Source organism: Pontibacter pamirensis, assembly GCF_010015475.1.
Taxonomy (GTDB): domain Bacteria; phylum Bacteroidota; class Bacteroidia; order Cytophagales; family Hymenobacteraceae; genus Pontibacter; species Pontibacter pamirensis.
Genome location: NZ_SSNI01000024.1, coordinates 1 through 57,671, shown reverse-complemented (window position 1 = coordinate 57,671; position 57,671 = coordinate 1). Strand labels below are relative to the sequence as shown.

Annotated in this window: 44 protein-coding genes and 1 pseudogene (1 of these 45 running past the window's edge); 23 read left to right on the top strand and 22 right to left on the bottom strand. The window is 47.9% G+C overall.

Going from position 1 to position 57,671, the window contains the following annotated elements; translation table 11 throughout:
• A protein-coding gene (locus tag E1919_RS18500) for an XdhC family protein (RefSeq protein WP_162054901.1) crosses the window boundary here: on the bottom strand, window positions 1–295 show its start. It extends 863 nt beyond the left edge of the window; the window shows 295 of its 1,158 coding nt (coding positions 1–295); the start codon lies at window positions 293–295; its stop codon lies beyond the left edge, outside the window.
• A 274-nt stretch (window positions 296–569) separates the two neighbouring features.
• On the opposite strand from E1919_RS18500, the gene E1919_RS18495 reads away from it, so the two are divergent.
• Window positions 570–1,037: a MaoC family dehydratase gene (locus E1919_RS18495; RefSeq protein WP_162054900.1), complete on the top strand. Its 468-nt coding sequence runs from the start codon at window positions 570–572 to the stop codon at window positions 1,035–1,037.
• Window positions 1,038–1,057: 20 nt separating this feature from the next.
• Here E1919_RS18495 and E1919_RS18490 read toward each other — a convergent pair whose 3' ends face one another.
• From E1919_RS18490 to E1919_RS18480, 3 genes are all read right to left on the bottom strand, one after another.
• On the bottom strand, window positions 1,058–1,816 hold the full coding sequence (locus tag E1919_RS18490) for a Mut7-C RNAse domain-containing protein (RefSeq protein WP_162054899.1): 759 nt from the start codon (window positions 1,814–1,816) through the stop codon (window positions 1,058–1,060).
• A gap of 202 nt (window positions 1,817–2,018) precedes the next feature.
• Window positions 2,019–2,330, bottom strand: a complete 312-nt coding sequence (locus tag E1919_RS18485; RefSeq protein ID WP_162054898.1) for a Dabb family protein — start codon at window positions 2,328–2,330, stop codon at window positions 2,019–2,021.
• A 733-nt stretch (window positions 2,331–3,063) separates the two neighbouring features.
• Window positions 3,064–3,216 carry a hypothetical protein gene (locus E1919_RS18480; protein WP_162054897.1) on the bottom strand — a complete coding sequence of 51 codons (153 nt, stop codon included), beginning with the start codon at window positions 3,214–3,216 and terminating at the stop codon, window positions 3,064–3,066.
• A 491-nt stretch (window positions 3,217–3,707) separates the two neighbouring features.
• Here E1919_RS18480 and E1919_RS18475 point away from each other — a divergent pair, with 491 nt between their 5' ends.
• From E1919_RS18475 to E1919_RS18450, 6 genes are all read left to right on the top strand, one after another.
• Window positions 3,708–4,307, top strand: coding sequence for a helix-turn-helix domain-containing protein (locus tag E1919_RS18475; RefSeq protein WP_394351788.1), 600 nt, complete (start codon window positions 3,708–3,710; stop codon window positions 4,305–4,307).
• A 627-nt stretch (window positions 4,308–4,934) separates the two neighbouring features.
• Entirely contained in the window at window positions 4,935–5,765 is an 831-nt protein-coding gene (locus E1919_RS18470; RefSeq protein WP_162054895.1) for an Ig-like domain-containing protein, read from the top strand.
• Between the two features lie 324 nt (window positions 5,766–6,089).
• Complete coding sequence (locus E1919_RS18465; RefSeq protein ID WP_162054894.1) at window positions 6,090–7,448, top strand: phosphatase PAP2 family protein; 1,359 nt, start codon at window positions 6,090–6,092, stop codon at window positions 7,446–7,448.
• Window positions 7,449–7,700: 252 nt separating this feature from the next.
• Window positions 7,701–8,588 (top strand): Ig-like domain-containing protein, encoded by an 888-nt coding sequence (locus E1919_RS18460; RefSeq protein ID WP_162054893.1) that lies wholly within the window; start codon window positions 7,701–7,703, stop codon window positions 8,586–8,588.
• Window positions 8,589–8,717: 129 nt separating this feature from the next.
• Window positions 8,718–8,897, top strand: coding sequence for a hypothetical protein (locus E1919_RS18455; protein WP_162054892.1), 180 nt, complete (start codon window positions 8,718–8,720; stop codon window positions 8,895–8,897).
• 228 nt (window positions 8,898–9,125) lie between these two features.
• Window positions 9,126–10,964, top strand: coding sequence for a T9SS type A sorting domain-containing protein (locus E1919_RS18450; protein ID WP_162054891.1), 1,839 nt, complete (start codon window positions 9,126–9,128; stop codon window positions 10,962–10,964).
• 186 nt (window positions 10,965–11,150) lie between these two features.
• Here E1919_RS18450 and E1919_RS18445 read toward each other — a convergent pair.
• The 5 genes and pseudogenes from E1919_RS18445 to E1919_RS18420 form a co-directional block, all read right to left on the bottom strand.
• Window positions 11,151–11,563, bottom strand: a pseudogene (locus E1919_RS18445) (transposase).
• Between the two features lie 226 nt (window positions 11,564–11,789).
• Window positions 11,790–12,065, bottom strand: a complete 276-nt coding sequence (locus E1919_RS18435; RefSeq protein WP_162054889.1) for an IS110 family transposase — start codon at window positions 12,063–12,065, stop codon at window positions 11,790–11,792.
• 56 nt (window positions 12,066–12,121) lie between these two features.
• Window positions 12,122–12,580 (bottom strand): IS3 family transposase, encoded by a 459-nt coding sequence (locus tag E1919_RS18430; protein WP_237144614.1) that lies wholly within the window; start codon window positions 12,578–12,580, stop codon window positions 12,122–12,124.
• A complete protein-coding gene (locus E1919_RS18425) occupies window positions 12,552–12,809 on the bottom strand; it encodes a hypothetical protein (RefSeq protein ID WP_162054888.1) in 258 nt (85 codons plus the stop codon). Before E1919_RS18425 ends, E1919_RS18430 begins: the two co-directional genes overlap by 29 nt.
• Window positions 12,806–13,006: a hypothetical protein gene (locus E1919_RS18420; RefSeq protein ID WP_162054887.1), complete on the bottom strand. Its 201-nt coding sequence runs from the start codon at window positions 13,004–13,006 to the stop codon at window positions 12,806–12,808. The genes E1919_RS18425 and E1919_RS18420 overlap by 4 nt, the downstream gene beginning before the upstream one ends.
• A gap of 181 nt (window positions 13,007–13,187) precedes the next feature.
• On the opposite strand from E1919_RS18420, the gene E1919_RS18415 reads away from it, so the two are divergent.
• The 5 genes from E1919_RS18415 to xseB all read left to right on the top strand — a co-directional run bounded on the left by E1919_RS18415 (window position 13,188) and on the right by xseB (window position 18,117).
• Window positions 13,188–14,492 (top strand): NCS2 family permease, encoded by a 1,305-nt coding sequence (locus E1919_RS18415; RefSeq protein WP_162054886.1) that lies wholly within the window; start codon window positions 13,188–13,190, stop codon window positions 14,490–14,492.
• 270 nt (window positions 14,493–14,762) lie between these two features.
• A complete protein-coding gene (locus E1919_RS18410) occupies window positions 14,763–15,440 on the top strand; it encodes a hypothetical protein (protein WP_162054885.1) in 678 nt (225 codons plus the stop codon).
• 122 nt (window positions 15,441–15,562) lie between these two features.
• On the top strand, window positions 15,563–16,123 hold the full coding sequence (locus E1919_RS18405) for a GNAT family N-acetyltransferase (RefSeq protein ID WP_162054884.1): 561 nt from the start codon (window positions 15,563–15,565) through the stop codon (window positions 16,121–16,123).
• 166 nt (window positions 16,124–16,289) lie between these two features.
• Window positions 16,290–17,849 carry an exodeoxyribonuclease VII large subunit gene (gene xseA, locus E1919_RS18400; RefSeq protein ID WP_162054883.1) on the top strand — a complete coding sequence of 520 codons (1,560 nt, stop codon included), beginning with the start codon at window positions 16,290–16,292 and terminating at the stop codon, window positions 17,847–17,849.
• Complete coding sequence (gene xseB, locus E1919_RS18395; RefSeq protein WP_162054882.1) at window positions 17,839–18,117, top strand: exodeoxyribonuclease VII small subunit; 279 nt, start codon at window positions 17,839–17,841, stop codon at window positions 18,115–18,117. Before xseA ends, xseB begins: the two co-directional genes overlap by 11 nt.
• Before the next feature lie 530 nt (window positions 18,118–18,647).
• On the opposite strand, the gene E1919_RS18390 is transcribed toward xseB, so the two are convergent.
• Window positions 18,648–20,864: a bifunctional alpha,alpha-trehalose-phosphate synthase (UDP-forming)/trehalose-phosphatase gene (locus tag E1919_RS18390; protein ID WP_162054881.1), complete on the bottom strand. Its 2,217-nt coding sequence runs from the start codon at window positions 20,862–20,864 to the stop codon at window positions 18,648–18,650.
• 331 nt (window positions 20,865–21,195) lie between these two features.
• Here E1919_RS18390 and E1919_RS18385 point away from each other — a divergent pair, with 331 nt between their 5' ends.
• Entirely contained in the window at window positions 21,196–21,552 is a 357-nt protein-coding gene (locus E1919_RS18385) for a hypothetical protein (RefSeq protein ID WP_162054880.1), read from the top strand.
• A 64-nt stretch (window positions 21,553–21,616) separates the two neighbouring features.
• Window positions 21,617–22,219, top strand: coding sequence for a DUF2179 domain-containing protein (locus E1919_RS18380; protein ID WP_162054879.1), 603 nt, complete (start codon window positions 21,617–21,619; stop codon window positions 22,217–22,219).
• 104 nt (window positions 22,220–22,323) lie between these two features.
• On the opposite strand, the gene glgB is transcribed toward E1919_RS18380, so the two are convergent.
• Genes glgB through E1919_RS18365 form a run of 3 tightly spaced genes read right to left on the bottom strand, consistent with a single transcriptional unit; the run spans window position 22,324 to window position 30,158 of the window.
• Entirely contained in the window at window positions 22,324–24,789 is a 2,466-nt protein-coding gene (gene glgB, locus E1919_RS18375) for a 1,4-alpha-glucan branching protein GlgB (protein WP_317168242.1), read from the bottom strand.
• Window positions 24,782–28,111 carry a maltose alpha-D-glucosyltransferase gene (gene treS, locus E1919_RS18370; RefSeq protein WP_162054878.1) on the bottom strand — a complete coding sequence of 1,110 codons (3,330 nt, stop codon included), beginning with the start codon at window positions 28,109–28,111 and terminating at the stop codon, window positions 24,782–24,784. The genes glgB and treS overlap by 8 nt, the downstream gene beginning before the upstream one ends.
• 28 nt (window positions 28,112–28,139) lie before the next feature.
• A complete protein-coding gene (locus E1919_RS18365; protein ID WP_162054877.1) occupies window positions 28,140–30,158 on the bottom strand; it encodes an alpha-1,4-glucan--maltose-1-phosphate maltosyltransferase in 2,019 nt (672 codons plus the stop codon).
• A gap of 225 nt (window positions 30,159–30,383) precedes the next feature.
• Between E1919_RS18365 and treZ the strand changes: the two genes are divergently transcribed.
• From treZ to E1919_RS18340, 5 genes are all read left to right on the top strand, one after another.
• Window positions 30,384–32,228, top strand: coding sequence for a malto-oligosyltrehalose trehalohydrolase (gene treZ, locus E1919_RS18360; RefSeq protein ID WP_162054876.1), 1,845 nt, complete (start codon window positions 30,384–30,386; stop codon window positions 32,226–32,228).
• Window positions 32,229–34,706 carry a DUF3536 domain-containing protein gene (locus E1919_RS18355; RefSeq protein ID WP_162054875.1) on the top strand — a complete coding sequence of 826 codons (2,478 nt, stop codon included), beginning with the start codon at window positions 32,229–32,231 and terminating at the stop codon, window positions 34,704–34,706.
• The gene (gene treY, locus E1919_RS18350) at window positions 34,660–37,374 is read left to right on the top strand and encodes a malto-oligosyltrehalose synthase (protein WP_162054874.1); all 2,715 of its coding nucleotides are present in this window, start codon (window positions 34,660–34,662) and stop codon (window positions 37,372–37,374) included. Before E1919_RS18355 ends, treY begins: the two co-directional genes overlap by 47 nt.
• The gene (malQ, locus tag E1919_RS18345; RefSeq protein ID WP_162054873.1) at window positions 37,371–38,900 is read left to right on the top strand and encodes a 4-alpha-glucanotransferase; all 1,530 of its coding nucleotides are present in this window, start codon (window positions 37,371–37,373) and stop codon (window positions 38,898–38,900) included. Before treY ends, malQ begins: the two co-directional genes overlap by 4 nt.
• A 104-nt stretch (window positions 38,901–39,004) precedes the next feature.
• A complete protein-coding gene (locus E1919_RS18340; protein WP_162054872.1) occupies window positions 39,005–39,565 on the top strand; it encodes a thioredoxin family protein in 561 nt (186 codons plus the stop codon).
• Here E1919_RS18340 and E1919_RS18335 read toward each other — a convergent pair.
• Window positions 39,562–40,299 carry a murein L,D-transpeptidase catalytic domain family protein gene (locus tag E1919_RS18335; protein ID WP_237144603.1) on the bottom strand — a complete coding sequence of 246 codons (738 nt, stop codon included), beginning with the start codon at window positions 40,297–40,299 and terminating at the stop codon, window positions 39,562–39,564. The genes E1919_RS18340 and E1919_RS18335 overlap by 4 nt on opposite strands.
• Window positions 40,300–40,614: 315 nt before the next feature.
• Between E1919_RS18335 and E1919_RS18330 the strand changes: the two genes are divergently transcribed.
• Window positions 40,615–41,937: a peptidoglycan DD-metalloendopeptidase family protein gene (locus E1919_RS18330; RefSeq protein ID WP_162054871.1), complete on the top strand. Its 1,323-nt coding sequence runs from the start codon at window positions 40,615–40,617 to the stop codon at window positions 41,935–41,937.
• Window positions 41,938–42,094: 157 nt separating this feature from the next.
• The gene (locus tag E1919_RS18325; RefSeq protein WP_162054870.1) at window positions 42,095–42,994 is read left to right on the top strand and encodes a Ppx/GppA phosphatase family protein; all 900 of its coding nucleotides are present in this window, start codon (window positions 42,095–42,097) and stop codon (window positions 42,992–42,994) included.
• A 159-nt stretch (window positions 42,995–43,153) separates the two neighbouring features.
• Here E1919_RS18325 and ppk1 read toward each other — a convergent pair whose 3' ends face one another.
• The 5 genes from ppk1 to E1919_RS18300 form a co-directional block, all read right to left on the bottom strand.
• Entirely contained in the window at window positions 43,154–45,259 is a 2,106-nt protein-coding gene (gene ppk1, locus E1919_RS18320) for a polyphosphate kinase 1 (RefSeq protein WP_162054869.1), read from the bottom strand.
• Window positions 45,260–45,553: 294 nt separating this feature from the next.
• The gene (locus tag E1919_RS18315; RefSeq protein WP_162054868.1) at window positions 45,554–46,801 is read right to left on the bottom strand and encodes a glutamate-5-semialdehyde dehydrogenase; all 1,248 of its coding nucleotides are present in this window, start codon (window positions 46,799–46,801) and stop codon (window positions 45,554–45,556) included.
• 4 nt (window positions 46,802–46,805) lie between these two features.
• Window positions 46,806–47,897 carry a glutamate 5-kinase gene (gene proB, locus E1919_RS18310; protein ID WP_162054867.1) on the bottom strand — a complete coding sequence of 364 codons (1,092 nt, stop codon included), beginning with the start codon at window positions 47,895–47,897 and terminating at the stop codon, window positions 46,806–46,808.
• Window positions 47,898–48,156: 259 nt separating this feature from the next.
• Entirely contained in the window at window positions 48,157–48,981 is an 825-nt protein-coding gene (gene proC / locus E1919_RS18305; RefSeq protein ID WP_162054866.1) for a pyrroline-5-carboxylate reductase, read from the bottom strand.
• Window positions 48,982–49,560: 579 nt separating this feature from the next.
• Window positions 49,561–49,782: a hypothetical protein gene (locus E1919_RS18300; protein WP_162054865.1), complete on the bottom strand. Its 222-nt coding sequence runs from the start codon at window positions 49,780–49,782 to the stop codon at window positions 49,561–49,563.
• Window positions 49,783–50,162: 380 nt separating this feature from the next.
• On the opposite strand from E1919_RS18300, the gene E1919_RS18295 reads away from it, so the two are divergent.
• Together E1919_RS18295 and E1919_RS18290 are read left to right on the top strand one after the other, a co-directional pair.
• Window positions 50,163–50,798: a hypothetical protein gene (locus E1919_RS18295; RefSeq protein ID WP_162054864.1), complete on the top strand. Its 636-nt coding sequence runs from the start codon at window positions 50,163–50,165 to the stop codon at window positions 50,796–50,798.
• Window positions 50,799–51,048: 250 nt separating this feature from the next.
• Window positions 51,049–52,083: an SDR family oxidoreductase gene (locus tag E1919_RS18290; RefSeq protein ID WP_162054863.1), complete on the top strand. Its 1,035-nt coding sequence runs from the start codon at window positions 51,049–51,051 to the stop codon at window positions 52,081–52,083.
• Between the two features lie 117 nt (window positions 52,084–52,200).
• On the opposite strand, the gene E1919_RS18285 is transcribed toward E1919_RS18290, so the two are convergent.
• The 3 genes from E1919_RS18285 to gyrB form a co-directional block, all read right to left on the bottom strand.
• Window positions 52,201–53,607, bottom strand: coding sequence for a sialate O-acetylesterase (locus E1919_RS18285; RefSeq protein WP_162054862.1), 1,407 nt, complete (start codon window positions 53,605–53,607; stop codon window positions 52,201–52,203).
• Between the two features lie 370 nt (window positions 53,608–53,977).
• Entirely contained in the window at window positions 53,978–54,922 is a 945-nt protein-coding gene (locus E1919_RS18280; protein ID WP_162054861.1) for an NADP-dependent oxidoreductase, read from the bottom strand.
• A gap of 255 nt (window positions 54,923–55,177) precedes the next feature.
• Window positions 55,178–57,136, bottom strand: coding sequence for a DNA topoisomerase (ATP-hydrolyzing) subunit B (gyrB, locus tag E1919_RS18275; protein ID WP_162054860.1), 1,959 nt, complete (start codon window positions 57,134–57,136; stop codon window positions 55,178–55,180).
• Between the last annotated feature and the right edge of the window lie 535 nt (window positions 57,137–57,671).

The window sequence follows — 57,671 nt, the reverse complement described above, 5'->3', positions numbered from 1 at the left end:
TACCGTTACAACCCAACCCGACGCCGAGTTTGGCGTCGTCATCATCAGTTGTATCGTAGGTCACAAGCATAGCTTTTTGCTGTACCATTGCCAGCCGCGCCTTTCTGAGGGCATCGCCCTCCAGGCAACCACCGCTGATGGCACCTGTCAATTTGCCATCTTCGGTTACAAGCATACGTGCGCCTGGTCTTCTGTAGGAGGATCCCTGCACATGCACCACTGTTGCCAGCGCTGTTTGTTTACCTTCTTTCTGAGCTTCTTCAAAAGCCCGCACTATGTCCTGCACTTCCTTCATCTCAGGCTATTTCATTCTATCTTAAAAACGAGCAGTATGCTAAGATAGCAAGTTACTGATTTCTGATGTGGCTTATAACGTATACAAGGAGATTTAGCTTCAAGGGGTTCCTTTAGAGCAGTGAATTTAACTGTAGAAGACGATTATCATGCAACGCGATTCGCAAAATTACACTATATTAGCCAAAGTAAATGCTACGCGAGTTGTGGCAGTATGCCATAAGAAAGGCCACTCCAACAGGAAGCAATACCATCAAAAGAAAAAAACACGGTACATGAGCAAGATAACAATCAGGAGCTTGCAGGAGCTTGAGCAATATGAAGGAACTGAAATGGGTGTATCTGATTACCACACCATCACGCAGGAACAAATAAACAAGTTTGCAGATGCTACGCTGGACCATCAGTGGATTCACCTTGACGCGGAGAGAGCCAAAACAGAATCCCCTTTCAAAAAAACTATAGCACACGGTTACCTGACGGTGTCGCTCCTGCCTTACCTGTGGCAGCAGATTACCTCTATCGAAAACCTAAAAATGCAGGTGAACTATGAAATCGAAAGCCTCCGTTTTAACCAAGCCGTCACCGTAGACAGCCAGGTACGCCTGCGGGCAAAGCTGCTGTCGGTAAAAGACCTGCGGGGCATTGCAAAAGCAAGGCTGGAAGTTACCATGGAGATTGAAGGCAGCAAAAAACCTGCGTTCACAGGCATCATCACCTTCCTGTATCACTTTAACGATTAACCTTGTACCCTTTTTGAAAGCTACTCTGCGCTTTTCAGAGACTGTGCCTGCTGTTGAATAAATTGCTGCATCCGCTCATAGTGTGACCCTTTCCAGTAGACCCGTTTACAGGACTCACATTGATAAAACTCGTTGAAGTACAGCTTCGTTTTAGGCGGCAACTGCGCTATTACGCTGTCTTTAGGAACTTCAGCAATGCTTCCATTACAGGCCAAGCAGCGGGTAAAAGGATGAAGCTTACCCTTCAGGTTAAAGTGAAGTATAACCTCTGCCAACTGCTCATCAGGGTGCTGAGAACGCAGCCAATAACCCCACCGGATGCTTTTATGCTTCAGCAGGCCAACATCACGAGTAAGCACGACGCGCTCCTCTGTTGCGGCTACGTGCGCGATGGCTTTGTCTGAGTAATCGTTCTCATAACAGGTGTCAAACCCCAGCATCCTCAACGCCCTTGCCAGCTTGCCGAGATGCACATCTAAAACAAACTGGTCTGGAGCGGGGTGATTTGCCTGCAGCGAAAATCCTTCCGGCCATTCTCTGTTTGCATCAGCCGGGTATACGGCTACCTTGTCACCCGCTTGCAAAGGTTGGGAAAAATCAACGGGCAAGCCGTTTAACATAATCACATTTACCTCCGGGTGGGGAACGCCAATGGCTTCGATTGCATCTTTCACGGCTGGTGTACCCGTAAATCTGTAAAGCAACTTACTGTCTCTACCTGATAGGGCAGGAAAATCGTTCAGGCTACCCAAAAACTCAAAAGTCGCTGTTGCACCCATACCATCAGTTGTAGCTAATTAGATTTACGCGATTTTCTTACGGATAAAGGCTACTCACTTAAAAAAAGGAAGTTTGCTTCTCCGGATACTCACCTTCGTTTCTCCTGTAGCTGTCACTTAAAACAAAAGTCGCGCTAGCTGATAGCGCGACTTTTGTTTTAGATGTATTTTACCGAGTACCTTCTGTTAGACAAGCAGAAGGCTACTGCTTTTGAGCATCCACAGCATCATACACAACAACTTTAGACCAGAGAGAAGAACACTCTTCCACAAAGTTCTTATGCACCGGATGCACCTGATACGTTTCCTGGTCCTCCAAGCTGTCGAATATCAACATCCACGAAAGCGCATACCCTCTTTCAATAACGTCCCTGTTTGTACTGGCCGGCACACCAATGTGTACGGTGCGAATTCCTTCTATGGACTTCATCTTATTCAGCCCTTCGAGCAGTTTGTTTTTATCTTCTTCCGAGTCGGCGTTCTTTAGCCAGAAAAATACGTGGTGTACAAACATAGTGTTATCTTTTGATGATGATTTGATTATGAATAGTCTGTAAATAGCTATTTTCTATATCTGAAAATTAGCATTAATACGTGCTATTACCAAATTGGGTCCTTTATTCTTCCGAGGCTTATCTCCAGATCTACAGTCAACTGGTAACAGGCACAAAGGCACGCACACTAAAGAGTGACGAAACCATACCTGCCTTTTTAGCAGCTACGAACATATCAGATTTTAGTACCTTTGAGGCTTTATTTGTCCAGCACCGATTTGTAACAAAGACTAACCGACTTAAAATGAAGTCATAATTTAAACCCACAAAAGCCCTTATACGCTGCGTATAGGGGCTTTTTATTTTATTTCGGAAATATTTCGGACGGTAACGGACGATTACCTGCGTTTCCAAACACACTTAAATTAATTCTATAAAAAATAGGTGAAGCCTCATAATAGCTTCACCTATTTGAAAAGATACTTTGGTGATGCTTAATCACGCACTATGATAAGGGATGAAACTTGCTGGGTTTGCCCATTCTGCCTCGGTTTCACATGAACTGTCCCAACTGAACCAGACGTTGCAGTTGTGGTCTCCACCTGAATTTCCGGTCCGTTCTTACTAAAGGTGACGTTAGCGTTTGTCGCGTGGAAAGATACCTCGTATTCTGTTGTCACGTTACTCGCCGGAGTCTGGCTTGCGTTAAAAATTACTTCCTGCCGGCTATATAAATATAATCTTTAAAAGGCGTTACTTGCTTGAATAGGTGTTAGATAGCTTCTCAATAGCACCCTGCTCGAAAAGCTTTTCACATGTTTCCGGGACCCGCCCGCCGCCATATGTTTCGGTGCTGATGGTCAGGTCATAAGAATGAGGAACAGCTTGAAAACAATCTAAAAGCATATAATGTAGCTATTTTAATGGCTGTTTAATAATGTCATGAGAGGCTTTTAGTGTTGAAAGTATTTAAAGATAGCTACATATTAGGAAATTCATCATCGTGGATGCATGCTTTACCTCAGTAATTAGGTAATATCAAACCATATATTTATACATACACATGAAATTATGTTAAAGGACTGTTCCTTAACAAGATAAGAATTTAAAAAACTCGTATATAACTAACGAATTAGTTAAGTGCATACAGCCTTCAAAGATAAGCCATGATTCTGCAAACTTCGCCTGCACCTTTAGAATTAGCGCCGTTTGTGAGCGGATACCTCTTTGGTCAAAGCGAATTTAAGGATAGCAGACTTATACCCACCCTTCCTCGCGGTGTACCTGCTCTTATGGTTGTTATGAATGATTATAGCAAGGTACAACTGGAGTGCATACAACTCAATAAAGCTCAATCCATCACAAACGGTGTTTATCTATGCGGGCAGGCAACGCAAATGTGGTGGTTGAAGGTCAGCACCTGTCAGTCTTATATGGCTGTATTAAAGCCGACTGCCTTGCAAAAAGTACTGGGTGAGTCGGCAGATGTCTTCAATGATACTTACCTTAAGCTTGATGACCTGATTCCAAACTGCCGGTTCTTGCCTGAGCAGCTCCGGGATGAAAAAAATCAGAAGGGGCAACTGACTATGCTTGATAATTTTCTGAGGCGACTGTTCCGGGACAAAACCAATAAACCAAATGAGGTAGATATGGCGGTACAATATATTCTGCAGACGCAAGGACAGATGAAAGTAAGTGAATTGTCAACCCGGGAGCGAACAAACATTCGAACCCTCACTCGTAAATTCACTGAACAAGTAGGCTTGTCGCCGAAGTTGTATGCCCGGATCGTACGCTTCCGGGCGATTATCAATTTTCTGCTTCTTAATCCAGAGGCTTCCCTGCTTGATGTTACGTATAAATTTGGATTTTATGACCAATCACATTTTATAAAAGACTTTCATGACTTCACTGGTCATTCTCCTAATCAATACCTGTCTACTGATCAAAGCTTCGATGGACACTTTATCAAGGCGGTGTGCTCAATAAGTTAAAACTAAAATAAAAATTGTTCTGTCTGATTTTTACAATGCATCAGCAGTAGCTGCAATGTATATTTGTATTATGTAGGTGAATGGTGTCCTTCACTCCCTTCACCTCCTTTAAATAAATAAAACTGTCATCCAAGATGTTAATTTGGAGCAAGCTAAATAAAACTGTAGAATCTGAAGAGAAAAATTTTTCAACATTTTATCTAGCAATCCTGACGCTCTTTTGATTAAAGCCAATTCTGAAGGCAGAAAATAGAACGAAGTTATAACATAGGATATATATATAGAGAATTAAACGCGAAGAAGCAGGAGGAACAACTCTTTATTGTTATAATATTTGCAACTATAATTCCATCATCATTTTACTAAACAAAGTTTACAATCGCGTATCGTCCACCTGAAAGGATGCTGTTCAAAGCTGCTTCTGACCTAATTTTGAATCTATTTCGAAATTTATAACTGCAAAGCTAACCCGTTTTAAAAGCATCATCTTCTGCTTACTCCCCTGCAAAGTTTACCACTTTCATAACTTCTGATTTTCTGCATGCTGAAGGAACAACAGTAGAGCTAGGGCTATTTGTGCTGAGTGTTGTCCGACTATACGTTTTTATCTTATTTAGAATAAAGGTTATGGAAAAGATAAATTGGCTATTCCTGTTCCTGTTTGCCTTCGCCATTGCGGCATGTGACGACGAAGATGATGTTGCGCCCGATGCTGATGCCCCGGAGATAGCTATTACCTCTCCGGCAGTGAATACTTCTTTTCTGGTGATTGATGAAATTGAACTGAGAGCAAACGTAACAGATAATAGAGAGGTTGAGCAAGTAAGGATATATTTAAGCGGCCCCGATGGCGACCGCAGGCAGGTGGATGAAGTGAATATTGATTTCGTGAACGATAGCAGGAATGAAAACTTAAAAGTGACTTTCTACATGGCTGAAGGATCAGCTGCAGGCATTTATACGATGATAGTAGAGGCGCAGGACGAGCAGCAGAACACGTCAGAAAGCGCAGTCAATATAAACGTGCAGGCACCGGACCTGGAGAAAGTCGCTTTTAACACAGCCCTGACCAAGAATACCTTCTTTAGGAAACGGGTGATTAACAACGGGGCTTCTCTCACCGAGGGTGAGTTCGGAACCAGCGTCTTTCATATAATGGACAGGGGTCATGACGGCTATGTGGAAAATAATGAGTTTGATAAGTTTACAGTAGATTTCGACCTTGAGACAAGCTCAGATTGGTATTATTACGACGAGTTTGATGGATTGTCATTAGGAACCCTTAATGCCTTATTGCGCAAGGTTAAGTTCTTTGATGACTGGGACCTGGACAACAACAACCTGCTCAACGAGGCTGAATTAACGGGCGGCATCTTTGGCCGCTGGGACGACAATGAGGATGGTGTGCTGAGCAGGAACGAGTATGAAAGTAAAATGCATACCTACTTTATACCCTGAAGGAGAACAGTCAGACACCACTAAAGATTTTTTCAAGGAAAGAAAGGCCATTTTGAAGCTTGCTACTTCCCGTGAATTCCCTTAAATATCATACTCGCACATAGAAATACCCTCTATATAGTACGACAACCCAATCGGCTATTGATTCTTAACAGGATGAATACATTGGCTCTTGTCATTTCTTCTGCCCTTCGTGTCATATAAAACAGACAAGGGGAACCCTCTTTATTCTGTAGTCCCGGTTATAACTATTGCTTCACCTCAACACAAGAAGATTGAAATGTATAGGCATGTTGAATCATTTTTAACCTTAAATCTACTGTTATGTGCTACAAGTTATTTAAACAAACCTGCCTCATATTTGGTATGGTGATGATAGTTTCTCTTACTGGATGTGAAAAAGAACTCGACTACATCTACGATGAGCTAAAGCCTGGTAAAGATGATGAACATTCCTCTAAGGCCATGCGCGAAAGCAGTGATGTGGCGACAGATTGGTATAACCTTCAAGCTGAAATCATTCTTCAGACCGCCCCGCAGCTTTCCCCTGTTGTCACAGGACGTTTCTTTTCTTATGAGGGCATAGTGCTGTATGAAACCGTCCGGTATGGCATTCCCAAAGCTGTAAGTTTAAGCAGCCTGCTGTATCAGATGCCACAGATGCCGGACAAGGAGAAAAACAATGGCTACTCCTGGTCAATTGCAGCCAACGCGGCCATGGCTTATTACACCAGGCATATGTTTACCAACCTCACGGAGGATAACCTCGCATCAATCAAATCGCTGGAAGATTCCTATAACAATACACTGAAGCCAAACCAGAACTCAGCTGTAGCCCTTCGGTCCCGGGAATTTGGCAGGGCAGTAGCGGCAGCCGTTATCGCCTGGGCTGCAACCGATGGCGTCAGCCGCAACACCGAGGCTTATACACCTCCTGTATTCCCTGGTGCCTGGGTGCCAACCCCGCCTAATTTCGCTCCCGCCGGCTTTCCTTACATGGGCAGTTACCGCCCTTTCCTGGAAGAGCATTTAGAAGGTGTGGTTCCTGCTTACCCGTACCCCTATTCTGAAGAGCCTGGCTCTCCGTTTTACAACGAAGTGTACTATACCTACGAGGCCTCTAAAAATGCTACTGACGAGCAAAAGGCCATCGCCTCCTTTTGGCACAACGCAGGTCCGGGTACATATACTGCCCTGGCCCACCATTATAAAATACTGACTGCTGTTTTGGAAGAAACCGAATCAAGCCTGGGTACGGCGGCTATGGCCTATGCAAGAGCGGGTATCGCAACACGTGATGGTTTGATTATGACTTGGCGCTCTAAGTATTTCTATAATCTGGTTCGGCCGGTTACATACATCCAAAAACACATAGACCCTAACTGGCTCCCTTATTTAGGGGCAACACCAAGCTACCCTGAGTACCCGGCTGCGCACACTGTGATTACCACTGCTTTTATGGAAGTAATGACCGGCATGTTTGGTGAGAACTATGAGTATACAGACAAAACTTATGAGTTCCGGGGCGTTGTCCGTTCCTATGACTCCTTCCGCGACGCAGCCACCGAAGCAGGGTGGTCCAGGATTTATGGCGGTATCCATTACCGGCCTGCAGTTGAAGCAGGGAAAATATTAGGTGAAGAGATTGGGCATAATGTAATGCAACTAAAGTTGCAGCGATAGTTATATGTATCACCTAAGTCTTAGATTACAATAAACTTTATTAAAGCGGCAGCCGGAAAGGAAAATGATGTTACATACAAAATAAATATCCTGTCCGGCTGCCGCTTTACCTCTTCTGATACTCCCCTGCAAAGTAAACTTCTTTCATACCTTCTGACTGACCGCATGCTGAAGGAGCAAGAGTAGGGCGAGGGTTATTTTTGCTGTGTGTTAGCCGTGTACATGTTCTTATTTTATTTAAAACATAAGGTTATGGAAAAGTTAAATTGGCTATACCTGTTTCTATTTGCCTTCACCATTGCAGCATGTGACGATGGTGCTGAGCCCAGCCTAGTTGTACCTGAACCTGATACTGTTCATCCTGTAGTCAGTATCAAGTCTCCGGCAGACAATGATACTTTATTGGTGTATGAACAAAATGAAATCAAAGTAAACATCACCGATAATAAGGGATTGAGCGATGTACGGGTGTACGTAGATGTCCTAGTATGCGATGATATGTACTTTGATTTCAATTGCATACCCACACCCCAGGAGATGCCTGATGAAGCGGTTAGTATTAGCAAAGGTAATAGCAGTTTAAACTGGAACTTAACCATCCATATACCTTCAGTAATGTTTATAGGTACCTATACATACATAGTGGAAGCAGTAGATAGGCAGCAGAACGTGACAAAAAGTTCTTTTACTTTTACCGTGCTTGCGCCAGACTTAGATTTGGCCAGCTTTAGCACGATATTTTCTCAGGGTGCATTTGAGAACATAGATAATGGTGATGGATTTCTGAACTATGACGAGTTAGGTGCCGCCTTCCATGCTAATGTTTTTCATGGTGGAGAAGACATGGAAACTGGAGCTGATGATGAGGACTATTGGAATTGGTTTGTACAGCTTCATGGACTGGAGAACCAAATCTGGTCGGATTGGGACACAAACGGTGACGATATTATGCAACCTAAAGAGTTCAGTAGCGGCTTAGAAAAAGCTGGCTTCTTAGCTGAATGGGATCTGAATAAGGATCATTTGTTTTCCCAAGAAGAGTTTGCAAACTATCTCTTTCATCGCTTAGATCTTGATGGTGATGGTATGTTGAGCAGTAACGAGTATTTATATGGATTTACCAGTAATCACTGGCTATAGATCAAGCATATACGCTTCATCCACCCCCGACAGAAGCCAATCCATTGCAGCGGAAACAGTAATTTTTCAGAGAGAAGATCATTTGTGCCACATGCTGGCTTGAATGTATTCCTGTGATATTTCACAGGAATGAAAAAGACACCTTGGCTACTCCTGTTTTTCTTCGCCTTTAGCGTTGCGGCATGTGAGGATAATGCGCCCGATGCTGCTGCCCCGTTAGTCGCCATTACCTCTCCGGCTGCAAATGACTCTTTTCTGGTCATGGATAAGGTTGCTATCTCCCGTGTTTACGCTACGAAATTGCAGTAGATGCAGGCTTGAACTTAAGTAAAAATTCAGGCGACAAGGTAGCCGACATCGATTTAACAGAGTTGGACTAAAGCCCTTTTAGCGCCTAAATCAGACCTCTCAAACCATATAAACGGATAGCTAAACAGGCACCTGTTTCTAACCCCAGTGAGGTTAGCTTTTTAAAAGATAAAACAAGGCCCTTTTACTTTATGCGGTAATAACCTGAAACCTTTTAATCTAAGAAACATGGAAACTAAAATTACTTTCTCCCCGAAAAAACTGTTGCTGCTTACCGCAATGGTTTTTTCAACAAGCGTTTATTCTCAAACTGTTATCACCGTTACGGATTGTAACCGGGATGGCTGGGTAGATCAGGGCAACCCCGACATCATCGCTACCTTTACCACCGGAGAGGCAGAACCCCTATTGGGCAATGGCAGTTTAGAATACACGACCCTTACCGGTGACCTGGGTAATTTCAGAAATGAGTCTTATCATAATACGCTTCTTTCTTCCCTCACCAACTTTAGTTACTCTACTTATATTCAAAGCCGCACCAACAATACCGATAACATTTTTGTGGTTTTGCAGATAGACAGAACAGGAGATGGCCTAAAAGATGACCACTTGGTTTTTGAACCACGCTGGCAAACCGGTTCCTGGATAGCAGGAACCGGTTTGCCGGACCAAGGGCCCACAATTGAAAAAACCTGGCAGACCTGGGATATGCTCAATGCCATTTGGTGGTTAGGTACGCCTTATGTCCTTAATCCGGAAAAGGGTGGAATTTATTTAACCTTAGACTCCTATATCAGTCAGTATCCTGATGCCAGAATTGTGAATCAGGTTTCAGGTGGCGGGTTTGGTGGTATCCGGCTCAATATAGGTTCCCCACGGTTTGCTCCTTTTGATGAATATTGGGGCACTGCCTTTACCGGTTACATCGATGCCTTTACCATCGGCATAAACGGCCACAATACCATTTATAATTTTGAACCGGGCATTGCCGAGGCAGCCATCGCGGGCAGCACAAATGCCGCCGTGGGCACCAGCAACTCCGTCTATACACTTCCTCACTCTGGAGCCACCTCCTATACCTGGAGCATCACCGACATCGACGGTTCGGCCTATACCGACTTCACCGGCCAGGGCACCGGTTCCATCGCTGTCGACTGGCCCGACGAACCAAACGCCTACAAGGTGAGTGTCACATATGTAGGCAAAGAAGGCTGTCCTTCCCAGACCTCTGTACTTTATGTTCATGTTTATCATCCCGACGCCGGCTTCGTGTCCGGCGGGGGCAGGAGCGACTCCCCCTCCAATGCGGATTACGAGCTCATGCACCAGAGTGGAAACATGTATTGGGGCTTTGTGGCAAAGTATAGAAATGAAGATCAGGTAGTTGGCTCAGCCATCGTGATTCTAGAGTCCGGCCCCTCCATTTTCCGAAGCACCAGCGTGGAAGACGGCTCTTTGGTTATCTCCGACAACAGGGCCTTCTTTAGGGGCAAAGGTGTTCTCCTCCACAAGCAGGGCTTTGAAACTGACGCGGATGATCGCAGGTTCGGCTATCTCGTCACCGCCACCGACGGGCAGTTTAGAGAAAACACCGGTCCAGATCAGCTCCGCCTCAAAATCTGGGTAATGAACGAGGACGGAACCGAGGGTGAGGTCGTTTACGACAACCAAGCCGGATGTACTTCCGCCAGTTTGGATAACAACGCGCCAGCCTGCGACGCCATTGACAGGGGCGCAATCATTATCCACAAACCCATCAAGAGCCTGAGCAGTGCTTTATTGCAAAGGTCTGTGGTGGAGCCGCTTCCCCAAGGCCTTGAAGCGTACCCTACTGCCTTCAGTGACCGCACCACCTTGGCTTTCGTCACCGAGAGCAACACAGGCTACCTGCTGGAGCTCTACGACCTGAAAGGGGCGCTTATTCAGCGCATCGCCGCCGGCACCAGCGAGGCCGGAAGAAGGCACGAGCACGAGCTGCGGGCAGAGGGCCTGCCTAAAGGGTTGTACCTGGCGCGCCTGAGCACTGCGGGCAAGGTGCAAACGGTAAAGCTGGTCGTGGAGCGATAACACATATGAAACTCTGTATGAACACTGTTGCGTCCTTCGGCTGGGCGCAACAGTGTCTTCCCGCTCCCTTCATTCCTCCCATCTCTGGGGCAGGGGGCTTGCTGGAATTGCAACAGTTTACGAGAGGCTTTATGGAATGTGTTGAAAAGCAAGAGTATTAATGTTTTTTTCCAACTGCTGCTTTTCTTAGTTTACATTATAAACCTCTCCAGATCGCACTATTCCAAACACTTGTTTTATCAGCTTGTTCATCACGGCCACCAAGGCTACTTTCTTTGCTTTCACTGCCGCCACCATCCGCTCATAAAGCTCCCGGCAAGCTTTGTTGTGCACTTTTGCCGCCATGGCGCACATGTAGAGCATGGCCCTTATGTTTTTGTCCCCGATCCTGCTGATCCCCTTGTATCCGCGGATGGATGTACCAGACTCATTGATGCAGGGGCTGATACCAATAAAGGGCTGAACTGCCTGGCTGATGTAAAGTTTCTGAACCCGCCAGAGACAACGATGAGCTCTATGGCAGAATTAGTGCTGATGCCGGGAATAGTCTGCAGCAAGGTAAACAGGTCCCGGCAGTGCTCTTCTGCCAGCTGTTGCATCTGTTCCTCTAGTCTCCCAATTTGCTTTTCTATGCTTATCAAGACCGCTTTACAGGCCTTTAGAGCAGCTTTATCCGCTTCTTCCAATTGAGACAGGGCATGCAACTGGTTCAGGAAAGAGCGCTTGCTCTTGACAAGCAGCTTCAAAGACATGCGCTGTTGCTGCAGTTTCCTCATGAAAGGTGTCGGCGGCTCGTACAGCGTTGGCTGCATGCGCTCCCCGTACTCAGGCATCCACCTTGTCTGTTTTCGTCCTCTTAAGATTGGTCTGGGCAAAGTGCTTGATCTGCAAAGGATTCACCACCGACACCTTGATGCCTTTTTCGTGCAAGGCAATGGCCAGCTGCAGGCTGTAAACCCCTGTTGCCTCCATAATGCACCAACTCTGGCTGGATAAGCTCTTAAGGAAGCTGCTGATACCTTTTTTGTCGTTGTTGTGCAAGGAGGTGGTGACTTTGCCTGCTAGTTTTGTAGCAACCACGAAACTTGTCTTTGGCCACATCGATACCGGTGTAAGTGTGCTCCATTATACAATGTTTAGAGTGGAATCGCAATGTTTTACTGGAGACTTTTTCTGGCAGCCACAGCTTGATTGTACAACAAGTCTTCATATAGGCAAGGAGTCAGGTAGCCAAGGGCTGAATGCCTCCTTTTCCGGTTGTAGAAACTCTCAATGTACTCAAACACGGCCAGCCGTGCCTCCTTCCTGTTGGCAAACTTGTGGTGGTAGACCATTTTGGTCTTCATCGTCTTAAAGAAGCTCTCGGCTACCGCGTTATCCCAACAGTTGCCCTTTCTGCTCATGCTCTGCAGCACCGGCATCCCCTCCAACTGCTCCTGGAAGGCACTGCAGGCGTAGGGCACGCCCCGGTCAGAGTGAAACAAAAGGGAGTGGAACAGGGGCCTGTTTCTGATGGCCATCTGCCAGGCCGCCACGGTGGTTGCTTCCGCCTCCATTGTCTCGCTCAGCGCCCAGCCCACCACTTTTCTATCGGCCAAATCCAGTACCACCGTCAGGTACAGCCAACCTTCCCCTGTTCTGATATAGGTTAAATCGGATACCCACTTCTCTGCCGAACCGTTTCATCTCATAACTGGAAGTGCTCAAAAAAGCCGGTGGCGAGGTTGGCTCCTTCTTCTCAAAGAAGTCTCCCGCAGCATCCCTAAGCTCCTGCATCGTTAAGCCCGAGTTCTCCTCTGTCAGCCTGTTATACAGCTTGTACAGGTCGTGCTTATGAAATTTCAACCAGCTGTTAAACTCGAGGTGTCCGGTATAGGAGCGCTTAACGTAGTTGCCGTTCTTATCTGCTCTTGTTTGCCAGTAGATGGGATTGATATACTGGCTGGTCTAAAGCTTAATGTTCCATTGCCAACGCGGAGGAACAGGTATATAGCAGTGTCTCCCTCAAGCTTTGGTTTGTCCAGGTAAAAATTTAGTGTCATATTCGTGTCTCTGATAATAGACCAAGATGCGGGAACGCCCGAACTACGGGGATATTTCGGACACTAAACTTTAACTTATATTACTTTTGTTTACTCTTTCTTACTATCGCACATCCCACAAACCCATTACAAAGCAATCAAAGGTCATGTTTGTATCTAGTAACAGAAATCAAGAATAAGGATGGTGCAGTCATACTTTGAACTGAAGAAGAACGGCACAAGCGTACAGACAGAGGTTATTGCCGGTATTTCTTCCTTTCTGGCCACTTCTTATATTATCGTGGTGAACCCCAGCGTTCTCAGCCAGGCCGGAATGCCTTTTGCCGGAGTGCTTACCGCAACCATTATTGTAAGCTTCTTTAGTAGCTTGATGATGGGCCTCTACGCCCGCAACCCCATTCTGGTGGCCCCCGGGATGGGATTAAATGCCTTTTTCACATACTCGGCTGTGTTAGGATTGGGTATCTCTTGGCAGGTTGCGCTGGGAGCAGTATTCTGGTCAGGTGTGGTTTTCCTGATTTTGTCTGCCTTCAATGTACGTACGCTCATTGTGCGGGCTATTCCGCGTCCCTTGCGTTTTGCCATCGCAGCAGGTATCGGCTTGTTTATCACACTGATAGGCTTTGCAAATGCGAAATTTATTGTCTCAAACCCAGCCACCATTCTTGGTATCGGGGAACTTACTCCTGCCCTTCTCACTTTTCTCGCAGGTTTGCTGCTGACGGCGGTGTTGCTAACAAAAAATGTAAGAGGGGCCATCCTATTTGGCATTTTATTTACAACGCTGGCTGCTTACCCGATAGGCCGTTGGTATGGGGGTGATGGCGTAGCTCCTTTAGTAAGCTGGCAGGGGCTTTTCGCGGCTCCGGATTTTAGTCTGCTGCTCCAGTTAGATTATGTAAACTCGCTGCAGTGGGCGGTGGTGCCCATTATTTTTGCGTTTGTTTTCACGGATATGTTCGACAGCGTTTCCACCTTCGTGGGGCTGGCTGAAGCCGCCAACCTCCTGGACGAGCAAGGTGAGCCAAGAAATGTGAAGCGCTCCCTGATGACGGATGCCGTTGCCACTACGCTGGCGGGCCTGGTGGGGTCAAGTCCCGGAACAGCCTATATAGAATCGGCGGTGGGCATAGAGGCAGGCGGACGTACAGGTCTTACCGCAGTGGTAGGAGCTTTGCTGTTCCTCCCCTTTCTATTCCTGGCTCCCCTCCTGTCCATCGTGCCGGCCATTGCCACTGCACCGGCCCTTGTGCTGGTGGGCGTTTTTATGGTGCGGCCCGTTGTAAAGATAAACTGGGGACGGCTGGATGAGGCCATTCCTGCCTTTTTGGCCATGGTTTTAATTCCTTTTTCATACTCTATCACACAGGGTATCATTTGGGGATTCCTCTCCTGGACGGCCATTAAGCTGGCGACAGGCAAGACAAAGGATATTACGATTGCTTTGTTAGTTATCGATGCATTTTGTATTCTTGCCTTACTATAGCAGCACCCTGCATATCTGGGCTTCCTAAAACAGGGCGGTGAAGTATCCGCAGGAAGAACAGATTTAGCTGCTTTTGCCCCGGCAGTTAAACAAAAAACGCATCTTAAAGGAGATGTTTTGCCTGCTTTAACAATAAAAACGAAATTCGATTGTTAGTCTTTGTAAGCTTTATTCAACTCTTTAGAGCAAATACTATCTCCTGACACAAAAAACAGGCTTTTTTATTTATGTTAAACCCAGGCAAGCTCCTGGAACTTTATTTATTTTATTATGAAGGCAGTCTTTTTATCAATTTTCTTTGTGCTCTTTGGCTTGGTAGCGAATGCACAGGGAACAGCCAAAGAAGGAACTCCTGCAACAGATAACTTAGCCAGGCAATTCAATAACCTGAAGTCTAATTCCAATTCCTACTCTGAAAATAACAGGTCATATAAGGTAGTGAATGTCGCCTCGCTCGACGCCTTCTGGAAGAGTGTTCAGGAGACGATAGCGGCAAGAGAGCAGCAACTGAAGCAAGCCGGCATAGAAACAGAGCAGAACCTGGTACAGGCGCGCGAAGACATTGCCGCACAGCAAGAGCAACTGCAGGCGCTGAAACAGCAGTATGCGGCCAAAGAACAGGAGGTACAACAAAATGCCCATGATGTTGCCAATCTCTCTGTTTTAGGAATAGATATGGAAAAGCAAACGTATGTTATCCTGAGTTTTGTGGTCATCATCACGCTGCTTGTCCTGCTGGGTATTTTCCTGTTGCAGTACAAAAACAGCAAAAACGTAGCTGTAGAAAAGCGTAGAGCCTACGATGAGGTAAACCAGGAGTACGATGAGTATAAAAAAGGCGCCCGCGAAAAAGAACTAAAGCTGAAAAGAGAGCTTCAAACCGAGATGAACAGAATAGAGGATCTGAATCAGCAAATTGCCGCTCTAAAAAAGCAGTCTCACGTGTAAGAAGGCAGTTTAACCGCCAACCACATATTTCAAACTAACGCCCTGTGCCGTTATTGATATTCCTACCAATAACGGCACAGGGCGTTTAGGAGCATACCCAACAGCAGCGTAAAAAACAAAATATGCCAGCAGTGAACAAGTCCATTGACCTCCTGCACATCCAGAACAAACACCATCCGGCTGTCTCTGTTCTCCAAAACATTTATGAAGCGGCGTTTCCTGCTGCGGAGCGGCGGGAGTTCTCTCAACTGCTCACGCTCCTCCATCAGCCAGACATGTTTTTATACATGATCGTCTCTGCCAAAGAGGTAACCGGCCTGTGCATCTACTGGCAGTTAGAGGGTTTCTGTTTCCTGGAGCATTTAGCTATTGTTCCTTCTCATCAGAAGCATGGATTGGGAAAGCACGTGATGCTATGGCTATTGACCCGGAGCAGCAGAAAACTTGTGCTGGAAGTGGAGCGCCCTGTTGATGAAATCAGTAAAAGAAGAATCCGCTTTTATCAGGATCTGCATGGCTTTACCCTCCACAACACCTTCGATTACCACCAGCCACCTTATCAGAAAGGAGGACAGTCAGTGCCCCTCTACCTCATGTCGGCAGAGCCTATAGCCGATGCAGCTGAACTAGTGCAGGTTGCCAGCCACATAAAACAGCAGGTGTATGAGCGGTTTCACCAATAGAAGCTGTTGACAATCAATTTACATACAATCACATCTATATTCAAAACTATAAAAAGCCACTCCTCTCTTCTTTGCGCTCCGCCAACAAAAGCTTATATTGTGCCTCAGAAGCAGGTTTCGTACTGACCTGATATACTGACACAACCAGAAACCACCACCCCCATACATGGCCCAGTTTTCCATCCGGCAGACCGTTAAAGAAGAGCTGCATGCGCCTCTTTCGCTCCACCAGCTGCACCAGCAGATTCGGGAAGAGCTGGAAATGGCGTTTCCTGATAACTATTGGGTGGTGGCTGAAGTGGCACAGGTTTCTGCTGATCGCCGCAAAGGCCACTGCTACCTCACCCTAGTGGACAAAGGTGATGATGCCCGGCAGATGCTCGCGCAGGCGCGGGCTACTATCTGGAGTTCCCGGTACCAGATGCTGGGCCGTTACTTTGAGGAGAAGACGGGGCAACCGCTTAAGGCGGGGCTTAAAGTCCTCTTCCAGGCAACAGTGCGCTTTCACGAGTTGTATGGCCTGAGCCTCGACATCGTGAACATCGACCCGAATTATACCATAGGTGACCTGGCACGGCAACGGCAGGAAACGCTGAAACGGCTGGAGGCAGAAGGGTTGATAGAAGCCAACAAAGCTCTGGAGCTAGACCTGGTGCCACAGCGGTTGGCGGTTGTTTCGTCGGCCACAGCAGCGGGCTACCAGGACTTTATTCATCAGCTGCAAAATAACAGCTTTGGCTACTCCTTCCATACAACACTTTTCCCGGCCAGCGTGCAGGGAAACGAGGCCCCGGCCTCTGTAAAGCGTGCGATGGCCCTGGCAGGAAAGCACAAAGACAGGTTTGATGCGATCATCATTATCCGTGGCGGAGGCTCACAGACCGACCTTAGCTGCTTCGACGATTACGCCATTGCCGCTGCTATAGGCCACTCCCCTCTCCCCGTGCTGACAGGTATCGGACACGAGCGGGACGAGAGCATCTCTGACCTGGTGGCGCATACGCGTTTGAAAACACCCACAGCCGTTGCCAATTTCCTGATCGACCGCTACAGGTCGGCGGAGGAGTACAATGAAAATCTTTTCGACAGTATCCGGATGTTCTCGGCTCAGCAACTGAAAGTGACAGATGGTCTGCTGGAGCGTGTAAGCCTGCGCATTTCCAACCAGACAAAGGAACTGCTTCAAAAGAAAAAAGACACGTTAGGATTACTTTCGCGAGGGCTGCTGCTAAAACCGAAAAACTATTTAGAGTTACAAAAGCACCATGTCAGCAACCTGGACAAGGACATCAGCGCCAATACAAAGGATTTGCTGCACGAGCGTAGAAGCTATCTGCAGGAGCTGTCTGTTTGTGTAGAGGGTAAGAGCCAACGCTATCTGCACATGAAAGAGCACGAACTGAATAACCTGGTGCACTGCATTGAAACAGAAGCCAAAGACGGGCTGAAACAGGCGCAACTTCGCTTCACGAAGAACAGCGACAAAGTAGCTTTTTGCGCTCAGAAGAAGTTGCAGAACGAAAACCACCGCATGCGGATATTGGAAATGGGTATAGAGGCAAATAACCCGGAGCGTTTGCTCTTGCGCGGCTATACCTTAACGCTGGTGAACGGTAAAATCACTAAAAGTATTAAAAACATCAACAACGGAGACGTGATTGAGACGAAAATGCAGGACGGCACGCTCCACAGTATGGTTGTAAACATTGAAGAAGATGACAAATAAAGATTTAAAGAATTTAACGTATCGCGAGGCGACACAGGAGCTGGAAGAAATTTTACGTGCCATTGAAAATGACTCTGTTGATGTAGATGAGTTAACTCAGAAAGTACAGCGGTCGTCGCAGTTAATAAAGCTCTGCAAAGAGAAACTACGCAGTGCTGAGAAGGCTATCGACCAGGTTTTTAACGAGGAAAACTGTGAGGCCCCTGCAATGGATAAAGCGCAGGAAGGAAGAGCAGGAACTGCTAAAGGAAACGGCTCATTATTTTAAACTTTGATTCAAACATGCTATCGCAAAAGGCTGCTTTTCTATAGGAAAGCAGCCTTTTGTGCTTTAACTAATATCCAGAATATAAACAGTCCCAGCGGGGCGCCCTATTAATATCTTCTTTTTAATGCCAATTTCAAACTCCAGCTGAGCGGCCTGTATGGGATACTTAACAGGCCGCTCAGCTGGAGCTCAAATCGTTGCATCCCTGAATTCTATCAACAGGCCGTCCCGCTGGGACTTAACCCCTTCGATTAGGGAGAGTAGATGAGTTATACATCACAATGCTCCACTGTAATTATACCAAGACCAAAGAAATGTTGCGAATGAAGACATGCATTAGGCTGTGTCATGTATCTTGAACCTGCCCCTCGGGAGAAAATTTTGCCTTTTGGCGAAAGACCGTTGCGCATAAGTAGACTTAGACCGATAGAGGCTTTTTAATTTCAACAAGCCCTGCAACAAAACGCCCTCTGCTACAGGGTTGTAACAGGGGGCGTTCTTTGTTGATACAAGTTCTATTGATTGATTAATCAACCAGTCATTAAAGCACCAGGAGACTGTTCCTGCCTTCTTGTCTGCACTAATCTGTCCAGTGTCTGGCGAGCTTCCTCACAAGTATCCACATGGTACTTCGCTACTGAATAGGAGTTCCCTACTTTTACAGTATAGGCTTCACGAGGCATTGCTTTAAAAATGTCCTCATCTCCCCAATCATCGCCAATGGCTAGCACAAATTTGTGCGGAAATTTGCTCAGCCAGTAGCTGGATGCTTTTCCTTTGTTTATTTCCTGCGCTTTTATTTCTACTGCCATCTGCCCATCCAGCACCTGAAGGTTACTGTTGGAGGCAATAAAATTCAGGTGGTTTACTAACTCGCGGGCACGTAGCTCACCAAGTCCGGTTTCCACACGGCGGTAGTGCCACACAAGCGAGTACTCCTTTTCTTCTATAAAAGAGGCTGGCGTACGGTCTACGTATAAATCCAGTATCATGCGAATGTCTTTCTTCCAGTCATCCAGCAGGCTTAGCATGGTTTGCCAGCCGGTACCACGCTGTTTTATCCAGACGCCGTGCTCTGCTATAATATCAATGTTCAGGTGCCCGAGCCAATCCTGCATGGTTGCTTTTTCGCGGCTGCTAACTACTACTACCCTGTTTTTCTTATTGCTGCTGAGGCGCTCCAGCAAGTCCATCAGGTCATCATCCGGACGGGCCATCAGCGGGCGGTTACGGTAATCAACCAAAGCACCATCATATTCCAGAAAGAACAGGCGTGAGCTTGCAGAATCGTAGGCATCGTTCATTTCCTGGATCGTCGCATCGTCGAGGTAAGAAGTTGCCAGCGACAGCTGCTTGATTTTGACGTATGACAGGCGATCCATGAACATGCTCACCCAGTGATGGATGTTGTAGCGCTGTAGCGACTCCTGCATGTTTTTCATATGGGCAATTTGCTGGTCCTCTGGCATCGTGAGCGCGGTGTTCAGCGCCTCTACCATCTGGTTTATATCATTCGGGTTGATCAGCAGGGCATCAGAAAGTTCTTTAGAGGCTCCTGCCATCTCACTTAATATCAGCACTCCTTTCTGGTCTGATTTACTGGCGATGTATTCCTTACAAACCAAGTTCATTCCATCGCGCATAGGCGTTACCAGCGCCACATCGGCCATGCGGTAAAAAGCAGAAAGGGTTTCGAGCGGATAAGAGCGGTAGAAGTACTGAATTGGGTTCCAGCTGATACGGCTGTACCTGCCGTTAATACGGCCTACCAGTTCATCTATCTCCTCTTTCAGTTCCTTATACTTTTCTACGGCATCCCGACTTGGCACCACCAGCATGAGCAGCGTCACCCTTTCATGGAACTGCGGGTATTTCTCGAGGAACAGCTCAAATGCCTTCAGGCGTTGTGCTATACCTTTAGAATAATCCAGTCTGTCGATGGAAAGTATTACCTTTTCTGCATTCAGGTTGCCACGGTAAATCTGCTCCCGCTTTTGCACCTCTTCAAGGGCGGCTGTACTGCTGTACTTTTCATAGTCTATCCCCATCGGGAACGAATCTACCAGCAGAGAGCGGGAGTTAGTATTGATCCACCCGTGCATACTACCGTATCCTACGATGCGGTTCACTGAACTCAGGAAGTGGCGCATGTCATCGTAGGTATGGAAGCCTACGAGGTCAGAGCCAAGCATACCTTCCAGCAGTTCTTTTCGCCAGGGCAGTAAACGGAATATCTCGTAAGAAGGGAACGGGATGTGTTGAAAGAAGCCGATGGTACTGTTTGGCAGTCTTTCGCGCAACATAGACGGCAAAAGCAGGAGCTGGTAATCATGTACCCAAATGGTATCTTCTGGTCCGGCCTGTGCCACTACCGCATCGCAATATTTCTGATTCACCTCTACATAAGTTTCCCAAAGCTGTTGCTCATAGATGGCATACTGACTAAAATAGTGGAAGGTAGGCCAGAGCGTCTCGTTGCTGAAGCCTTCGTAGAATTCCTTTATCTCAGTTTCCGTCAAAAAAACAGGACTCATGCTCTCCTTCCGGATATCATCGGCGATGCGCTGTTGCTTTTCCGGATCTTCCACCACCATACCAGGCCAACCTATCCATAGGTTATCCCCTTGTTTATAGATAGATCCAAGGCCTGTAGCAAGCCCGCCTTCACTTGTTTTGTAGAGTAACTCACCCTCCTTCTCTTGCAGTTTTACAGGAAGCCTGTTAGATACGATGATCAGTTTTGCCATTTTTCGGGTATGTTTATGCAGGCAGTTTAAGAAAGCGCATGGGGTGTATCAATGCTATCTTACAAGCCTATTTTCGCGTTAATTTAATTTCGGTTGGATACAATTACCTAATTATCCATACGCATAAAATATCATTTGTGTTGAGGTAATATATAAAAATAGCTATAATTAAGTCTCTTTCAAAGTATTTACAGCTTTAATTTGATAAAGTACAACCTCAAAGTATAATCTGAAGTAGAATGACGCTACCACACAAACCTCCGCAGCCCCTGAACCAGGTTTATCCGGTTCCTAAAAATTTATAATAGAACGGAGCAGATAGACACAACCTATGTTCACAAAGAAACTGCCCATTTCTATTGCCACTTTTATGGCGGCTTCATTTATTTTGCTGAGCTTTGAAGGTGTCCGGAAACCAGGTGCAGACTCTTTGACAGCTGCCGGTGTGGCCAGTATTGAGATTGGTTTTGCCGCACAAAGGCCTGTCCCTAACCTGCTAGCGGGGCTGCAGGTAACAGTCATAAAACGGACATATAAGCTCCGTGCACTGATGAGCAACGGTATCTCGGATATAAGTAGAGGTCTGCGCTGCCTGGTATCCGGAAGGCTCATTTTTATAAAGCAGCACTCTATACTGGCGCTCTGTCTAAAGCTCGTACTGAGTTTGTCGGGGATGTATTGCCAGTGACAGTTGAGGTTACTAGAAACTATAAATAAAGATTGAGGTGCCACCTCCGCCTCCTGATGAAGAAATGAATTATTTTGAAGGAATAGATCCGGGTATAGTCGAGTGGGTTATCATACCTGCTCTTATATTTCTGGCGCGCATCTGCGATGTAACTTTAGGCACGTTGCGGATTGTTTTTATCTCTAAAGGAGATAAAGTGATTGCTCCCTTGCTTGGTTTTTTAGAAGTCCTGATCTGGCTGATTGCCATAACGCAGGTGATGGAGAACCTAAACAACGTGGCCTCTTACCTGGCCTGGGCCGGCGGATTTGCCACAGGCAACTTTTTAGGCTTGCGGGTAGAGCAAAAGCTGGCGCTGGGGCAAGCGGTGGTGCGCGTAATTACGGTAGAGCCCGCAGATAAACTGATTGAGCAGCTAACAGGACACGGCTATCGGCTTACCAGCGTGGATGCGCGCGGCACGCGGGGCAAAGTAAACCTGCTTTTTATGATCGTGAAACGCAAAAAACTGGAAAGTGTAATTGACATCATCCGAAATTACAACCCGCAGGCTTTTTATTCAATAGAAGACGTTCGCTCTGTTTCTGAAACAGATATCTCATCTAATAACACAAAGGATGGAAATAAAAGCTTCCGAAAACTCTTTCCCCTGCGCAAAGGAAAGTAACGCGATACTAATATCACGACACACCGAGCACGTTAAAAAAAGCAGAACAAAAAAGAGGCAGCGTATAAGTACGCTGCCTCTTTTTTGTTATTATCCAAAACTCCTTAACGCTGAAGCTTGAAATATACCACAGAAAGCGGTGGCAACTTAAGTGTTAGCGAGTAACCGCGGCCATGGAACGGCTCATCAATTGTGCTGATCGGTCCGTCGTTGTGCTGGTTGCTGCCTCCGTAACGGCTGTCGTCGGAGTTAAACACCTGCACCCACTGCCCTGCCTGCGGCACCCCTAAGCGGTAATGCTCATGCATGGCCGGTGTAAAGTTACATGCCACCAGCAGTGTCTCATCCGGATTATCGCTTTTGCGCAGGAAGCTCATCACGCTGTTGTGTGCATCATTATAATCAATCCATTCAAAACCTTCCGGACTAAAGCTGTGCGCATATAGTGCAGGCTCCTGTTTGTAGATGGCGTTCAGTTCGCGTAGTTCATCCTGTATTCCCTGGTGGTAACCATACTGAAGCAGATGCCATTCCACACTGCTGTCATGGTTCCATTCGCTGCTCTGGCCAATTTCCGCCCCCATGAATAAGAGTTTACCTCCAGGGTGAGCGTACATGTAAGCGTAGAGCGTGCGTAGGTTAGCAAATCGCTGCCACTCATCTCCCGGCATTTTCTGAAGAAGCGAACCTTTGCCGTGCACGATTTCATCATGTGAAAGCGGCAACATAAACTTCTCTGAGAATGCATACATCATACTGAAGGTAATCTCTCCCTGATGATATCTGCGGTAGACAGAATCTTTGGCAAAGTAGTCGAGGGTATCGTGCATCCAGCCCATCATCCACTTCATATCAAAGCCAAGACCTCCGTGCTCTACCGGTGCTGTAACACCCGGCCATGCAGTAGATTCCTCTGCGATGGTTTTCACATCCGGGAAGCGTTCACGCACAGCGTAGTTAAAGTCCTTCAGTAAGGAGATAGCTTCGAGGTTCTCGCGGCCACCGTACTCATTCGGTATCCACTCCCCTTCTTTGCGGCTGTAGTCTAAGTATAACATAGAGGCCACGGCATCTACACGCAAGCCATCCGCATGGTACTTGTCTATCCAGAACAATGCATTACTGATCAGGAAAGAGCGAACTTCGCTGCGGCCGTAGTTAAAGATATAACTGTTCCAATCAGGGTGATAGCCTTTGCGTGGATCGGCATGCTCAAACAAGTGCGTGCCGTCGAAGTAAGCCAGTCCATGCTCATCAGATGGGAAGTGTGAAGGTACCCAATCCAGAATTACGCCAATATCGTGCTGGTGCAGCACATCAATCAGGTACATCAGGTCTTGTGGAGAGCCAAAGGTGCTGGCGGGCGCAAAATAACCTGTTACCTGATATCCCCATGAACCGTTAAACGGGTGGAACATAATTGGCATCAACTCTATGTGTGTAAAGCCCATATGCTTTACATAGGCAGGCAGTTCTTCAGCCAGTTCGCGGTAAGTGAGCGAACGGTTATCTTCTTCCGGTTTACGACGCCATGAACCCAGGTGCAGTTCGTAAACACTGTAAGGCTGCGCCTGATCTGCCATGCTCTTGCGGCGGTCCAGCCACTGCTGATCCTGCCAGTTGTAGTTCATGTCCGCGACAACTGAAGCTGTTTGCGGCGGCTTTTCCCGGCTGAAAGCAAAAGGATCACTTTTCTCAACATGGTACAGGTTGTAGCGCGACTTTATGTGGTATTTATACATGACACCAGTCTCTACGTCAGGCACAAATCCTTCCCATATCCCGGATTCATCCCCGCGCAGGTATAGTTTATGACTGTCGCGGCTCCATCCGTTAAAGTCACCCATAACAGACACCAGTTCGGCGTTGGGAGCCCATACCGCAAAGTATGTTCCCTGTTTTCCACCGTGCTCCATGTGGTGCGAGCCAAGTTTTTCATATAAGGAGAAATGTTTTCCCTCCTTAAAAAGGTAAATATCGAAATCTGTAAAGCGGCTGGCAAGTTGCACGGCCGATGGTGTAGTTTCTGCTGAAATGGTGTCCTCCTCTCTTGTTTGTGCTGCAGCGGCTTGGTCGCCCTGTCCTGCACCTGTTTGTTCCTGGGCATCGGATGTAGCAGAAGGTTGAGATTCTGCTGCAGTACTTCCAAAGCCTTTTGTTTTGACAACAATATTCTCCTGCACAGTTTCATTGCTTGCAACAGGCACCACTACTTCTGAGTCATCCGCAGAAGCTGCAGCTTTCTTAGATTTACCACCCTTTGCGGATGCTTTGCTAGCCGCTTCTGTTTCTGATTTCTTTGGCCGCCCTCGCTTCGAGACCTTTGCTCCCTCCTCACCCGATGCAGCACCGGTTACAGGAGAACCCATCTCAGCCGCAGGCTTACTGTCCTTAGATTTATTTTTTCCGCGCTTTGCAGAAGTCTCCCCCTGGCCCTCACCAGCAGCATCTGCTGCTAGTTTAGAACCTTTTTTGGAGGATTTCTTCTTTATATCCTGACCAGAATCCTGGCCGGTAGCTTGCGTTATATTTGTGGTCTCGGTGGTTGTGCTTTCTTTTTTCTTAGCCATTCTTATACTTTTTCATGATGTACTTGATGCCTCTGATGGGGATGAGCACCCAATCCGGACGATTATTTAATTCATATCCGAGTTCGTAAATCGCCTTCTCTAAAAGGAAGGTATGGATCAGTGTCTCGAAGTCTTCTTCTTTAGCCGGTACGATACCGGAACCTTGGATCTTGCCCAGGTAGTTGTGCATATAGAAGCCACTAGCGTATTGGTACCATTGCTCCGCCCAGGTTTCCAGGTATTCCACATCTTCACGACGCAGCCCTTCCTGCTGGAACATGGCACTATAGGCGGCGTAGTGGAATGAGCGTATCATACCCGCCACATCGCGCAGCGCAGAGCGTTTTAAGCGGCGTTCACTAAAAGAACGTGCTGGCTCTCCCTCAAAGTCAATGATGTAGAAGTCTTTACCAGTAAAAAGCACCTGTCCTAAATGGTAGTCGCCGTGAGTCCTGATTTTCAGGGTATCTATTTTTCTGGCAAAAATCATTTTCAGGCGCTCCAGCACTTCTTCGCGCATATTTAGCACTTCCTCGGCCTCCCCTCGCACATTTTCCGGCAAGTTTGGCAGGTGCTTCTGCAAACTATCGAAGTTGCTGCGCACAAGTGATGTCAGGGAAGAGTAAAGGGAGCGCTGGTAGTGCAGCGAAAACCCCTCTGGCACAAAGTCCTTTTCATCGTCTATACTACCCAGCGCCAGGTGCATTTCAGCGGTACGCAGGCCTAAGAGTTCTACCCGCTCTACATGGGCACCCCCTATCTGCATCTGCACTTCTTCCGGAATATCGGAGAAGGCTAATGGGCGGGAAAGGGAACCGGCAGGCTGTTTTGCCTTCAGGCGCTCGTTCTGCGTCAGGATGCGCTCATAGAGGCGCTTCAGAGAATCGCCAATATAATCCCAAGCATCGCCCTGGTTTGGCACCAGTTCCTGCAGCATCACAAGTACCATCGGCTGCTTGCCTGCTTCGTGCTGCTCTATTGCTCCCAGGAAGCGCGGCGTGTTGGCAAAGCCCACCTTCTCGGTCAGCATCTGCACTACCTCCACATCTGGGTTCATAGTTCTGTCGAGCTTGCGATACACTTTCAGGAAGAGCGAATTATCAAAAATGATGGACGTATTGCTCTGCTCTGCCGCCAGGATTTTAGACGTAAGCGGCTCGGTGGAACTGCGCAGGTCTGTTGCCACGCTTTTGTTGCTGTAGCCAACCAGTTCTGCCTCATCCTGCCGTACTCTTTTTTTCTTCACCATCATCTGCAGCAGGCTCTGTCGGAACTCATCGCTGTAGAGAGCATCATAGAGTATACCCTCTTTTCCGTCTATGGCAACGCGGGCAATCACCCCATTCGGGTTATTGTTGCGCAACTCCTGCTCGTCATCGCCTGTGGCAAAGGCCACAGGAAGCTGGTACAGCTCCGGCAGCCCTTCGTTGTAGCTAACTTCAATGAAGAGCATGGAGGCACCGGTCTTGCCAAGTGGCAGCGGCATGTTGTTGGTAACCTGCATGCGCTGCACGGTACGAGCCTTGCCACCAAACCAGCGGCGCTTCAACACGTAAGGCGGCAGTATTTGCGAGTCCAGTGTCTTCAGTGTTTTCGTATCAAGTGCCGCTTTCAGAGAACTGATTTGCACCGCCTTCTGCTGCACTCCTGACTCCTGCGCTACTTCCTGAGGCTGCAGCTCCATCCAATAGTAGCCGTGGCCACTTATAGTGAACAGGTAATCTTCATCTTTGATGTTCGGGAATTTATTCTTGCTGAAAACCTCTACCGGTGTGCGGCCTCTGTAGTCATGCAGATCCAGTTCCACCGCCTCCGGGAAGCGGGAAAGGTTTGCAATTACCAGTATGGTCTCGTTCTCATACTCCCGCACAAAAGCCAGCACTTTGGAATTAGTAGGCGACAGGAATTTTATCGTACCGCGGCCAAAGGCTTTGTAGCGCTTGCGCATGTTAATGATGCGGCGCATCCACCATAGCAGCGAGTTGGCGTTATGGTTCTGCGTGTCAACGTTTATCGACTCATACTTATACTCCGGGTCAATAATAACAGGCAGGTACAGGCGCTGCGGGTTGGCAGCAGAGAAACCGGCGTTGCGGTCTTCGTTCCACTGCATGGGTGTGCGAACGCCGTCGCGGTCACCGAGGTAGTAGTTATCCCCCATGCCAATCTCATCACCATAGTATACCACCGGCGTTCCGCGCATCGAGAAGAGCAGCACGTTCATGAGCTCTATCTTATTGCGGTCGTTGCCCAATAGTGGGGCCAGGCGATGCCTTATACCTAAGTTGATGCGCGCCATGGGGTCTTTGGTGTAGACCTTGTACATATAATCACGCTCCTCGTCGGTTACCATTTCCAGCGTCAGCTCATCGTGATTTCGCAGGAACATGGCCCATTGGCAACTTTCATGTATTTCGGGTGTCTGGTTGAAGATATCGATGATCGGGTAGCGGTCCTCCATCTTCACCGACATAAACAGGCGCGGCATGATGGGGAAGTGATAGTTCATGTGGCACTCATCGCCATCACCGAAGTATGCGGCCGAATCCTCAGGCCACATGTTCGCTTCGGCCAGCAGGAGTTTTCCCTCATACTTGCTATCCACGTGCGCACGAAGCTTCTTCAGAAAGTCGTGTGTTTCCGGCAGGTTTTCACCGTTAGTGCCTTCGCGCTCGAACAGGTAAGGAACCGCATCCAGGCGGAAACCGTCCACTCCTAAATCAAACCAGTAGTCCAGCACTTTGAACACCTCTTTCTGAACCTCCGGGTTATCATAGTTTAAATCCGGCTGATGGGAAAAAAAGCGGTGCCAGTAATACTGCTCTGCCACCGGGTCCCAGGTCCAGTTGCTTTGCTCAGTATCCGTGAAAATGATGCGGACATCTTTCCATTTCGTGTTATCATCGGACCAGACGTAGAAGTCTCTGTGTTTGGATCCCTTTTTAGCTTTTCGGGCGCGCTGGAACCACGGGTGCTGGTCAGAAGTGTGGTTAATAACCAACTCTGTGATGACCTTTAGTCCACGGCGGTGCGCTTCTTTCACGAAAAGCTTAAAGTCTTGCATGTTGCCGTACGAAGGGTTGATGCCTAAATAATCAGCGATATCATAGCCATCGTCGCGGAGGGGTGAAGGATAAAAGGGTAGCAGCCAGATAGCTGTCACGCCTAAGTCTTCTAAATAATCCAGCTTCTGCATCAGGCCTTTGAAGTCGCCGATGCCGTCACCGTTTCCATCTTTAAAAGCTTTAATGTGAAGCTCATAAATGATGGCGTCTTTGTACCAATGTATATTGTCGTCTAACAGTTCTTTTTCGTCTGCCATATTTGTTGTTGATAGGGTTCTAAAGTTTTTAGTCGTGATCGGATGCTAACCAGGTGTTATCTATATCTTGCTGCCCTGCTCCAGGTGCAGACTCTTCTACTCTTAATACGTGCACCGGCATTTCGTGCGGACGAAGCTCAACATAGTTCCACTCATCCGTCCAGGTGTACTTTCGCTCGGTCAGCAAGTCGTGCACCACGTACTGCCCGTTGCCCATTTTCAGGTCGGTGAGCGGCACCTGCACCCAGCCTGCCTGTGTGTTATACGGGTCAAGGTTCACCACCACGATTATTTTATTGCTGAAGTCGCTGCTCCACTTAGCATAACATAAGAATGCCGGGTTATCAGTGCCTCCGAAGGCAATGTTCCAGGTAGTCTGCAGTGCTGCGTTCACTCTGCGGGCCCGGTTAATCATCGTGATAACTTCGCGAATTTTGGTCAGCTTACCCCAATCCCAATGCTTGATCTCATATTTTTCAGAGTTTAAGTACTCCTCCTTTCCAGGTACCGGCGTGGCGATACCGAACTCATACACCGGGCCATACAGACCGTAGTTAGACGACATGGTGGCCGCCATTACCAAGCGCGTGATATGTGCCGCCTCTCCACCTTCCTGCAGTGCAGGAGGATTGATATCCGGGGTATTGGGCCAGAAGTTTGGTCTGAAGTATTCGCGCATCTCCGTCTTAGTGAGCTCCTGCATGTACTCTTTCAGTTCCTCGGCAGAGTTGCGCCATGTATAGTAGGTATAGGATTGAGTAAATCCACCTTTGGCTAAGCGCTCCATCACACGGGGGCGGGTAAATGCCTCAGCCAGGAAAATCACCTCCGGATGGTCTTTATGAATATCCTCAATCACCCAATCCCAAAAAGCGAAAGCCTTGGTATGCGGGTTATCCACTCTAAAAACCACGACGCCCTGATCGATCCAGTGCTGCAGTACCCGACGGAGTTCCTGCCACAAGTTCTGCCAGTCTTCCGTCTCGAAGTTGACAGGCAACACGTCCTGGTACTTCTTGGGTGGGTTCTCCGCATATTGTACGGTGCCATCCGGCCGCCACTTAAACCACTGCGGGTGCTCTTTCACATAAGGATGGTCCTGGGAACATTGTATGGCAAAGTCAAGCGCTATTTCAATACCATGTTCTTTCGCCTGCTGCACAAGATGTCTGAAATCATCCAATGTACCCAGTTCCGGTAGAATGCCATCGTGGCCTCCCTCAGCAGCGCCAATTGCCCACGGAGACCCGGGTTCACCTGGCTGCGCGGCAGGATTGTTGTTTTTACCTTTTCTGAAAGCGTGCCCGATGGGGTGGATAGGTGGCAGGTATATGGTGTCGAAGCCCATCTCAGCGATGCGGGGCAGCAGTCTTTCACAATCCTTGAACGTACCATGCTGCCCGGCCTGTGGCGAAGCCGACCTCGGAAAGAATTCGTACCAAGCACTGAAGAGCGCTTTCTTCCGCTCTACATCCAGTTGCAACCGCTTCTCATACGACGTTACATTCTCCCGTTCGCCGGTAGTGCTCATCAAATCTGATATCTCTTTGCCTGTAGCAAGCGCCACACCATCGGCATGGTTCGGGTTGTGGCGCAGCTGGTGTGCGACACTGTAAAGTTGCTCCTGCACACTGCCCTCTGCTGGTGCAGCGGTTTCTTCTATCATCTGCGCTCCAATCTGCAACTCCACTGTTATATCCTGGCCCGCCTCAAATTTTTTCTTCAGGCCTTTCTGCCAGGTGTAAAAGTGATCGACCCAACCTTCTATAGTATACTCATAACGCCCCATGGCATCGGGGGTAAAGGTAGCCTGCCAGTGGTCGTTCCCCAGGAACTCCATCGGAACGGCAGTCCATTCTTCTGAATCGGTGTTGCTGGTGTTGCGGTATATAAGTTGCGCTTTTACCTCATCGTGCCCGTCACCAAAGATGTCGGCTGTCACTGTCATCTCCTCTCCCACTACCCGTTTGGCGGGGAATCTACCGCAATTTATTTCTGGTTTTATTTTTTCAATTATAATGCGTTTGGTTCCTGCAAGATGTTCCATGTAGTAGTCTGTGTAGTAGTTCTGTTTTGTCAGTTTATAGTTACTGTGCTCAGATAAATAGGTTACGGACAATATTCTATATTAGCAAATATCACCCGTAATTGCACCCATACCTGTAGCCAATGTAGCAAAAAGCTTATCATCAGACACCTATCTTTTCACCAAAAGGTATAACCTTAAGCCCGAGAAGCAAGTTAATACGAGCTGTGAAAATCCATTAATTTTATGTCAATATTAAGAAAAATTGGAGCAGACTACACCCCAGGCAGAGGAACTACTTTTACCGTGTGGGCACCGGAGGTTGAGCAGGTAGAGGTATCGCTTCATGCTCCTGATAAGAAAAAACTAAAACTACAACGTGAAGCTTTCGGTTACTGGACGGCCCTGGCAGAGAACGCCGGTCCTGGCACACGCTACATGTTTAATCTGGATGGGGAGAAAGAGAGGCCTGATCCCGCCTCTCTCTTTCAACCGGATGGCGTGCATAAAGCTTCTGCCGTAGTCGATCACAGCCACTTTAACTGGACTGATAAAAACTGGAAGGGGCTGTCCCTGGAACAGCTGATTATTTATGAGCTGCACGTAGGCACGTTCACAGAGGAAGGTACTTTTGAAGCCACTATTCAAAAACTGCCGGAGTTGAAAGACTTAGGTATCACAGCCATCGAGATAATGCCGGTGGCCCAGTTCCCTGGTAACCGCAACTGGGGCTACGATGGTGTTTACCCCTTCGCCACGCAGGACTCTTACGGAGGTCCGGAGGGTTTGAAAAAGCTTGTGAACGCCTGCCATGAGCAGGAAATTTCGGTGGTGCTGGATGTAGTGTACAATCACATGGGCCCGGAGGGAAACTACCTCAACGATTACGGCCCGTACTTTACAGACAAATATCACACGCCCTGGGGAAACGCCCTTAACTTTGACGACGCCCACTCCGACCACGTCCGCAATTTCTTTTTCCAAAACGCCCTGATGTGGCTCCGGGACTTCCATATAGATGCCCTGCGGCTTGATGCCGTACATGCGATTTACGACACTGGCGCCAAGCATTTTCTGCAAGAGCTACGCGAGCATGTAAACCAGCTGGAAGAGCAGGAAGGTCGCAACTATATACTCACGGCAGAAACAGACCTGAGCGATGTACGCCTGATTAACCCGATTGAAAAAGGAGGATATGGCTTAGATGCGCAGTGGTTTGATGATTACCACCACGTCATCCACACGCTTGTAACGGGTGAGCAGGAAGGTTATTACGAAGACTACGGCAAGCCGGAACAACTCAAAAAAGCGCTGGAGCATACCTTTGTCTACAATGGCCTTTATTCAGAGCACCGTAAGAAAACCCTCGGCACCGACGCCACCGCTAACCCGGCGCAGCAGTTTGTGGTTTGTTCTCAAAACCACGACCAGGTTGGTAACCGCATGTTGGGCGAACGCCTCACCGAGCTGGTGTCTTTTGAGATGCTAAAAGCAGTGGCAGGCCTGGTACTGCTCTCGCCTTATGTGCCGATGCTGTTTATGGGGGAAGAATATGGGGAGGAGAATCCTTTCCTGTACTTTGTAAGCCACACAGACAAGGAATTGGTGGAGGCCGTACAGAAAGGAAGGAAAGCGGAATTTGCCTACTTTGCCTCAAAAGGAGAAGCACCTGACCCGCAAAGCGAGGAAACCTTTAACAGGTCTAAACTGCAGCGGAGCTATACTTCTAATGAGAAGCAAAAGCAACTGCGGGAGTTTTACAAACAGCTGATACAGCTGCGCAAGACCGCCCCTGCCCTGGCAAAGCCGGACAAGCCGAACATGAAGGTAAGCCTGGAGGAAGAGAAACTTGTGCTGCACCTCATCCATACAGGGGCGACATCTAATCTCTACTGCCTGTTTAACATAAGTAATCAACCACAGGAAACAACACTGGTAAATACATCAGCAGGAAGGAACTGGAAACCGATTCTGAACTCAACTGATAATGACTGGGGAGGAAGTGGCACAGGTAAAGGAGAGGCACTGGTATCAGGGGCCTCTGTCAGCCTTCCGCCAGCGTCTGTGCTCATACTTGAACAACAAACATAAATGAACCGCTACATCTGTATACACGGGCACTTTTACCAGCCCCCACGCGAAAACCCTTGGCTGAACGAGGTAGAACTGCAGGAATCCGCTTCCCCGTACCACGACTGGAACGAGCGTATAAACGATGAGTGCTACGCCCGCAATTCCGCCTCCCGCATCCTCGACGGGAATGGCAAGATTGAGGATATCATGAATAACTACGCCCACATCAGCTTTAATTTCGGGCCTACGTTACTTGAGTGGATGCAGAAGAAAGAGCCTGAGACGTATGAGGCGATCCTGGAGGCTGATATAGAAAGCAGGGAACGCTTCTCCGGGCATGGCTCTGCGCTGGCACAGGTATACAACCACATCATCATGCCGCTGGCCAATGCCCGCGACAAACAGACACAGGTTGTCTGGGGCATTTATGATTTCCAAAAACGCTTTGGACGGAAACCGGAAGGCATGTGGCTGGCAGAGACAGCCGCTGACACCCCCACCTTGGAAGTATTGGCGGAACGTGGTATTAAATTTACCATCCTGTCTCCGTACCAGGCAAAGCGTTACCGCCGGGTGGGGGAAAAGGAATGGCACAGTGCCGTGGGAGCCAACATTGATCCGCGGCGGCCCTACCTTTGCAAGCTGCCTTCCGGCAAAGAAATCGTGTTGTTCTTTTACGATGCCCCGGTCTCACAGGGCATCGCCTTTGAGCGGTTACTGAACCGGGGGGAAGACCTGGCGAATCGCCTAATTGGCGCGCTCCATACTAAAAGAGAAGAACCACAGCTGATGCACATTGCCACGGATGGCGAGACCTACGGCCACCATCACCGCTTTGGCGAGATGGCCCTCTCCTTTGCGCTTGAACACATTGAGGCAGAAGAGCTGGCAAAAATCACAATCTATGGGGAGTTCCTGGAGAAGTTTCCGCCGCAGTATGAGGCAGAAATTATAGAGCAAACCTCCTGGAGCTGTGCCCACGGCGTAGAACGCTGGCAAAGTAACTGTGGCTGCAACACAGGCGGCAACAGTGGCTGGGATCAGCAGTGGCGCGGTCCTCTCCGGAAAGCCTTTGACTGGCTCCGCGACCAGCTTACACCGCTCTTTGAAAAGGAAATAAAAAAACTGGGAGCAGCGCCATGGGCTGCCCGAAATGATTATGTACAAGTTATTATGGATCGCTCGGAGCAAAATGTGGCGGCGTTTATTCAAAGCCATACCACACGCGAGCTGAGTAAAATGGAGAAGGTGCGTTTCCTGAAACTACTTGAAATGCAGTACCATACCCTGCTCATGTACACCAGTTGCGGCTGGTTTTTTGACGAGGTGACAGGCATAGAAACGGTGCAGGATATTTACTATGCAGCCAGAGCCATTCAGTTAGCTCACAGTATTAGCGGGCAGGACACTGATTATGAGAAACCATTCTTGAAGCTGCTGAGGCAGGCAAAGAGCAACCACAAAGACCTGGGGAATGCAGCGGAAGCTTATCTTAAATCGGTAAAACCCACCATCCTTGACTTGAGGCGGGTGGGTGCACATTATGCTGTATCTTCACTTTTTGCAGAACATAAAAAAGAGGTAGAACTGTATAGCTATAAGGCAACATCACTGGAGTACGAGCAGATGGCAGCCGGCCGGCAGAATCTGGCGGTTGGTAGAGCCAATATTTGTTCTATGGTTACGTGGGAGGAAGAGGTAATTACTTTTAGCGTCCTGCACCTGGGCGACCACCAGCTGTTCGGCGGCGTGCGTGAGTTTGTGAGTGCTGAAAATTATGCTAACCTGACAGGTGAGTTACGTATAGCCTTTGAGCGCGGAAATGTGAGCGAGGTGATTATGTTGCTAGATAAGCACTTTGAATCTCACAGCTATTCGTTCTGGCACTTATTTAAAGATGATCAGAAGAAAATACTGGACCAGGTGCTGGAAAACACCATGCAAAACGTGGAGAGTAATTTCGAGCAGCTTTACTATAATAATTACCCCTTGATTTCCGCCATCAAAACATTGGGAATGAAACTGCCGGAGCCGCTGCAGACAACCGTAGAGTATATCTTAAATACTAAACTGCTGCATGAGTTTAAGTCAGAAACGCCCGCTACACAGGAGGTAAAAAGACTACTCGAGGAAGCAAAGCGTATGAAGGTAAAACTCAGCTATACCTCTCTGGAGTTTGCCTTATCGCACCGGGCAAACCAGCTAATGAAGTATGTACAGGAGCACCCGAACAACCTACGTAAAATGCAGCTTTTAATTGATTTACTCGACGTACTGGAAAGCTCAAAGTTAGAGGGCGACTACTGGCAGGCACAGAACATTGCTTTCCGGATGCAACAAACTATTTACAAGAAGTACCTGAAGCACAGCGAACTTGGCGATAAAGAAGCCGCAGCATGGATTGAAAAGTTCGATGTGCTTTGTTCAAACCTAAATCTGAAAACACAATATGGTATACATTCCAGCAGCCACCTACAGGCTACAAATATCGCCTAAATTCACGTTTAAACAGGTGCAGGAGATAATCCCATACCTGCACGATCTGGGCATCAGCACGGTTTACTCGGCTCCTTTTTTCTGCTCCCGCCCCGGCAGCGAGCACGGTTACGACGTAACCGCCCCCTACGACATCAACCCTGATGTTGGCACCAAGCAGGAGCTAAAGCAAATTGCTTCGGAACTGAAAGAAAGGAACATGGGCTGGCTGCAGGACATTGTGCCCAACCACATGGCTTACCACCCCGGCAATGTGTGGCTGATGGATGTGCTGGAAAAAGGCCCGCAGTCTCACTTCTATACCTTCTTCGACATCGATTTTCATCACCCCGATTTTGCAGGCCAGGTGATGGTTCCTTTTTTGGGCGATTCTCTGGAAGAGGTGCTCAGGCAAAATCAATTAGAGCTCAGGTTTTCGGACAAAGGCCTTACCGTCAACTACTACGACAGCGCCTATCCCTTGAGTATATCCAGCTACAAAACGCTCTTGCAGGAGATACAACCAATTGCCGGAGAACCGGATACAAGCAACCACGTACAACAATTCCTCAACGACCTGCGATTATTCGAATCAGAAGAAAGCATCTCCCCTGCCGCCTGGAACAACTTTAAAAAGAAGCTCTTCAACAACGCGCAGCTCAGGCAGGAACTGGAAGGGATGGTGAAAAGCATTCAGAACGATAATGGAAAGCTGCAGCAGCTACTTCAGCAGCAGCACTATATACTTTGCCACTGGCAGGAAACAGAGAAGCGCATCAACTTCCGCCGCTTCTTTACTGTGAACGACCTGATTTGCCTGCGCATGGAGCACCCGGAGGTGTTTGAGCAGTATCACCAGTTCATAAAGCAACTGGTAGACCAAGGGCTGCTGCAGGGCCTGCGGGTAGACCACGTGGACGGTCTCTTCGACCCTACCAATTACCTGAAGCGCCTGCGCAAACTGGCTGGCCCGGAAGCCTATATAGTCGTAGAGAAAATCCTCGAAGGTGAGGAACAGTTACCGGAGCGCTGGCCGATTGAGGGCAACAGCGGCTACGATTTCCTGGCGTGGGTCAGCAACCTGTATACCTCCGGCTCCGGCCGCCGCAAGCTTACCCAAATCTACAGCCGGCTGGTGCCAAGCGCGGCTAAAAACTATGAGCAGCTGGTTTTTGAAAAGAAAACGTTCATCCTGAAAGACCAGATGCAGGGAGAGTTGCATAACCTGTTGCGTCTGTTACAGGAACGCCACCTGATACCGCTTGATCCGGAAGATGAATGGAGAAAGGCACTGGGAGTGTTGCTGTGCGCCTGGCCGGTTTACTGTATCTATGGTAACCGGCTGCCGCTCTCTAAAGACGAAATGCAGGTGGTGGACAATGCATTTGAGGAAGCCCATAACCAGGCCCCGGAATTGCAGGAGTACTTCCAGGAGCTGCACAAGCTCTTTACTTTAGAGCCCGGCGATACAGAGCAGACGACGCATGACAAGCTGTACTTTGTTATGCGGAGCCAGCAATATACAGGGCCACTTGCCGCCAAAGGCGTGGAAGATACCACCTTCTATAATTATAACCGCCTGATTTCCCTTAACGAAGTGGGTAACAGTCCGGATATTTTCCACCTCAACGACGATGAGTTTCACGAGCGCATGCTGTACCGCCAGCGGGTGTACCCCCACTCCATCAACGCCACGGCTACCCACGACACCAAGCGCGGCGAAGGTGCCCGTATCCGCCTGAACGTGCTGAGCGAACTCCCGGAAGAGTGGGAAAATAATGTGCAGGATTGGATTGAGAGAAGTAAAAAATACACCACCAAACCAAGCATCAACGACCTCTATTTCTTTTTCCAGACACTCATTGGCGTACTTCCGCTGAACGGCCAGGCTGATGAGTCGATTGTGGAGCGGGTGCAGGAGTACCTGCAAAAGGCGCTGCGGGAGGCAAAAGTAAAAACAGGTTGGTCTGATCCGAACGAAGGGTATGAACAGGCCATGACGGACCTGGTGCAGCAGCTGTTGCTCGACGATAAAGATTTCATGGATACTTTCAGGCCTTTCTTCCAGAAGGTATCGCACTATGGCTGGATTTATGCGCTCTGCCAGGCCTTGCTCAAAATAACCTGCCCCGGTGTGCCCGATATTTACCAGAGCTGCGAACTTTGGGACCTGAGCCTTGTAGACCCCGATAACCGCCGCCCTGTAGACTACGAGCTACGCCAGCAGTACCTGACGGAATTAAAAGAGCAGGAGCAGCAGGACCCTGACGGCCTGCAACAGCAACTGCTTCAGAACCCGGACGACGGGAAAGTGAAATTATACATGCTGTACAAGGTGCTGAACAGGCGACGTGACTTACAGCCACTGTTTAACTTTGGGGATTATGTGCCGCTGCATGTACAGGGAACGCACAAGCACCGTATTCTGGCGTTTGCCCGCCACCATGAGGGGCAGTGGGGCGTGGTGGTGGTACCGCTTCTGCTCGTAAACCTCATTGGCGAACATGAGTTGCCAATAGGGGAAGAAGTTTGGGAAGACACTGCTATCGCGCTGCCTGAAGGAGCACCGGTAGCATGGCAGCACGTACTTGGAAATGGCACGCTGCAAGCAGAAGAGAACATACTGCCCTTAGCCGGGGTACTTAAAACATTCCCGGTAGCATTTTTAACCGCAACAAATACTTTATGATTATATCAAAACGAAGTGCAGGCCTTTTACTGCATATTACCTCTCTCCCCTCCCGCTTCGGTATTGGGGATTTAGGACCAGAAGCCTATCATTTTGCTGACCTGTTAGAAGAAGCGGGCCAGCGGTACTGGCAGATACTCCCGCTAAACCCCACCGAAGGCGGCTACGGCCACTCCCCCTACAGCAGCCACTCTGCCTTTGCAGGGAACCCGTTGCTCATCAGCCCTGAGCTGCTCGTGCAGGATGGTTTGCTACAAAAAAGCGATCTTGAATTAGACGAGGAATTTAAAGAGGACCGGGTAGAGTATCCGAAGGTAGTTAAACTGAAGCTGAAGCTATGGCAGAAGGCTTTTGATAAGTTTAACGAAACTGCAGACTCTGATTTGCAGCAGGAATACAAAGCCTTCATGCGCGAACAAAAGGCGTGGTTACCGGACTTTGCACGGTTCGCTGCCTTCAAGAAGCGCTTTGAAGACAGAAGCTGGGTGGAATGGCCCAAAGAAATAAAGCAGCACGAGGAGCATGCCGTAAAGGCCCTTGAACAAGAGATGGTGGAAGAGGTCCATTTTGAGCAGTTTATGCAGTTCCTGTTTTACAGGCAATGGGAGAAACTAAAGCAATACTGTCACCAGAAAGACATCACCTTTTTCGGCGACATGCCTTTTTATGTAAGTCACGACAGTGCGGATGTATGGCAGAACCCGGAGTATTTTAAGCTGGATAAAGAAGGAAACGCCACCGGGCTTTCCGGGGTGCCACCGGACTTCTTCAGCGAGACTGGTCAGCTGTGGGGCACACCGGTTTTTGACTGGACAGAGCTGGCCAAACACAACTATGACTGGTGGATACGCCGCATCGACCATAACCTGCGCCTGTTCGGGTTGCTGCGCCTCGACCATTTCCGCGCCTTCTCTGCTTACTGGGAGGTGCCTGCCGGTGAAGAGACAGCCATGAACGGAAAGTGGAAGAAATCACCGGGTGCCGAAATCCTGAGCCTTGTACAGAAGAAATATCACAAAATGCCAATCATTGCCGAGGACCTGGGCGAGATAGACCAGCCTGTCCGTGATCTGATACAGCAGTTCGACCTGCCGGGCATGCTTGTATTACTATTTGCTTTTGTCTCGGATGAGAAAGCGTTTGAAGGCTCCTTTATGCCGCACAACCATACACGTAACAGCATTGTATATACCGGCACGCACGACAACAGCACAGTGGTAGCCTGGTACCACGACGCAAAGAAAGGTGACAAAAAAGCCCTCAGCGACTACACCTATCAGGAGCTCTCTGAAGACAATGTGCATGAAATAATGGGGCGTTTAGCACTGGCTTCTGTGGCACAACTGGCTGTGCTGCCGGTGCAGGATGTGCTGGGGCTTGGGAAAGAAGCCACTATGAACAAGCCCTCTACCTCCAGGGGAAATTGGGAATGGCGACTCAAAAAGAACCAGTTCACAGATAAAAACGCGAAAGAACTGTTAGAGTTGACTAAGCTTTACGGCAGGTTTGTGGGCAGGGAGAAATAACCTTACACTGAAAGGGCGTTTGCTATCCGCCGTAAAAATACCTATTTTAGAAATCATAGCCCGTAGCACTCTGCCACGGGCTTACCCGAAAAATTAGATAAGCTATGGCAGCATATTCCAATGCCCAGATTGACCTGGGCACCAAAGCACATAACTTTGCGCTTTTAGACACTGCTTCTGACGCACTGGTTTCCCTCACGGATGTAGCCTCTCCCAAAGCTACTGTTATCATGTTCATCAGCAACCATTGCCCCTATGTGCAGCACATTCTAGATGAGCTAGTGGATGTAGCGGCTGAGTACAAGACTAAAGGCGTCAATTTTGTAGCCATCAGTTCGAACGATGCCATGACGTATCCGCAGGACGGACCTCAGCAGATGAAAGCACTGGCGCTGGATTATGATTTCTCATTTCCGTACCTCTACGACCAGACACAACAGGTAGCCCGCACCTATGAGGCGGAATGTACGCCTGAATTCTTTGTGTATGACGGCAAAATGGGCCTTGCCTACCACGGGCAGTTCGACGACTCCCGCCCCAATAACGGAAAGCCGGTCACGGGCAACGACCTGCGTACTGCGCTAGATGCGCTGCTTACCAGGCAGCCTGTGCCACAGGAGCAGGCACCCAGCGTAGGCTGCAGCATTAAATGGCGTGATTCTTAAGATTTAGCCGGAACCGGTATGTCCTTTTTGTTTTCATTTACTAACTCCGCCATTGCTGTCATGTGGTCGAGGTATTGGGAGGTATAGGCATCATGCGCGGCATGCGCATACAATGCGGTACCGCCCATTACCGTTTTGATTATTTCATCGTGCTGCTCCATCGGCACGGCAGGGCAACCTAAACTGCGTCCTAGGCGGCCTGCCTGTTTTATAAAGTCTTCTGTGGCGTACTCAGCGCCATGCATTACTATGCACCGGTCTTTTGCATTGGTGTTGAACCCCTCGTCCAACCCCTCCAGTTTCAGCGAAAGGCCGTGCTTGCCCTGGTATGTTTCATCGGTCACATAAAAGCCGATACTGCTCATAAAGGATTCATTCTCGTTTGAGAAATGCTCCGCAAATTCTTCCCCGGAGTTGCGGCCATGGGATACGTAGGTGTTAATAAGTAATTCCTTCTTCTCCACATCCACTACCCACAGCCTTTTCTCGTTCGACGATTTTGTAAAATCTATGATGGTGATGATGGGTTTATCAGAGATTTTCTGATTACGCTTCATATTGTAATAGCCTGTCAGTGCCTTATCAAACACCTCAAACTTCAACCCTGTTTCCTGAAGGTCCATGTAGCTATACAGATTGTATGATACCTGGTTAAACCGCATCAATTTATAGTTGGTGACTCTGTCTCTGATCTTCTTTTGATCCGGCTTGGACATAGCAGATCCCTTGTTCACAGGAGTTGCAAACGGTACTAGCACCAAGGGTGCAAACAGCGGTAAAAGCCCCCGAGCCATTTTACGTCGGGTATATCTCCAAGAATGTATTTTCATCTCCATCTCTTCTTTGGTTCACCTTCTTTGTACGTATTGCAGCACCTTCGGTTAGTTCACACTAAAATCATCCCTTAGCATTAGTCCCCAGCTTATCAATATTTTCCGGTAAAAGGCATCATTTATGACTCTGAAGCTGTTATAACAGCAACACCTATCCTGAAGAGAACAATGAGATCAGATAATATAAATTATCATAGTTATATATTTTACATTTTCATGGGACTACTGCTCGCCGGCTGTAGCGGCAAGCAAACCTTGCGAGGCGTGTTCAGCAAAGAACAGACACCCTATGAGAAGTATGCAGCCAAATTGAAAGATGCTAAACTAGACGAGACAGCTTTAGGGCAGGAGTGGCTGCAGGCGGGGCAACAAGCCTTAAGGGATTCAATCACTGTGACGCTCCCTTTTAAAGAAACAGGTTACTTTTCTGCGGAGAAACCCAAAGCCCTCGGGTACAGGATAGCTGCAAAACGGGGAGAGCGCCTTGTAGTGAACCTTGAAATGAAAGCAAGGGAGCAGGCACAGGTATTTATGGATTTGTTTGAGGCACCCGCCATACCTTCAGCGGAGGCTCACCGCGTAGCCTCCGCTGATACCGCCTCTACATCGATAAGCTACGAAGTAGACGAAGACCAGCAGCATATTTTGCGTGTACAGCCAGAGCTGCTGCGCAGTGGCCAGTACACGGTAACGATTCAGGCAGAACCTACCCTGGCTTTCCCGGTGCAAGGCAAAACCAGCCGTAACATCGCCAGCATCTGGGGCGACCCGCGCGACGGAGGCGTTCGTCTGCACGAGGGCGTTGATGTATTTGCGAAGCGGGGCACGCCCGCTATTGCCTCCACTGAAGGCGTAGTATCAAAAGTAAGCGTAACGCCACGGGGCGGAAAGGTAGTGTGGCTTACAGACGTAAAACGCAGGCAGAGCTTATACTATGCCCACCTTGACAGCCAGGCGGTTGCAGCCGGGCAGCGGGTGCAGATAGGCGACACACTGGGTTTTATTGGCAATACAGGCAATGCCATCACCACAAACCCACACCTGCACTTTGGCATATACCGCTTCGGACGCGGCGCCACAAACCCATTTCCTTACCTGTACGAGTCAAACCAGAAATTGCCTGATGTAAGGATCGATGCATCGCTGGTGGGCAATTGGGTACGTATATCGGCAAAGTCAGCGAATATCAGGCTGCAGCCAACTATAAAATCGACGGTTTATGCCACACTGCCACAACACACCCCCTTGCAGGTAATGGGTGGCGTAGATACATGGTACCGTATTGCTTTACCCAATGGTACCGAAGCTTATATTGCAGGCAGTTTAGTCGAAGCTACCACCAAGCCTGTCCGTTACGAGAAGATTTCCGCTGAGACTGACCTGCTGGATGAGGCACACCCTTTGGCTGCTGCGAAAGACAGCTTAAAACCCGGAAACAATGTGGCCGTGTTGGGCAACTACAATGGGTTCCAGCTGGTCCGGAACGACGATGGTCTACTCGGCTGGATTAATACCGAAGGCGATGTAAGCTTGCGCTAAGCCTTCCATTTATTTAGTCCTTTCCTGCTATAGTCTATAGTCGCTCCTTTGGGAGCCGCTATTTTCGGTTCGGAGGCCATGCAGTTTCCCTCGGGGCCTGCCATAAAAATATTTTCTGCTTATATTTACCCTATTGAAAACATAAACAGACAAGCCTTTGAAGTTAGCAGCCATAGATATCGGTTCGAATGCAGTGAGATGCCAGATCTCCAGTGTGCTGAACCAGAACGGTCATGTATTTTTTAAAAAGGTGGAGTACGTGCGGTATGCCATCCGCTTTGGCGAGGACGTGTTCAACTCCGGCTATATCCCTCAAAATAAAATAGAGAAATTTGTAAAGCTTCTGAAAGCCTTCCAACTGCTGTTGGATGTGCACGACGTAGACCACTACATGATTTGTGCCACCTCTGCCATGCGCTCCGCAGTAAATGCGCCCGAAATAATGAAGCGGGTAAAGGAAGAAGTAGACATGGAAATACAGGTGATTGACGGAGAAAGAGAAGCTGACCTGATCAATAAAGTCATCTTCAACTTTCTGGATGAGCGCAATTATCTGCACATTGATGTGGGCGGCGGAAGCACAGAATTTAACATCTATGTGAACAAGGAGAAGAAAGCATGTCAGTCATTTGAACAAGGCTCTATCCGCCACATGCAAGGCGACGAATCCATGGAACTGTGGAACCAGATGCGCCATTGGATTGAGACAAACTCTAAGAAGTACCATTTGTCCCGTGCTATCGGCACAGGCGGTAACATCAATAAGATATTTGAAATTGCAGGTAAAACGCCCGGCAAGGCTATTTTCCGGAAACAAATTGAAGAAGTTGCGGCACACATTAGTTCCATGCCCATGCAGGAGCGCATTACAAACCTGCTTCTAAACCCTGACCGTGCTGACGTAATCGTACCAGCATCTGAAATTTACTTGTCCGCGATGAAATGGGCTAAGCTGGAAACAATGCTCGTACCTGCCGTTGGCCTGAAAGACGGCATGTTGCACGCCCTCTACGAGCGTTACCACCCGGAGCCCTTTGTTATTGAGAAAATCAACTGAGGTACCACCTATCAATTATCAGCTAGCAGTTTACATTCATAAGGTGTAACTAATATACATATCCTTATCCATCAAAAAGCGCGGCTGCAGTCTTTTCTCAGAGAGATAACTGCAGCCGCGCTTATTTTCACTTGTGTTGATAATATACCTGATAAATGACTAAAGCAGTTCTACGGCCTCCTGCACCTCGCTAATAGCTTTTTTAAAGAACAGCTTATGAATGTCTGTTACTTCTTCGTTCGCCCCTACCCGCCTCTTCACATATGTGCCGTCTTCCCTCATAATGTAAGAGTTCTGGTTGTCTTGCACGTTGTAATACAGGATATTGATAACTTCCTTCTTCAGTTCTTCGTTAGTGATCAGGAAAAGGGCTTCTATACGCCGGTCGAAGCTGCGCACCATTATATCGGCGCTGCCGCTGTATACTTTCGTTTCGCCGTTGTTGTGGAAGTAGTACAGTCGGGAGTGCTCTAAATACTCTCCCACAATAGACTTCACAGTAATGTTATCGCTCAGTTCCTCGCGGCCAGGACGAAGGCAGCAGATGCCGCGCACAATCAGTTTGATAGGCACGCCGGCTTTAGAGGCCTTGTAGAATTCATCAATTACCTCTTTATCCTCCAGAGAGTTAATCTTGATAACGATGCCGCTCTTTAAGCCTTTTTTTGCATTGCGCGCTTCATTCCGGATTAGCTCAATCAGCTGATGCCGCATGCCTTTTGGCGACGTCATCAGGTACTTGTATTCGTTTGGCCTGGAATGGCCCGTGATAACGTTGAAGAACTCTGACACATCGTGCGCATATACTTCATTGGTAGTAAGCAGGCTCACATCGGTATAGAGGCGTGCGGTTTGCTCGTTGTAGTTACCGCTACCGATGTGGATATAACGCGTCACCTTCTCCCCTTCCTTCCGGATGATCATGAGCATTTTAGTGTGTGTTTTATACTTGCTGATGCCATATATCACGAAGCAGCCTGCCTTTTCCAGCCGCTCTCCCTCCCTTAAGTTTCGCTCCTCGTCAAAACGTGCCTTCACCTCAAACAGCACCGACACGTGCTTCCCGTTTTCAGCAGCTTTCAACAGCGCTGCCGTTACCCGCGACTGATCTGCCAGCCGATAGATAGTTTGCTTGATTCCCAGCACCGACGGGTCCTCGGCAGCACGCTCCAGCAAGCTCACAACTGGCTCCATACTGTTGTAAGGGTGGTGCAGCAACACATCGTGCTCTTTCAGGTACTCAAACATATCCACGCCATCGCTTGGCAGACTGAGCGGCTGCACCGCTGATGGTTGCTTAAAGCCTTTATCTTTAAAATGCCGGTGGTTGATGATCTGCCACAATCCTCGCAGATCTAGGAGGGAATTTATAGTAAACACATTGGCGTTATCGATTGTCCAGCGCTCTTTCAGGGTTTTCATCATGAACTGCGATGGATTTCGCTCCACTTCAAGGCGCACCACCCGTCCCTTTTTGCGTGTGCGCAGCTTCGACTTGATCTCCTGTATAAAGTCCGCCTCTAAGTCATCCGACTCCTCCAGGGTAAAGTCGCCGTTGCGCGTAATGCGGAACAGGTTAACAGACACAATCTCTACATTCCGGAAAAGCTTCTTGATCTTCCAGCGGATAATATCTTCTATCGGCACAAAGATAATTCTGTCCTTGCGGTTTATCTCGTAGAAACGCGCCAGGTTCTGCGGTATCTGCACAAATGTTACCCTATCCTGCGCCTTTAGCTCTTCTGTGGTGCGGGTTACCACGCCAAAAGTCAGCAGTTGGTTCATCAGCAACGGAAAGCCATGGTAGTTGTCGTACACCATGGGCGTGAGCAGCGGGTAAATAGTATTCTTAAAGTAAGAGTCTGCTTTCTTCTGTTCGATTTCTGTCAGTTCGCTTACCTTCAGAATATCGCAGCCATGCTTTTCGAAAATCGGTTTCAGCTCATTATTGAAGGTCAGGTACTGGTCGTTGACGAAACGATGGGCATAATCAAGCAGCTTCTTACGGAATGGCAATTCCCGCAGGCCGGAATAGTCGGTGCGCTCCTTGCCATAGTCGAGATAATTGTACAAACTACCCACCCGGATCATAAAGAACTCATCCAGGTTGGAGGATGTGATAGCCATAAACTTCAACCTGTCGAAGAAGCTTTTGTTGGTATCCCGCGCCTGGTCCAGCACACGGTAATTGAAACGCAACCAGCTCAGGTCGCGACTAATGTACTTACTTCTTTTTATTTGGTCAGAAACCTTATTTATAAGCATGCGTCCATCGTTTTAAAGAATAAAGAAGCGCTATACGCTGCCATATCCTGCCATACCACAAAATATAACTATAATTTGATACTGAAGTGTACAAAGTGGCAACAAAAATTTTTGCACTCAATCTAAAGTGCTTTCTTCCAAAGGCTTGATAACCGTCTTTGAATTCTGCTTTCCTGCGTCTGTGGAAAAACACGCCCGGCTACAGCCTGATACTCTTTTAAAAACTAAAGGGCCGACTGCTGCCATAGCACAACAGTTGGCCCTTGCAGTTTATTACTGGTTCTCCGGCTATATTTAAACCCTTACCTGTCCGTTTCCTTTCACAATCCACTTATAGCTGGTTAGCTCGTCTAATGCCATTGGGCCGCGGGCGTGTAGCTTCTGGGTACTGATGCCTATCTCGGCACCAAGACCAAATTGAGCTCCGTCGGTGAAGGCGGTTGAGGCATTGGCGTATACTGCGGCGGCATCCACAGCTTTCAGGAAGTGCTCTACATTTGCCTCGTTTTCAGAGATGATGGCTTCACTATGCTGTGAGCTGTATTTGTTAATGTGCTCGATGGCCTCATCCAGACCAGCCACTGTTTTAACAGACATTTTAAGGGACAGAAACTCTGTTCCAAAATGTTCTTCCGTTGCCTTATGCAGTTTTTCATCCGGGTAGTTCCCCTTCAGCACTTCATAAGCAGGTGCATCGGCATATACGTCTACTTCTTTCTGAGCCAAACCTTTTCCTATTTCTGCCAAATCATTTAACCTGTTCTTGTTAATCACCAGGCAGTCAAGAGCATTGCACACACTCACTCTTCGTGTTTTAGCGTTTACAATAATCTCCTTTCCCTTATCCAGGTCCGCAAATTCATCGAAATAGGTATGTACAATACCGGCTCCTGTTTCAATAACCGGCACCTTCGAGTTTTCGCGCACATAGTTGATCAAGCCCTGGCTGCCGCGTGGAATGATAATGTCCACATAATCCACTGCATGCAGCATCTCATGTGTGGCTACGCGGTCTGGTGGCAGGAGCTGCACGATGTTATTGTCTACGCCATTGCTTTCGAGCACCTCATGTATCAGCTTGACAATGGCCGTGTTTGAGTCTTTTGCATCACTGCCTCCTTTTAGCAGCAGCGCATTTCCTGAGCGGAGGCACAGGCAGAAAACATCGAAAGTTACGTTTGGCCGGGCTTCATAAATCACACCGATAACGCCTAAGGGAACCGACACTTTCTTAAGCTCCAGCCCATTCTCCAGCTTCCTCTCAGACAGCACCTTACCAAGTGGAGAAGGCAGGCTGGCTACATTGCGTATATCAGCGGCTATACTTTCCACCCGCTCTCTCGTCAGTTTCAATCGGTCGAATTTTGGGTCGTCGGCGTCCATGCGCTGCAGGTCTTTCTGGTTTTCTGCCAGAATAATATCAGTGGCTTCAACGGCCTTTTTGGCAAGGTCTTGCAGCACCTTTTCTACCTTATCTTCAGAGAGCAGATTCAATTTCCTGCTCGCTTGCTTTACACTTTCGAAAACCTGTTGCAATGCCATATTTTTAGACGTTATGATATTTAAATAAATATAAGTAATTGTAATGAATGAGCGGCTTCTGATTGTTCAATCCTACCCGCTCTGTCGCTTTTCTGGAGTTATACTCCGCTTTACCGAGCCCTATCTTCTCCCCGTGCGCATCTCTGATACGGATGATGTCTCCTTTCGAAAAATCACCGGTTACAGACGCAATACCTACGGGTAGTAAACTGGTTACTTCATCGGAATACAAAGCTTCTTTAGCACCTTCATTGATGTGTACTTCACCTTTGGTGTAGTTGTCACTGTGGGCTACCCATTTCCGCAGATTTGGTTTGGATGAGTCGGGCTCAAAGTAAGTTGCCTTCAATTTGTTATGATAGAAGTCGTGCAGCACGTCCTCACGGTTACCGTTGGCAATGTAAACATGTATACCTAGAAAAGCCGCTTTTTTTGCCATCTTCATCTTACTCTGCATCCCGCCTCTGCCGAAGGCAGACTTTGAAGAGGCAATATAACGGCTTACTCCAGATGTTTTGCGGCTTACCCGCTCAATCAGTTGTGAAGCAGGGTCATCGGGATGTCCCTTGTAGATACCGTCTACGTTCGTCAACAAAATCAGCGTATCCGCATCTATCATGGCGGCGGTCATGCTGGCAAGCTCATCATTATCTGTGAACATAAGTTCCGTAACCGCTACCGCATCGTTCTCATTGATAACCGGGATAATACCATGGTTTAGCAGGCCCAGAAGACAGTCTTTGATGTTCAGGTAATGCCTCCGGGAGCGGAAATCCTGCGGTGTCACCACAATCTGGGCGATTTGATGCCCCTCTTTCTGAAAAAGATCCTTGTAGGCATGTATAATGTCTATCTGCCCTACTGAGGCAAGAATTTGTTTTCTAACAACTGATTCTGTTTTCTCTTCGAAGGTGATGTGTTTTCTGGCAAAGGCTACTGCTCCTGAAGAAACCAACACCACCTGCAGTCCCTGTTCCTTTAAAAAAACAAGTTGCTTCACGAGAGAAGCCATGCGTTCTCTGTCGGGTGAGCCATCGTCCTTTGTAAGTACGTTAGAACCTACTTTTACAACAACAAGCTGCGCTTGATGATCCATTTATATTTGTTTGTTTTAATTAAAAATATACTATTCGGACAGAACACATACCCGTCCCTGTTCAATTGTGCTGCTATACTAGGCAGACCTGCACACCCATGCGCTATTATCCGACTGCAACAGCTGTGTGCAAAAAAATAGTGGTTATTGCAGATGATATGGGACTGCCTTAAGAGCAAACCGCCTTAAACTAAAAAGTTGCTGCTCCCAGGCTATAGCACGCGTGCTATAGCCTGGGAGCAGCAACAAGTAAAATCAATTATGCTGATTCTTTTTCCCGTTGTTCTTTCAGGATCTGAATTCTTTCAAAAGAAGTAACAAGACCTTTGATAACCGCAGAGCTGAGCCCCTGGTGTTCCATCTCGTTCAGGCCAGCAATGGTACAACCTTCAGGAGTTGTTACTTTGTCTATTTCCTGCTCCGGGTGTGATTCATTTACTGCAAGCAAAGTAGAGGCGCCTTTACTTACCTGCACCGCAATCTTCTGGGCATCTTCGGCATCAAGGCCTAGCTGAATTCCGCCCTGCGTAGCCGCACGTATAAAGCGCATGTTAAAGGCGATGCCACTGGAGCAAAGGGCGGTGGCCCCGGCCATCAATTCTTCTTCAATGATTAGGGTTTCGCCTAAACAATTGAATATATCCACTACTTCCTGCTCCACCTGCGATGCCCTTTCGTTGAAGGCCAGGCAGGTCATGGATTGCTGCACAGCGATGGCTGTGTTTGGCATGCTGCGCACGATTGGGAAATCGCCTACAGACAGCACAATTTTATCAATTGTCACCCCCGTTATAACGCTCAGCAGTACGTGCTGCTCCAGGTTCAGGTGTGGCTTTATATCGTTGAGTACGTTTTCGAGTTGTGCTGGCTGCACACACAGCATGATCCAACGGCATTGCTTCACGGCCTCGCTGTTGCTGTTTGTTACCTGAAGGCCTTTGTCTTTCAGAAACTGTATAGACTTGGTGTTTCTTCTGGTTACAAAAACATTTTCCGGCTTAAACTGGCCATTACTTACAAGGCCTTCTGCAATTGCGACTCCGAGGTTTCCTGCTCCGAGGATAGCTACGTTGCTATTATTCATTCTTCTGTTTTTTTCCTAAGCTTTAACGGCTCTGTTTTCAGAGCACTTACACAAAAAATTATTGACTGAACCACAAAAGTACAAAATCTATTTATCTATAAAAAATTATCTCCCGTTTCAACCTCTCTATACAGCGATTTGCACCATCAAAAAAAACAACACAATCACCTGATTTACAGCTGTATTATAACAGAAACAACAAACAAACTTCTACACAGCTAAAAAATATCAGGCGACTTTGATAGTCTCCTTCTAAAACTAAAATTGTTGTAAATCAAAAAAGTTATAATTAGAAAGAAGATTTTTTCCTGATTCTCTTATTGAAGGGGGAGGCATGCATACGCCGGACATAAGTCAATGTGGCATGACACATTAATGCTTTAATCAGCCGATATTTCAACAGTATGTATGCAGACTGTTCTAGTGGGTCAGCAGAAGCCTTTGATTAATACCCAAGTGTATGCACACATCTATCTGGTAGAGCATCTTAGTTGAGGAGCCTGTCCTGTAGATACAAGTAGCACCTACTTGTGCTTTTGCAAGACCGGCAGGTGCTACTTTATGACATTGAAATAAGCCTTAACGCTGGTATGGTGTTGTATCGCTTGGACGTATGAGCAGCCACAAGAGTAGTCCGATGGGCCAGGCCAGAAATGCTACGACAATGGCTACAAGCCACCCTGGTTTACCTCTTCGTTCCGCATCTTTATACGACCATACAATACTCCAGAAATACAGCACTAGCAACACCAACCCTAGTATAAGTCCGAAAATACCAAACCCCAAAAGTGTCTCTTCCATAGTTTTTATATTATATAGGTTCTACACAAACTCATTTTAACGCAGCTGCGTTGTTTTTAGTTAATAACCAGCATCATGACCTTTTAAAAAATCTATTTTGAAAAACAGGAGCTTAGATTGCTAATCGATTATGCTATGAATTCATCAAACCTGGAGCCACGGCCATATTATGGAGCATGTCCAGGTAAAGCCGTATTTTATACCTCCTACATACTGGATAATCTAAAAACTTATACGCCCACAGGCACTTTACCTGATTTTGTCTTTTAACATGCCGAAAGCGGGTATAAACACCAACATCTCGCCTTCAGCGCCGTATTCTCTTTGAGTTAAAACATTGATACATTGATTTTTTAAGCTTTTGGAGGAAGCATAGCGAGATGGGAATAAAAGACATGTTTGAGAGCCTGAAAAAGGAAATCAAGGTAGTGCAGGGCGAGGGGACCAAGGACAAAGTCTACAGCAACCAAAATGAGTTTGTTGATGAATCCACCGCTATACAGGAGTTAGAAAGGGCAAAGCAAAAGCTCTTTGATGTTAACATGTGGACCAAGATAGAAGGGTTCAGTTCAGAGTTTCGCCTTTACGATGCGAATGGGCGCCGCACAACAACACGTAAGCCTGAAATTGGCTTCTTTATCGAAATTATACTCCCTGCCTCAACTTTAGAAAATTGGGTTAAAATTACCGATATAAGAGAAGAGCCAAACCTTGCGGAATTTGTGGTGCACCCGAGTGAGCAGCCGCAGGCACAAGACCAGGAGGATAAGGTAATCGAACACTTTTTTATTAAGGAGGCCAGCAGTACATTTCGGGTGATGCGCGAGGGTAAAACACTGCACGCCTACGAAATAGGAAAAAACGAAGGCATCAACAACCATGGCGATGAAGCCGGTGATAGAGCCTTGTTAAACACGCTGGTGGCCGAAGGTGGTTGGGCCGGAGTGCAGGGCTTGCAGTGGGATAATCTAACCCGTTACCTGGTGCATCTGGAAGAAATGGAAACAACAGATTAAAAACCTCACAGTACCCGTTGGTTGTGCGTGGTTATCCCGAATGTTTCATCAACAATTGTTTTGCCTTTTTCATAGCTTTTCTTTTTCTCTCATTTACGCCCCAACACTTGATGGGTTCCTAAACAATCTCCTGCAAATCAAACACGTACGCAGGCTATTCAAATGGCAAGACCTGCGCTGCTTAAAACTAAGTCTGGGAAGGAGGCGTACCATTCAGCAGGAGAAACTTATACTTAACCTGCCATAACATATGAATGAAAATAACGACAGTAATCACAAGGGCGTCGCAGTAGTAACCGGTGCATCTGCTGGCCTGGGACGGGCCATTGTTCGTGAGTTCGCTAAACAAGGGTATGATGTGGGCCTTATAGCACGCGGTTTAGACGGACTGGAAGGAGCCAAAAAAGAAGTAGCAGCCTTTGGGCGTAAATCAGTTTATATTCAAGTAGACGTAGCTGATGCAGATGCCGTGGAAGAGGCAGCCGCTAAAATAGAAGAAGAGCTTGGCGAGATTGACGTGTGGGTAAATAACGCCATGAACAGTGTGTTTAGCCCTGTAAAGAAAATGAAGGCTAATGAATACAAGCGTGTAACGGAAGTGACATACCTCGGCCAGGTGTATGGCGCACTTTCAGCACTCAAGCGCATGCTTCCCCGTGACCGTGGTTCCATTGTGTTCGTGGGTTCGGCCCTTGCCTACCGGGGCATTCCGCTACAGTCTGCGTACTGCGCCTCCAAACATGCCATTCAAGGCTTTTACGACTCGCTGCGCACCGAACTGATGCATGACAAAAGCAATGTAAAGATAACTATGGTGCAACTGCCAGCCATGAACACAACCCAATTCGGATTCGTGAAAACCCGTTTACCAAACAAGCCAAGGCCAATGGGCACTATCTACCAACCAGAGGTGGCTGCAGAAGTAATCGCTTACGCCGCTGAGCATGAACGCCGTGAGTACAGGGTAGGATATTCTACCTTGGAGGCGATAATTGGTAACAAAATAGCTCCCTGGTATGCAGATTATGTTCTGGCTAATAGTGCTTTTGATGGACAGCAAACAGATGAACCAGAGGACCCGAACCGGGACCACAACCTTTGGGATCCTATCCCGGGAGACCATGGTGCGCACGGAAACTTCGACGAACAGGCCACCTATTCCAGCCCTCAAGTATGGCTCAGCCTTCACCGCGACCAAATCTTGGGAGGCGCTTTGGCTTTAGGTGGCATTGTGCTTGGAGGGCTTCTGGCTTCGAAGTGGACGAACGGAGAAGATAAGGATTAGCAGCGATAAAGTATCCTCTAACAGGTCAAACAACAGAGCCATTCACCTAGGTGAATGGCTCTGTTGTTTGACCTGTTGGTATTGTGCTGTACTGTAAAAATTACTTTATGCTGTGGTCTAAAGCTGCTGCTTCATGGGCCAGTTGTCTGTTCTGAAAGAGGAGGCGGGCAAACCTGCTTTGTTGTACAGGTTCGGATCCACGGTATTGCTCCACTCATAGCGTACCGCCACAGGGTTCTTCACTGACTTTGCCTGCACCACAACGGTATTTCCTTCTATTCTGGCATCTGCTTTTACGAAATTCTGGTCTTCGCCGGCAATTTCGAAATTTGTCAGAGCCTTGCCTTTGCTCACTAGGCCGTTGTCAGCATAGTCGAAGAAGAGCCTCACTTTTCTGCCTTCTACCTTCATGTCGCGGAATAAAGGTCCGGAGGCAGGCCGCTCTGTTTTGCCGTAGGTTTTGTTTAGTGCCAGGTTAGCCAGCCGCTTGCCCACATCCAGTTTATTTCTTGGGTGGATGTCGTCGTTGTTGCCGATATCGCTTACCACCACCATACCCGTGTTTGGTGTTTTCAGGCTCTTTCTTTGCGAATCCCTCAGCAGTGCACCGGCATATGGGCCATAGTCCTTATAAGGCGCGATTTGCACAAAGTAGAACGGAAACTCGTGCCCCCACTCGCTGCGCCAGTTGTTGATGAGCGCCGGCAGCAAGGTGGCATAAGCCTCAGGAGTGGCTGTGTTCGACTCGCCCTGGTACCAGAGCGCACCTGCGATGCGGTACGGTATTAAGGGGGCAATCATGGCATGGTAAGCTTTGCCTGGTTGTGTAGGACCATACTCCACTTCTTTCTGCTGTGCTGCAGCTTTTGCCAGCACCGGGTCACCAGCAATAACTTCAGGATTTACCCACACTTCTCCGGGTGTACCACCCCAACTGCTGTTAATCACACCTACCGGCACATTCAGCTCCTGATGTAACTCTCTTCCGAAAAAGTAGCCGATGGCACTGAAATGTTTCATGGTTTCGGGAGTACTTACCACCCACTGCCCCTTCAGGTCAAGTTGCGGGCCGTCGGCCGTCTGGTGGGCCACACTGAAGAAACGAATCTCAGGGTAATTCGCCTTCGGTATTTCCTGCTCGGCTCTGTCTATACCCGCCGCTGCTGACCATTCCATATTCGACTGGCCGGAAGCAAGCCACACCTCGCCCGTCAGCACATCATTTATTACAATCGTATTATACCCTTTGATGGTGACGGTGTAAGGCCCTCCTGCAGCAGGAGTTTTCAGCTTTACCGACCACTTCGCCAGGTTGCTGGCCTTCGTCTTCACAGGCTTGTTGTCCCAACTTCCTGTTACAGTCACTTCTTCCCCGGACTTGGCCGAGCCCCAGATAATAATTTCTGCGTTTTGCTGCAGCACCATGTGGTCGCTGAAAATAGCCGGAACCGTCACGGCCCAGGCTGCATTCACCATACTTAAACTTAATGCTAATAATACCTGAAGGATAAAATTCCTTTTCATCTTATATTTTTATTTTAAATGACTGTGCCTAAAATGTGCGTTTTGCACAGGCAGCTTTGTTGTGTAAAGAAAGGGGGAAAGCTGGTTCATTAATTAGCCTTATGATAGCTAATTAATTATTTACCGAGTTATTTGCCTCTTCTACACTATGTATGGAGCAACTCTCACAGCTTTCTATTCCGACCTTAGAAACTACACGCCCCACAGAGTATATCCTATAACCAATATAGTAAGTATTTCCAATTAATCAAGCTCAGTCTTATGCACTGCACCATTTCTGGCTAAAACATGGACAAGAGGCTTAAAATGAAAGCAAGCATGTGCTTTTCAGAGCACATGCTTGCTTTGTGATTTTTAGAAGCGCTTGCTTCTATACTACATTCACCACTACCTTACCCTTCGTCTTACGGGTTTCCACCTGCTTATGCGCCTCGGCCATGTCTTTTAGCTCATAAACATGCGACACGTGAGGCCTCAGATGGCCTTGCCGCATCAATTCCGCCAGCTGCTCCTGGTCTTCGCCACTGGAGTGTACTAGATAATTTTTTGCCTCTATTTTTCTTTTTTTTGCCTCTTCCTGCACAGCTTCCTTCGCGCCACCTAAAATAGAAATAATTTTTCCACCCTCTTTAAGGGTAGCAAGCGAACGTCGGGTATTTTCTTCTCCCAGCGAATCGAGCACAATGTCAGCATCCATCACGACATCCTCTACATTAAACTTGTGATAGTCAACCTGCTCGTCGGCACCCATATTTCTTATAAAATCATGGTTCTCGGCAGAGGCTGTACCAATAACTATGGCTCTGAAATATTTCGCTATCTGCACCGCAAAATGACCTACTCCGCCAGCTGCTGCATGTATCAGCACACGTTGGCCTGCTTTTATCCCTGCTTCATGCACCAGCACCTGCCAGGCAGTAAGCGCTGCTAACGTAGCGGCAGCAGCCTCATGGTGCGGAATATTGGCGGGTTTATGCGCCAGGTGTGTTTCGGGTGCCGCCACATACTCTGCATAGGCTTTTCCATGGCCCGGAAAATTTACCATTCCGAATACTTCATCACCCGCTTTAAAATTGGTTACATCGTCGCCAACAGCTTCCACTACTCCTGAAATATCCCAGCCTAAAATTACCGTAGAATCTTCTTTCAGTTTGTCATAAAACGATTTCCCCTCACGTGTCTTCGTGTCAACAGGGTTTACGCTAACAGCGTGCACCTTCACCAGCACCTCGTTTTTAAGTGGTGTGGGTTTCTCTACTTCCTGCAGTTGCAGGTTCTCTGCCCCTCCAGGGTTGTTTAGAACGATTGCTTTCATAGGCTTTTCTTTAAGGTTCAATATAGTATCCTTCTTTATTCAACTTAAGCTCCGGTAAAAAGTTATAATTGCTGACAGGTGAAAACAGAAGCTAAAACACCTGTGTTTGCAAGATGAAATTGAAGTAACACACTTAACAGGAGAGAAACTGCCAGGCTAGTACAGGCAAGCAGAGTTGATGAGACGCAATAAAGCAGCAGCGGCTATACCTTTTGTCAGGTATAGCCGCTGCTGCTTTATTTATGATGGTGATGATTACACGTCTACACGGGCATACTTGGCGTTGCGCTCAATAAAGTCGCGGCGCGGTCCAACTTCATCGCCCATCAGCATCGAGAAGAGGTGGTCGGCCTCAGCGGCAGAGTCAATAGACACCTGCTTTAGACTGCGGTGCTGAGGGTCCATGGTGGTGTTCCAGAGCTGCTCCGGGTTCATCTCACCCAAACCTTTGTAACGCTGCACACCCACACTTTCCTCACGGCCTTTGCCCAATTCCTGTATGGCATTAACGCGATCCTGCTCACTCCAGCAGTAACGTTCCTCCTTGCCCTTCTTCACGAGGTAGAGCGGCGGAAGCGCTATATAAATATAACCGTTCTCAATCAGCTCCTTCATATAACGGAAGAAGAAAGTCAGGATGAGCGTACGGATGTGAGAACCGTCCACGTCCGCATCCGTCATAATGATAACGCGGTGGTAGCGTAGTTTCTCCATGTTCAGGGCCTTGTCGTCTTCTTTTGTTCCGAAGCTCACTCCAAGGGCCGTAATCATGTTCTTGATTTCCTCGTTTTCGTAGATGCGGTGCTCCTGCGCTTTCTCCACGTTCAGGATTTTACCGCGCAGCGGTAGGATAGCCTGGAACTTACGGTTACGGCCCTGCTTGGCAGAACCACCCGCTGAGTCACCCTCCACCAAGTATATCTCGCAGTTCTCCGGGTTGCTGTCAGAGCAGTCGGCTAGTTTACCTGGCAGGCTGGTGCTGGAGAGCACGCTCTTGCGCTGCACCATCTCACGCGCCTTACGGGCTGCAAAACGAGCTTGCGCCGCCAGTATTACCTTCTGCACTATAATGCGGGCCTCCCTCGGGTTCTCCTCCAGGTATTGTGTCAGCATTTCGCCTACAGCCGTATCCACGGCACCGGAAACTTCTGAATTCCCCAGCTTTGTTTTTGTCTGGCCTTCAAATTGAGGCTCCTGCACCTTTACCGAGATGACAGCCGTAAGCCCCTCGCGGAAGTCGTCGCCTGCAATCTCTATCTTCACCTTATCCAGCATACCCGACTTGTCAGCATAGGACTTCAGGGTGCGGGTAAGGGCACGGCGGAAACCAGCCACGTGCGTACCGCCCTCTATGGTGTTGATGTTGTTCACATAAGAGAAAATATTCTCAGCGTATGAGGTATTATACTGCAAGGCAATTTCCACTGGCACACCGTTCTTCTCGCTTTCTACGTGAATTGGCTCCGGTATAAGGTTTTCGCGCGTCTCATCAAGATAAGCCACGAATTCCTTCAGACCACCTTCTGATAAGAAAGAAACGTTCAGCGGCTCCCCCTGATCGTTCATCTCCCGCAGGTCCGTCAGGTTAATGCGGATGCCCTTGTTCAGAAACGACAGTTCGCGCAAACGCCCTTGGATGGTATCGTATTTGTACTCGGTGGTAGTAAAAATGGAGGCGTCCGGCTGAAAGCGGACGGTTGTCCCTGTTTTCTCAGTTTCGCCTATCTCACGCACCGGGAAAGCAGGTACACCAATATTGTAGTGCTGTTCGTATATTTTTCCGTCGCGATGCACGGTCACGTGCAGGTCTGTTGAGAGTGCGTTTACGCAGGACACACCCACCCCGTGCAAACCACCGGACACTTTATAGGTGTCTTTGTCGAACTTACCACCAGCGTGCAGCACAGTCATCACCACCTCCAGGGCCGAACGGCCTTCTTTGGTGTGGAAGTCTGTCGGGATACCGCGCCCGTTGTCAGACACCGTAACGGAATTGTCTTCGTTAATTGTTACAGATATTTCGTCGCAATGTCCGGCAAGAGCTTCGTCAATAGAGTTGTCTACTACCTCCCATACCAGGTGGTGAAGGCCCTTGATACCGATATCGCCGATGTACATGGCCGGACGCTTCCGCACCGCCTCGAGTCCTTCCAGTACCTGAATGCTATTGGCTGAATAATTGTTAGCTTTTGCTATTTCTTTTACGTCACTCATGGTGTGTTATAAGAAAAATTGAATAGGTAAAATTACCGCTTTTATTTCGTATAAGGAAATAATCTAACACAATAGACTGATTACCTGTAACTTACAAAAGCAGCAAAATAAATTTATTAGATTTTTATCAGAATCACATTTTCGACATATACCGAAAACATAAATAACTAATATGCTTGTTTTTTATATATGCAAGGTACTATAATATTCTGTAACCTGCCCATATTAGAATAACAAAAAAAGTGACCTTATAGGTCACTTTTCGCAGTGTTTTTACTCGATATATTTAAGATTTCATGTTCATCATATCGTTTCTTAGCGAGAAACTTTAACTACTCAAAAACCAGTTAAATTAAGTTAGCCTGCAGCCCATTATAAAATTAATAAATACACCAGGCTCACAAGTATGGGTAGTGTATTTAAAGTAAGGATGGATATATTGTGAAATTAGCAATAAGGAGCAGGTGTTATAAAATAGAGATCGCCAAACCTTTATTTTATATGACCACCTGTCCTCACTGCCATAGCCTAAATG

What these genes read in the sequence shown, in the direction of transcription:
- proC (WP_162054866.1), bottom strand. Translation starts at nt 48,981, where the DNA reads ATGAATAATAGCAACGTAGCTATCCTCGGAGCAGGAAACCTCGGAGTC.
- E1919_RS18365 (WP_162054877.1), bottom strand. Translation starts at nt 30,158, where the DNA reads ATGGAACATCTTGCAGGAACCAAACGCATTATAATTGAAAAAATAAAA.
- E1919_RS18280 (WP_162054861.1), bottom strand. Translation starts at nt 54,922, where the DNA reads ATGAAAGCAATCGTTCTAAACAACCCTGGAGGGGCAGAGAACCTGCAA.
- E1919_RS18405 (WP_162054884.1), top strand. Translation starts at nt 15,563, where the DNA reads ATGCCAGCAGTGAACAAGTCCATTGACCTCCTGCACATCCAGAACAAA.
- xseA (WP_162054883.1), top strand. Translation starts at nt 16,290, where the DNA reads ATGGCCCAGTTTTCCATCCGGCAGACCGTTAAAGAAGAGCTGCATGCG.
- E1919_RS18435 (WP_162054889.1), bottom strand. Translation starts at nt 12,065, where the DNA reads ATGTGGCCAAAGACAAGTTTCGTGGTTGCTACAAAACTAGCAGGCAAA.
- E1919_RS18340 (WP_162054872.1), top strand. Translation starts at nt 39,005, where the DNA reads ATGGCAGCATATTCCAATGCCCAGATTGACCTGGGCACCAAAGCACAT.
- E1919_RS18455 (WP_162054892.1), top strand. Translation starts at nt 8,718, where the DNA reads ATGAAAAAGACACCTTGGCTACTCCTGTTTTTCTTCGCCTTTAGCGTT.
- E1919_RS18460 (WP_162054893.1), top strand. Translation starts at nt 7,701, where the DNA reads ATGGAAAAGTTAAATTGGCTATACCTGTTTCTATTTGCCTTCACCATT.
- xseB (WP_162054882.1), top strand. Translation starts at nt 17,839, where the DNA reads ATGACAAATAAAGATTTAAAGAATTTAACGTATCGCGAGGCGACACAG.
- ppk1 (WP_162054869.1), bottom strand. Translation starts at nt 45,259, where the DNA reads ATGCTTATAAATAAGGTTTCTGACCAAATAAAAAGAAGTAAGTACATT.
- E1919_RS18495 (WP_162054900.1), top strand. Translation starts at nt 570, where the DNA reads ATGAGCAAGATAACAATCAGGAGCTTGCAGGAGCTTGAGCAATATGAA.
- E1919_RS18295 (WP_162054864.1), top strand. Translation starts at nt 50,163, where the DNA reads ATGGGAATAAAAGACATGTTTGAGAGCCTGAAAAAGGAAATCAAGGTA.
- malQ (WP_162054873.1), top strand. Translation starts at nt 37,371, where the DNA reads ATGATTATATCAAAACGAAGTGCAGGCCTTTTACTGCATATTACCTCT.
- E1919_RS18465 (WP_162054894.1), top strand. Translation starts at nt 6,090, where the DNA reads ATGTGCTACAAGTTATTTAAACAAACCTGCCTCATATTTGGTATGGTG.
- E1919_RS18390 (WP_162054881.1), bottom strand. Translation starts at nt 20,864, where the DNA reads ATGGCAAAACTGATCATCGTATCTAACAGGCTTCCTGTAAAACTGCAA.
- E1919_RS18480 (WP_162054897.1), bottom strand. Translation starts at nt 3,216, where the DNA reads ATGCTTTTAGATTGTTTTCAAGCTGTTCCTCATTCTTATGACCTGACC.
- E1919_RS18285 (WP_162054862.1), bottom strand. Translation starts at nt 53,607, where the DNA reads ATGAAAAGGAATTTTATCCTTCAGGTATTATTAGCATTAAGTTTAAGT.
- E1919_RS18380 (WP_162054879.1), top strand. Translation starts at nt 21,617, where the DNA reads ATGAATTATTTTGAAGGAATAGATCCGGGTATAGTCGAGTGGGTTATC.
- proB (WP_162054867.1), bottom strand. Translation starts at nt 47,897, where the DNA reads ATGGATCATCAAGCGCAGCTTGTTGTTGTAAAAGTAGGTTCTAACGTA.
- treZ (WP_162054876.1), top strand. Translation starts at nt 30,384, where the DNA reads ATGTCAATATTAAGAAAAATTGGAGCAGACTACACCCCAGGCAGAGGA.
- E1919_RS18315 (WP_162054868.1), bottom strand. Translation starts at nt 46,801, where the DNA reads ATGGCATTGCAACAGGTTTTCGAAAGTGTAAAGCAAGCGAGCAGGAAA.
- E1919_RS18490 (WP_162054899.1), bottom strand. Translation starts at nt 1,816, where the DNA reads ATGGGTGCAACAGCGACTTTTGAGTTTTTGGGTAGCCTGAACGATTTT.
- E1919_RS18470 (WP_162054895.1), top strand. Translation starts at nt 4,935, where the DNA reads ATGGAAAAGATAAATTGGCTATTCCTGTTCCTGTTTGCCTTCGCCATT.
- E1919_RS18485 (WP_162054898.1), bottom strand. Translation starts at nt 2,330, where the DNA reads ATGTTTGTACACCACGTATTTTTCTGGCTAAAGAACGCCGACTCGGAA.
- E1919_RS18385 (WP_162054880.1), top strand. Translation starts at nt 21,196, where the DNA reads ATGTTCACAAAGAAACTGCCCATTTCTATTGCCACTTTTATGGCGGCT.
- E1919_RS18415 (WP_162054886.1), top strand. Translation starts at nt 13,188, where the DNA reads ATGGTGCAGTCATACTTTGAACTGAAGAAGAACGGCACAAGCGTACAG.
- E1919_RS18355 (WP_162054875.1), top strand. Translation starts at nt 32,229, where the DNA reads ATGAACCGCTACATCTGTATACACGGGCACTTTTACCAGCCCCCACGC.
- E1919_RS18410 (WP_162054885.1), top strand. Translation starts at nt 14,763, where the DNA reads ATGAAGGCAGTCTTTTTATCAATTTTCTTTGTGCTCTTTGGCTTGGTA.
- E1919_RS18450 (WP_162054891.1), top strand. Translation starts at nt 9,126, where the DNA reads ATGGAAACTAAAATTACTTTCTCCCCGAAAAAACTGTTGCTGCTTACC.
- gyrB (WP_162054860.1), bottom strand. Translation starts at nt 57,136, where the DNA reads ATGAGTGACGTAAAAGAAATAGCAAAAGCTAACAATTATTCAGCCAAT.
- E1919_RS18290 (WP_162054863.1), top strand. Translation starts at nt 51,049, where the DNA reads ATGAATGAAAATAACGACAGTAATCACAAGGGCGTCGCAGTAGTAACC.
- E1919_RS18300 (WP_162054865.1), bottom strand. Translation starts at nt 49,782, where the DNA reads ATGGAAGAGACACTTTTGGGGTTTGGTATTTTCGGACTTATACTAGGG.
- E1919_RS18420 (WP_162054887.1), bottom strand. Translation starts at nt 13,006, where the DNA reads ATGACACTAAATTTTTACCTGGACAAACCAAAGCTTGAGGGAGACACT.
- E1919_RS18475 (WP_394351788.1), top strand. Translation starts at nt 3,708, where the DNA reads ATGTGGTGGTTGAAGGTCAGCACCTGTCAGTCTTATATGGCTGTATTA.
- treS (WP_162054878.1), bottom strand. Translation starts at nt 28,111, where the DNA reads ATGGCAGACGAAAAAGAACTGTTAGACGACAATATACATTGGTACAAA.
- E1919_RS18330 (WP_162054871.1), top strand. Translation starts at nt 40,615, where the DNA reads ATGGGACTACTGCTCGCCGGCTGTAGCGGCAAGCAAACCTTGCGAGGC.
- glgB (WP_317168242.1), bottom strand. Translation starts at nt 24,789, where the DNA reads ATGGCTAAGAAAAAAGAAAGCACAACCACCGAGACCACAAATATAACG.
- treY (WP_162054874.1), top strand. Translation starts at nt 34,660, where the DNA reads ATGGTATACATTCCAGCAGCCACCTACAGGCTACAAATATCGCCTAAA.